This is a genomic window from Mesorhizobium sp. P2_E10 (genome assembly GCF_056404235.1).
The window spans coordinates 1-54,044 of the sequence record NZ_JBFUEK010000007.1 but is presented as its reverse complement, the minus strand read 5'-3'; the positions used below and the strand labels follow the sequence as shown (position 1 = coordinate 54,044).

General features: G+C 61.9%; 64 protein-coding genes. 14 read left to right on the top strand and 50 right to left on the bottom strand.

What is annotated here, in order from left to right; translation table 11 throughout:
* Positions 1-172: 172 nt before the first annotated feature.
* Positions 173-1,288 carry an alanine dehydrogenase gene (gene ald / locus AC1D0N_RS19540; RefSeq protein ID WP_477246717.1) on the top strand — a complete coding sequence of 372 codons (1,116 nt, stop codon included), beginning with the start codon at positions 173-175 and terminating at the stop codon, positions 1,286-1,288.
* 430 nt (positions 1,289-1,718) lie between these two features.
* Here ald and AC1D0N_RS19535 read toward each other — a convergent pair whose 3' ends face one another.
* From AC1D0N_RS19535 to sseA, 4 genes are all read right to left on the bottom strand, one after another.
* Positions 1,719-2,186, bottom strand: coding sequence for a DUF1203 domain-containing protein (locus tag AC1D0N_RS19535; protein ID WP_477246715.1), 468 nt, complete (start codon positions 2,184-2,186; stop codon positions 1,719-1,721).
* Between the two features lie 77 nt (positions 2,187-2,263).
* Positions 2,264-3,070: a 4-hydroxy-tetrahydrodipicolinate reductase gene (gene dapB / locus AC1D0N_RS19530; RefSeq protein ID WP_477246714.1), complete on the bottom strand. Its 807-nt coding sequence runs from the start codon at positions 3,068-3,070 to the stop codon at positions 2,264-2,266.
* A gap of 16 nt (positions 3,071-3,086) precedes the next feature.
* A complete protein-coding gene (locus AC1D0N_RS19525) occupies positions 3,087-3,650 on the bottom strand; it encodes a GNAT family N-acetyltransferase (protein WP_477246712.1) in 564 nt (187 codons plus the stop codon).
* A 5-nt stretch (positions 3,651-3,655) separates the two neighbouring features.
* On the bottom strand, positions 3,656-4,507 hold the full coding sequence (gene sseA, locus AC1D0N_RS19520) for a 3-mercaptopyruvate sulfurtransferase (protein ID WP_477246710.1): 852 nt from the start codon (positions 4,505-4,507) through the stop codon (positions 3,656-3,658).
* Positions 4,508-4,702: 195 nt separating this feature from the next.
* On the opposite strand from sseA, the gene AC1D0N_RS19515 reads away from it, so the two are divergent.
* From AC1D0N_RS19515 to AC1D0N_RS19505, 3 genes are read left to right on the top strand one after another with little or no spacing between them, the layout of a single operon-like run.
* On the top strand, positions 4,703-5,134 hold the full coding sequence (locus tag AC1D0N_RS19515; RefSeq protein ID WP_477246708.1) for a hypothetical protein: 432 nt from the start codon (positions 4,703-4,705) through the stop codon (positions 5,132-5,134).
* Entirely contained in the window at positions 5,134-6,000 is an 867-nt protein-coding gene (locus tag AC1D0N_RS19510; protein ID WP_477246706.1) for an alpha/beta hydrolase, read from the top strand. Before AC1D0N_RS19515 ends, AC1D0N_RS19510 begins: the two co-directional genes overlap by 1 nt.
* Before the next feature lie 22 nt (positions 6,001-6,022).
* On the top strand, positions 6,023-6,823 hold the full coding sequence (locus AC1D0N_RS19505) for a Stf0 family sulfotransferase (RefSeq protein ID WP_477247188.1): 801 nt from the start codon (positions 6,023-6,025) through the stop codon (positions 6,821-6,823).
* 9 nt (positions 6,824-6,832) lie between these two features.
* Here AC1D0N_RS19505 and AC1D0N_RS19500 read toward each other — a convergent pair whose 3' ends face one another.
* Positions 6,833-8,035 carry a cytochrome P450 gene (locus AC1D0N_RS19500; protein WP_477246704.1) on the bottom strand — a complete coding sequence of 401 codons (1,203 nt, stop codon included), beginning with the start codon at positions 8,033-8,035 and terminating at the stop codon, positions 6,833-6,835.
* 219 nt (positions 8,036-8,254) lie between these two features.
* Between AC1D0N_RS19500 and AC1D0N_RS19495 the strand changes: the two genes are divergently transcribed.
* Positions 8,255-9,148, top strand: coding sequence for an Lpg1974 family pore-forming outer membrane protein (locus tag AC1D0N_RS19495; protein ID WP_477246702.1), 894 nt, complete (start codon positions 8,255-8,257; stop codon positions 9,146-9,148).
* Positions 9,087-10,022: an alpha/beta fold hydrolase gene (locus tag AC1D0N_RS19490; RefSeq protein WP_477246700.1), complete on the top strand. Its 936-nt coding sequence runs from the start codon at positions 9,087-9,089 to the stop codon at positions 10,020-10,022. The genes AC1D0N_RS19495 and AC1D0N_RS19490 overlap by 62 nt, the downstream gene beginning before the upstream one ends.
* Before the next feature lie 139 nt (positions 10,023-10,161).
* On the opposite strand, the gene AC1D0N_RS19485 is transcribed toward AC1D0N_RS19490, so the two are convergent.
* Positions 10,162-10,905 (bottom strand): alanyl-tRNA editing protein, encoded by a 744-nt coding sequence (locus AC1D0N_RS19485; protein ID WP_477246698.1) that lies wholly within the window; start codon positions 10,903-10,905, stop codon positions 10,162-10,164.
* On the bottom strand, positions 10,905-11,939 hold the full coding sequence (locus AC1D0N_RS19480; RefSeq protein ID WP_477246696.1) for a cysteine synthase A: 1,035 nt from the start codon (positions 11,937-11,939) through the stop codon (positions 10,905-10,907). The genes AC1D0N_RS19485 and AC1D0N_RS19480 overlap by 1 nt, the downstream gene beginning before the upstream one ends.
* Positions 11,940-12,153: 214 nt before the next feature.
* Here AC1D0N_RS19480 and AC1D0N_RS19475 point away from each other — a divergent pair, with 214 nt between their 5' ends.
* Together AC1D0N_RS19475 and AC1D0N_RS19470 are read left to right on the top strand one after the other, a co-directional pair.
* Positions 12,154-12,975, top strand: coding sequence for an SDR family oxidoreductase (locus AC1D0N_RS19475; protein WP_477246694.1), 822 nt, complete (start codon positions 12,154-12,156; stop codon positions 12,973-12,975).
* Positions 12,976-13,073: 98 nt separating this feature from the next.
* Complete coding sequence (locus AC1D0N_RS19470) at positions 13,074-14,048, top strand: alpha/beta hydrolase (protein WP_477246692.1); 975 nt, start codon at positions 13,074-13,076, stop codon at positions 14,046-14,048.
* Positions 14,049-14,175: 127 nt separating this feature from the next.
* On the opposite strand, the gene AC1D0N_RS19465 is transcribed toward AC1D0N_RS19470, so the two are convergent.
* Positions 14,176-15,600, bottom strand: coding sequence for a DEAD/DEAH box helicase (locus AC1D0N_RS19465; protein ID WP_477246690.1), 1,425 nt, complete (start codon positions 15,598-15,600; stop codon positions 14,176-14,178).
* Between the two features lie 390 nt (positions 15,601-15,990).
* Between AC1D0N_RS19465 and AC1D0N_RS19460 the strand changes: the two genes are divergently transcribed.
* Entirely contained in the window at positions 15,991-17,523 is a 1,533-nt protein-coding gene (locus tag AC1D0N_RS19460; protein ID WP_477246688.1) for an acyl-CoA carboxylase subunit beta, read from the top strand.
* A 15-nt stretch (positions 17,524-17,538) separates the two neighbouring features.
* Entirely contained in the window at positions 17,539-18,600 is a 1,062-nt protein-coding gene (locus AC1D0N_RS19455; RefSeq protein ID WP_477246687.1) for a M48 family metallopeptidase, read from the top strand.
* A gap of 50 nt (positions 18,601-18,650) precedes the next feature.
* On the opposite strand, the gene AC1D0N_RS19450 is transcribed toward AC1D0N_RS19455, so the two are convergent.
* Positions 18,651-20,648 (bottom strand): hypothetical protein, encoded by a 1,998-nt coding sequence (locus tag AC1D0N_RS19450; RefSeq protein ID WP_477246685.1) that lies wholly within the window; start codon positions 20,646-20,648, stop codon positions 18,651-18,653.
* Positions 20,645-22,174, bottom strand: coding sequence for an NAD(P)H-hydrate dehydratase (locus AC1D0N_RS19445; RefSeq protein WP_477246684.1), 1,530 nt, complete (start codon positions 22,172-22,174; stop codon positions 20,645-20,647). Before AC1D0N_RS19445 ends, AC1D0N_RS19450 begins: the two co-directional genes overlap by 4 nt.
* Positions 22,175-22,543: 369 nt before the next feature.
* On the opposite strand from AC1D0N_RS19445, the gene AC1D0N_RS19440 reads away from it, so the two are divergent.
* Both AC1D0N_RS19440 and glnA read left to right on the top strand, forming a co-directional pair.
* Positions 22,544-22,882: a P-II family nitrogen regulator gene (locus tag AC1D0N_RS19440; RefSeq protein WP_006205430.1), complete on the top strand. Its 339-nt coding sequence runs from the start codon at positions 22,544-22,546 to the stop codon at positions 22,880-22,882.
* 76 nt (positions 22,883-22,958) lie between these two features.
* Complete coding sequence (glnA, locus tag AC1D0N_RS19435; protein ID WP_258601625.1) at positions 22,959-24,368, top strand: type I glutamate--ammonia ligase; 1,410 nt, start codon at positions 22,959-22,961, stop codon at positions 24,366-24,368.
* 125 nt (positions 24,369-24,493) lie between these two features.
* On the opposite strand, the gene AC1D0N_RS19430 is transcribed toward glnA, so the two are convergent.
* On the bottom strand, positions 24,494-25,534 hold the full coding sequence (locus tag AC1D0N_RS19430) for a glutamine synthetase beta-grasp domain-containing protein (protein WP_477246682.1): 1,041 nt from the start codon (positions 25,532-25,534) through the stop codon (positions 24,494-24,496).
* 318 nt (positions 25,535-25,852) lie between these two features.
* On the opposite strand from AC1D0N_RS19430, the gene AC1D0N_RS19425 reads away from it, so the two are divergent.
* A complete protein-coding gene (locus AC1D0N_RS19425; RefSeq protein ID WP_477246680.1) occupies positions 25,853-26,050 on the top strand; it encodes a DUF2735 domain-containing protein in 198 nt (65 codons plus the stop codon).
* Positions 26,051-26,132: 82 nt separating this feature from the next.
* Here AC1D0N_RS19425 and AC1D0N_RS19420 read toward each other — a convergent pair whose 3' ends face one another.
* From AC1D0N_RS19420 to AC1D0N_RS19380, 9 genes are all read right to left on the bottom strand, one after another.
* Entirely contained in the window at positions 26,133-28,019 is a 1,887-nt protein-coding gene (locus AC1D0N_RS19420) for an MFS transporter (RefSeq protein WP_477246678.1), read from the bottom strand.
* 194 nt (positions 28,020-28,213) lie between these two features.
* A complete protein-coding gene (locus AC1D0N_RS19415; protein WP_477246676.1) occupies positions 28,214-29,005 on the bottom strand; it encodes an ATP12 family chaperone protein in 792 nt (263 codons plus the stop codon).
* 32 nt (positions 29,006-29,037) lie between these two features.
* Entirely contained in the window at positions 29,038-30,018 is a 981-nt protein-coding gene (locus AC1D0N_RS19410) for an RluA family pseudouridine synthase (protein ID WP_477246674.1), read from the bottom strand.
* 38 nt (positions 30,019-30,056) lie between these two features.
* A complete protein-coding gene (gene crcB / locus AC1D0N_RS19405) occupies positions 30,057-30,431 on the bottom strand; it encodes a fluoride efflux transporter CrcB (RefSeq protein WP_477246672.1) in 375 nt (124 codons plus the stop codon).
* 32 nt (positions 30,432-30,463) lie between these two features.
* Positions 30,464-30,829: a DUF779 domain-containing protein gene (locus tag AC1D0N_RS19400; RefSeq protein WP_477246670.1), complete on the bottom strand. Its 366-nt coding sequence runs from the start codon at positions 30,827-30,829 to the stop codon at positions 30,464-30,466.
* A 77-nt stretch (positions 30,830-30,906) separates the two neighbouring features.
* Positions 30,907-32,424, bottom strand: a complete 1,518-nt coding sequence (gene adh / locus AC1D0N_RS19395; protein ID WP_477246668.1) for an aldehyde dehydrogenase — start codon at positions 32,422-32,424, stop codon at positions 30,907-30,909.
* 140 nt (positions 32,425-32,564) lie between these two features.
* Positions 32,565-33,548: a helix-turn-helix domain-containing protein gene (locus AC1D0N_RS19390; RefSeq protein WP_477246666.1), complete on the bottom strand. Its 984-nt coding sequence runs from the start codon at positions 33,546-33,548 to the stop codon at positions 32,565-32,567.
* Positions 33,549-33,696: 148 nt separating this feature from the next.
* Entirely contained in the window at positions 33,697-34,527 is an 831-nt protein-coding gene (locus AC1D0N_RS19385; protein WP_477246664.1) for an aspartyl/asparaginyl beta-hydroxylase domain-containing protein, read from the bottom strand.
* A 157-nt stretch (positions 34,528-34,684) separates the two neighbouring features.
* Entirely contained in the window at positions 34,685-35,578 is an 894-nt protein-coding gene (locus AC1D0N_RS19380) for a LysR family transcriptional regulator (protein WP_477246663.1), read from the bottom strand.
* A 101-nt stretch (positions 35,579-35,679) separates the two neighbouring features.
* On the opposite strand from AC1D0N_RS19380, the gene AC1D0N_RS19375 reads away from it, so the two are divergent.
* Complete coding sequence (locus tag AC1D0N_RS19375; RefSeq protein WP_477246661.1) at positions 35,680-36,087, top strand: cupin domain-containing protein; 408 nt, start codon at positions 35,680-35,682, stop codon at positions 36,085-36,087.
* 9 nt (positions 36,088-36,096) lie between these two features.
* Here AC1D0N_RS19375 and AC1D0N_RS19370 read toward each other — a convergent pair whose 3' ends face one another.
* The 30 genes from AC1D0N_RS19370 to AC1D0N_RS19225 form a co-directional block, all read right to left on the bottom strand.
* On the bottom strand, positions 36,097-37,407 hold the full coding sequence (locus tag AC1D0N_RS19370) for a replication-associated recombination protein A (protein WP_477246659.1): 1,311 nt from the start codon (positions 37,405-37,407) through the stop codon (positions 36,097-36,099).
* A gap of 51 nt (positions 37,408-37,458) precedes the next feature.
* On the bottom strand, positions 37,459-38,943 hold the full coding sequence (locus tag AC1D0N_RS19365; protein WP_477246658.1) for a DegQ family serine endoprotease: 1,485 nt from the start codon (positions 38,941-38,943) through the stop codon (positions 37,459-37,461).
* Between the two features lie 193 nt (positions 38,944-39,136).
* A complete protein-coding gene (rplQ, locus tag AC1D0N_RS19360; protein WP_269905925.1) occupies positions 39,137-39,568 on the bottom strand; it encodes a 50S ribosomal protein L17 in 432 nt (143 codons plus the stop codon).
* Between the two features lie 104 nt (positions 39,569-39,672).
* Positions 39,673-40,683, bottom strand: a complete 1,011-nt coding sequence (locus AC1D0N_RS19355; protein ID WP_013531438.1) for a DNA-directed RNA polymerase subunit alpha — start codon at positions 40,681-40,683, stop codon at positions 39,673-39,675.
* A 105-nt stretch (positions 40,684-40,788) separates the two neighbouring features.
* Positions 40,789-41,178: a 30S ribosomal protein S11 gene (rpsK, locus tag AC1D0N_RS19350; protein ID WP_006205444.1), complete on the bottom strand. Its 390-nt coding sequence runs from the start codon at positions 41,176-41,178 to the stop codon at positions 40,789-40,791.
* Between the two features lie 125 nt (positions 41,179-41,303).
* Positions 41,304-41,672, bottom strand: coding sequence for a 30S ribosomal protein S13 (gene rpsM, locus AC1D0N_RS19345; protein WP_006205445.1), 369 nt, complete (start codon positions 41,670-41,672; stop codon positions 41,304-41,306).
* Between the two features lie 211 nt (positions 41,673-41,883).
* On the bottom strand, positions 41,884-42,480 hold the full coding sequence (locus AC1D0N_RS19340; protein ID WP_477246656.1) for an adenylate kinase: 597 nt from the start codon (positions 42,478-42,480) through the stop codon (positions 41,884-41,886).
* Positions 42,477-43,817: a preprotein translocase subunit SecY gene (gene secY, locus AC1D0N_RS19335; protein ID WP_477246654.1), complete on the bottom strand. Its 1,341-nt coding sequence runs from the start codon at positions 43,815-43,817 to the stop codon at positions 42,477-42,479. Before secY ends, AC1D0N_RS19340 begins: the two co-directional genes overlap by 4 nt.
* A gap of 191 nt (positions 43,818-44,008) precedes the next feature.
* Complete coding sequence (gene rplO, locus AC1D0N_RS19330; RefSeq protein WP_477246652.1) at positions 44,009-44,482, bottom strand: 50S ribosomal protein L15; 474 nt, start codon at positions 44,480-44,482, stop codon at positions 44,009-44,011.
* A gap of 22 nt (positions 44,483-44,504) precedes the next feature.
* A complete protein-coding gene (rpmD, locus tag AC1D0N_RS19325; RefSeq protein ID WP_023736690.1) occupies positions 44,505-44,702 on the bottom strand; it encodes a 50S ribosomal protein L30 in 198 nt (65 codons plus the stop codon).
* 25 nt (positions 44,703-44,727) lie between these two features.
* Positions 44,728-45,291 carry a 30S ribosomal protein S5 gene (gene rpsE, locus AC1D0N_RS19320; protein WP_006333394.1) on the bottom strand — a complete coding sequence of 188 codons (564 nt, stop codon included), beginning with the start codon at positions 45,289-45,291 and terminating at the stop codon, positions 44,728-44,730.
* Between the two features lie 81 nt (positions 45,292-45,372).
* Positions 45,373-45,732 carry a 50S ribosomal protein L18 gene (gene rplR, locus AC1D0N_RS19315; protein WP_477246650.1) on the bottom strand — a complete coding sequence of 120 codons (360 nt, stop codon included), beginning with the start codon at positions 45,730-45,732 and terminating at the stop codon, positions 45,373-45,375.
* 87 nt (positions 45,733-45,819) lie between these two features.
* Positions 45,820-46,353 (bottom strand): 50S ribosomal protein L6, encoded by a 534-nt coding sequence (gene rplF, locus AC1D0N_RS19310; protein WP_477246649.1) that lies wholly within the window; start codon positions 46,351-46,353, stop codon positions 45,820-45,822.
* An 89-nt stretch (positions 46,354-46,442) separates the two neighbouring features.
* On the bottom strand, positions 46,443-46,841 hold the full coding sequence (gene rpsH / locus AC1D0N_RS19305) for a 30S ribosomal protein S8 (RefSeq protein ID WP_477246647.1): 399 nt from the start codon (positions 46,839-46,841) through the stop codon (positions 46,443-46,445).
* A gap of 12 nt (positions 46,842-46,853) precedes the next feature.
* Positions 46,854-47,159, bottom strand: coding sequence for a 30S ribosomal protein S14 (rpsN, locus tag AC1D0N_RS19300; RefSeq protein WP_010909282.1), 306 nt, complete (start codon positions 47,157-47,159; stop codon positions 46,854-46,856).
* 27 nt (positions 47,160-47,186) lie between these two features.
* Complete coding sequence (gene rplE, locus AC1D0N_RS19295; RefSeq protein WP_111548980.1) at positions 47,187-47,786, bottom strand: 50S ribosomal protein L5; 600 nt, start codon at positions 47,784-47,786, stop codon at positions 47,187-47,189.
* Complete coding sequence (rplX, locus tag AC1D0N_RS19290) at positions 47,779-48,093, bottom strand: 50S ribosomal protein L24 (RefSeq protein WP_013531428.1); 315 nt, start codon at positions 48,091-48,093, stop codon at positions 47,779-47,781. The genes rplE and rplX overlap by 8 nt, the downstream gene beginning before the upstream one ends.
* 12 nt (positions 48,094-48,105) lie before the next feature.
* On the bottom strand, positions 48,106-48,474 hold the full coding sequence (gene rplN / locus AC1D0N_RS19285) for a 50S ribosomal protein L14 (protein ID WP_006205457.1): 369 nt from the start codon (positions 48,472-48,474) through the stop codon (positions 48,106-48,108).
* A gap of 72 nt (positions 48,475-48,546) precedes the next feature.
* Positions 48,547-48,786, bottom strand: coding sequence for a 30S ribosomal protein S17 (gene rpsQ / locus AC1D0N_RS19280; RefSeq protein WP_010909280.1), 240 nt, complete (start codon positions 48,784-48,786; stop codon positions 48,547-48,549).
* Between the two features lie 11 nt (positions 48,787-48,797).
* Positions 48,798-48,998: a 50S ribosomal protein L29 gene (gene rpmC / locus AC1D0N_RS19275; RefSeq protein WP_006205459.1), complete on the bottom strand. Its 201-nt coding sequence runs from the start codon at positions 48,996-48,998 to the stop codon at positions 48,798-48,800.
* Between the two features lie 13 nt (positions 48,999-49,011).
* Complete coding sequence (gene rplP, locus AC1D0N_RS19270) at positions 49,012-49,425, bottom strand: 50S ribosomal protein L16 (protein ID WP_006205460.1); 414 nt, start codon at positions 49,423-49,425, stop codon at positions 49,012-49,014.
* Positions 49,426-49,452: 27 nt separating this feature from the next.
* Positions 49,453-50,181 carry a 30S ribosomal protein S3 gene (rpsC, locus tag AC1D0N_RS19265; protein WP_258601606.1) on the bottom strand — a complete coding sequence of 243 codons (729 nt, stop codon included), beginning with the start codon at positions 50,179-50,181 and terminating at the stop codon, positions 49,453-49,455.
* Complete coding sequence (gene rplV / locus AC1D0N_RS19260; protein WP_477246644.1) at positions 50,181-50,570, bottom strand: 50S ribosomal protein L22; 390 nt, start codon at positions 50,568-50,570, stop codon at positions 50,181-50,183. The genes rpsC and rplV overlap by 1 nt, the downstream gene beginning before the upstream one ends.
* A gap of 2 nt (positions 50,571-50,572) precedes the next feature.
* Positions 50,573-50,851, bottom strand: coding sequence for a 30S ribosomal protein S19 (rpsS, locus tag AC1D0N_RS19255; protein ID WP_006205463.1), 279 nt, complete (start codon positions 50,849-50,851; stop codon positions 50,573-50,575).
* A gap of 16 nt (positions 50,852-50,867) precedes the next feature.
* Positions 50,868-51,701: a 50S ribosomal protein L2 gene (gene rplB, locus AC1D0N_RS19250; protein ID WP_477246642.1), complete on the bottom strand. Its 834-nt coding sequence runs from the start codon at positions 51,699-51,701 to the stop codon at positions 50,868-50,870.
* Between the two features lie 22 nt (positions 51,702-51,723).
* The gene (locus tag AC1D0N_RS19245; RefSeq protein ID WP_477246640.1) at positions 51,724-52,017 is read right to left on the bottom strand and encodes a 50S ribosomal protein L23; all 294 of its coding nucleotides are present in this window, start codon (positions 52,015-52,017) and stop codon (positions 51,724-51,726) included.
* Entirely contained in the window at positions 52,014-52,634 is a 621-nt protein-coding gene (gene rplD / locus AC1D0N_RS19240) for a 50S ribosomal protein L4 (protein ID WP_477246638.1), read from the bottom strand. The genes AC1D0N_RS19245 and rplD overlap by 4 nt, the downstream gene beginning before the upstream one ends.
* Complete coding sequence (rplC, locus tag AC1D0N_RS19235; RefSeq protein WP_477246637.1) at positions 52,634-53,347, bottom strand: 50S ribosomal protein L3; 714 nt, start codon at positions 53,345-53,347, stop codon at positions 52,634-52,636. Before rplC ends, rplD begins: the two co-directional genes overlap by 1 nt.
* A 63-nt stretch (positions 53,348-53,410) precedes the next feature.
* A complete protein-coding gene (gene rpsJ / locus AC1D0N_RS19230) occupies positions 53,411-53,719 on the bottom strand; it encodes a 30S ribosomal protein S10 (protein ID WP_010909272.1) in 309 nt (102 codons plus the stop codon).
* Positions 53,720-53,788: 69 nt separating this feature from the next.
* A partial coding sequence (locus AC1D0N_RS19225) for an EF-Tu C-terminal domain-related protein (RefSeq protein ID WP_477246636.1) occupies positions 53,789-54,044 on the bottom strand: 256 nt, incomplete at its 5' end.

Sequence of the window (54,044 nt, the reverse complement as noted above, 5' to 3'; positions counted from 1 at the left end):
AATTATCGAAAACACCCCTCCCACGCAAGCGCATTCGCAAGCACTTTCGGAACGATTCGTGGTTCACTGCTCTCAATGCATGTCGCCCAAAAGTGTGCAACGGTTTTGGGACAAAGACATGCACGAAAACAACAGGGAACGAGCCCAAAGGGCCGGATCAGGAGATAAAAAGATGCGCGTCGGCTGCCCCCGGGAAATCAAGAACCACGAATACCGCGTTGGCCTGACGCCAGGCTCGGTCCGCGAATATGTCGCCCACGGCCATGAAGTGCTGGTCGAGACTGGCGCCGGTGCCGGTATCGGCGCCGATGACAACGCCTACCGCGCCGCCGGCGCCACCATCGCCAAGACGGCCGCAGACGTGTTTGCCAAGTCCGACATGATCGTCAAGGTCAAGGAGCCGCAGCCCAACGAATGGGTGCAGCTGCGCGATGGCCAGATCCTCTACACCTACCTCCATCTCGCTCCGGATCCGGAACAGACCAAGGGCCTGCTGGCTTCCGGCGTGACCGCAATCGCCTACGAAACCGTCACCGACGATCGCGGCGGCCTGCCGCTGCTGGCGCCGATGTCGGAAGTTGCCGGCCGCCTGTCGATCCAGGCCGGCGCCACCGCGCTGCAGAAGGCCAATGGCGGCCGCGGCGTATTGCTCGGCGGCGTGCCCGGCGTGTTGCCCGGCAAGGTCACCGTGCTCGGCGGCGGCGTCGTCGGCCTGCATGCTGCCCGCATGGCGGCCGGCCTTGGCGCCGACGTCACCATCATCGACCGCTCGATCCCGCGCCTGCGCCAGCTCGACGACCTCTTCGCCGGCCGCGTCCACACCCGCTATTCGACCGTCGAGGCGCTCGAGGAAGAGTGCTTTTCGGCCGACATCATCGTCGGCGCCGTGCTGATCCCGGGTGCTGCCGCGCCGAAACTCGTTTCGCGCGAAATGCTGTCCGGCATGAGGAAGGGCGCGGTGCTGGTCGACGTCGCCATCGACCAGGGTGGCTGTTTTGAGACCTCGCATGCCACCACGCATGCCGATCCGACCTACGAAGTCGACGGCGTCATCCACTACTGCGTCGCCAACATGCCGGGCGCCGTGCCGGTCACCTCCGCGCATGCGCTCAACAACGCGACGTTGCATTACGGCCTGCAGCTCGCCGACAAGGGCCTGAAGGCGATGATCGACGATCACCATCTGCGCAACGGTCTCAACGTCCACAGGGGCAAGATCACCAACCGCGCAGTCGCCGAAGCGCTCGGCTACGAGTTGGTCGAACCCAAGGCGGTCCTGGCCGCCTGACGCGCAAGCAAGAGCTTCCTCCCGTCTCGCCCGCCGGTTCGTTCCGGCGGGCTTTTTCTTGACCGCAAAAAGCGCGCAACAAAAAAGCGGAGCCAAAGCCCCGCTTCCTCGATGTCGAGATGTGCCGCCGGTTCATCCGCGGTCGGCAATCGATCGACGACTACCTTCTAGCGGTTCTATGCGACGGGAGTACGACAGCCCTCACCGGCCTTTCGCTTCGCCGCCATGACCAAATAGGCTCTGTGTGAAGTGCTTCACATTCAGAGCTCAAGAACCATGCCTACACAAGTGCCGTTCCCTGTCGGCTCGAGCCGCCTCCCAAACGCTGGCGAATACCAGGCTTTGCCGGCGGCTTCGGCCGCAGCTTCTGTCGCGACTATTTTTTCCCAACTGCCCGCCAGTCTATCGGCGGGCATTTTTTTTCGTGCCTTCAGCCACGCTCGATACGGCACTGATAGCAATTGTTGCGCGCCGAGCGGACATGGACATAGGCAATGTCGTCGCGTTCGAACAAGGTTTCCGCCCGCGCCGCAATGGCATCTGTCGGAATGACGCCGCCGCTGCCATAGACGATGCGGTCATCACTGCCATAGCCACGCACGATGTAGTCGCTGCTCTCGAGCATTTCGGGAAGCGTGTCAGCCTCGACGGCGCGTTCGCATTCCTGCGCATGCAGGAAGATCGGCCCGGTCTCGGCATAGGGCTGCAACGCCGGGAACGGCCGGTAGGCCAGAACGAGATAGGGCGCGCCGGCAGCGACGTTCTTCAGGCAATGCCGGCAAGGCACGCCATCACCATCGGATATCTGCCGCTCTGGCGTGCGGCCATAGGCATCGGCCGCACCGTGCTGGAAGGCCCTCACATCTTCGGTCGGCAAGGCTTTGAACTGGATGGACATGGCGAAACCTCCGGTGTTCGTTGACCGGAAATTATGCTCCCACTGCTGCGCTTCCCACCCGATTCCTGCCAAGCGCATCAGTCCATCAACGCGTCGAGCCCTCGCACCAGTCCGGTGATCTCTTGCACCCGCCTGATCGCAAGCAGCGTGCCGGCCACGTAAGGAGCAGCCGATGAGCCGGCGTCGTGGCGGATGGTCAGCCGCTCGTCGGGCAGGCCAAACAGCGCCTCGCAGGACAGGATGTAGGAAGGCAGCCGAAGTGCATGCACCTGCACCCCCTCGCCCGCGCCGACCGCAGCACCGCGCGTTCCCGGCACACCGGAGACCTCGGCGATTGGCCGAGCGGTCGATGCCTGGCGAATTTCGGCCAGTGCCTCTGCCAGCTCGCGCGCGGTGCCGGACGGTGCGTCCGGCTTTCTGGCGCTGGCATAGTCGATGACCTCGACATCCGGCACGTATTTCGCCGCCATCAGCGCAAAGCGCTTCATCAGCGTGGCGGTGATCGAGAAATTGCCGGCGGCGATCACGCCAACCCGATTGGCTCGCGCCGCGGCATCGATCTCGGCATAGTCGGCAGCCCCCAGTCCCGACGTGCCGATCACCACATGGCGTCCCTTTTCGATGGCCAGCAGCGCATGACCTTTCACCACATCCGGCTTGGTGTAGTCGACCAGCGTGTCGGACGGCGCTTCCAGCGCTTGCGCCAGAGAAGCGGAAACGATCACACCGTTGGCCGGCACACCAACCAGCAGACCGCAATCCTGTCCAGCGCCACTGCGCGAAACCGCGCCCGCCAAAAGCATGTCGCCTTGCGCCGCGATCGCCGGCACCAGTGCCTTGCCCACCCAGCCCGTTGCGCCGGCCATCACCACCCGTATCGCCATCGTCCCGATCCTTCCTTCAAGGTCGCATGACGCTGGCCGAGCGCTCCAGGAAAGGCAGCGGATGCACCACTTCCTTCTTTTGCGCCACCGGGGCAAAGCCGAGTTTCTGGTAGAGTGGCAAGGCTGCCGGATGATCCAGCGTGCAGGTCTGCACCGTCACCCGCTTCGGCCCGTGCGACCAGGCGGCGGCGATCGCCGCGCCCAGGAACCAGCGGCCGATGCCTTGCCCGGTCGCGTGTTCCATCATGCCGAAATAGGCGAGCTCGACTTCCTCCGGCAAATGCGGCTTGAGGTCGAAGAAACCGGCCGGTGCACCGTCGACATAAAGCACCCTGATGTCGCGGTCCTCGCGATGGATGCCGGCCGCAAGTTCGTCATCGTCCAGCCTGAGCACGTTGACCCAGTGCCATTTGCGCCCCACCCGATCCATCAGATAGCGATAGAAGTGCAGCGGAATGTCCTTGGTCTTCAACAGCGCGATCTGCCTGTTGTAGGGCACCGGCGGCGAATAGGCCGGCGGCACATGCATTTCGAGAAACGTCACCGTCACCTCAATGTCGTCCAGCGCGCCGTTTTCCATCACAGTCATTCCTTGCCCGTCACCACCGGCGTATCGCCAAGCCCGCCCCATTCCGTCCATGAGCCGTCGTAGAGCCTGTTGTCGGTATGGCCAAGCGTCTCCAGCGCCAGCGTGATCACCGCGGCCGTGATACCTGAACCGCAAGAGGTGACGACAGGCTTCGACAGGTCGATGCCGGCGTCCTCCACCACCTTGCGCAACCGGTCCTTGGACAGAAACTCGCCATTTTCGGAAAGCGCCGACGCCGGCACGTTGCGCGCACCCGGCATATGACCGGAACGGATGCCGGCGCGAGGCTCGGGCTCCGCGCCAGTAAAGCGGCCCGCTCCGCGGGCGTCGGCGATCTGGCTTTCTTTCGTCTCGACGATACGGCGCATGTCGGCAAGGCTGGCGACACGTGCGGCATCGAAATCGGCATGAAACACGTTTGGCGCCATCTTCGTCGGCTCGGCCGTCACCGGCCGCCCTTCTGCTTTCCAGCGGTCGAAACCGCCATCCAGAATATAGACCTGGAAGACGCCCATCACCCTGAACATCCACCACCCCCGCGGCGCGGAGAAAAACCCCGGACCGTCATAGATGACGATGGTGTCGTCGGCAGAAATACCCATCGCGCCGACATATTGCGCAAAATACTGCGGCGACGGCAGCGTGTGCGGCAGCAGCGAATCCGGGTCCGAGATCGCGTCCTGATCGAGGAACCGGGCGCCGGGAATGTGCGCCGCCTCATATTCTGCGCGCGCCTCGCGCTTCTGCGCCGGCAGGTACCAGGACGCATCGACGATCGTCAGGCCCGGCTCGCCGAGACGCTTCTGCAACCAATCGGCGTCGACGGTGAAGGGACTGTCTTCGGCCATTCTTTTTCTCCTGCTCCGCCTTCGGCAAACCTTGTCTGGCTTGACAATCTGGATGCGTTCCGAACGCGCGACATTCGGTTTGGATACGCGACACAGTCAGTCGCCGCAGTCCGTTGATACCGATTGTTTTCGTGTTTCGTGGCGAGTACGGATTGATCGTTATGATCTGGGGTGGGCGGGGTCAACAATCTAGGCATGAGCAATCTTCTGTTTTCCCGTATTCCCAGCAATCCGCTTTCGCTCGGACTTGTCTGCAACTTCGTTGCGCACTATCCGCCTTTCGACGGCTACGAGTTCGGCCTGATGGTGAAGACGCTTCGTTACCAGCTGGATCAGCAGACGCACATGATCGGCTCGATCGACGATGCCATCGTCGCTTATGTCGGTTGGATCCAGACCAGCCGCGAGATAGCCGAGGCCTGGGCGATAAATGGCGGGCCGCTTAATCCCTTCCCCGATGGCGATGCTACAGCGGTGACGGTGCTGGCGACGCGATCCTCGTCCCATATCCTTCCGCTGATCAAAAAAGCCAAACTCATCAACCTCGACAAATCAGTATTCTGGAAACGCGACTTCATCGACAACCGCGGCTCGGTCAAGCGAGCTGTCCGCAAGCGCGACGTCTGATGCTATCGGTCGAATCCGCCGAGGCGCTGACGCAAGAGATACTCATCCGGCTGGATGACCGCTATGCCGCAATGTTCGTGCGCATCTGGCGGCCTGCCGGCACGCCGCGTGCGACAGTCTTCTGCCTGCACGGCTTCACCGGCAACGGGGGCGACTTTGACTACCTCGCCGCTTTCCTGTGCCGTAACGGCTTCCTGGTGATCTGCCCGGACCTGTTGGGACGCGGGCGCAGCGCCTATCTGGGTTCAGGATACGACATCAACGTCTACTCCAAATGCCTGCGTGCACTCGGTGAGTTCGCTGGTACGGAGAACCACTTCATCGGTACTTCGTGGGGTGGCACGATTTTGCTTCTGTTTCTGCACATGACACGCTCCAGGGCCGCGAAAATCATTCTCAACGACGTGCCAATGCTCGGCGGGCCGAAGGTCGACGCGATGAGAAACGAAGTCATGAAGGAAAGTACGCTTGCGTTCGAGACCCGCGCGGCAGCGAAGGATTATGTGGGCGCTACCAGGGCCGTCATGGGCCCGGTCGAGGAAGCGGTATTTAACCGCTATGTCGAGAACAGGATCGCGGCCAGTCAGGATGGTTTCCGGTTGGCCTACGATCCGGCCACGACTGGAAATTTCGGAGCCATGACTGGACGCGAATATGATCTTTTTCCGATCGCGGCAAAGATCGACGCCCGCATTCTGCTGATGTACGGCCGTGACAGCCATTTCATCGACAGGCAGGCCATTGACCGCGTGCGGGTGATACGGCCAGATCTGGGAGTTGTCGACAATATCGATGCGGGCAATCCGCCGTCGCTGATGACACTGGACCAGGCTCTGCTCATCCTGGGTTTCCTGTCTGCCGTCTGAAACTGGATCTGTCGTGGCGGGGATGATTCCGGAAATGCAATTCGACGATTTATACAGCAAGTTCATCGCCGAGACCTACGACCGCCAAAGCTTGGTCGAAAATCCCGCCAAGATCCTGGTTTGCACGACTCCGCGAACCGCCGGGCATTCCTATTGTCGGGTACTGCAGCAGTTCGGTCTGGGAATACCCACCGAGTATTTTCAGTGGCAGTATGCCTTGCCGCTGATGAGACGGTGGTCGCTCGACGGTACAATGGACCTTGAAAAACTCAATCAACAGGCGCCGGCCTACGGCCGCCATCTCCTGGAGAAAAGGGCTGAGAACGGCGTTTTCAGCGCCAAGATCTTCTATGAGAACCTGCCATTCGCACGCAGTTCAATCGGCGATGACGACCACAGGTCGTTCTACGTTTTCCTCTCAAGAAGAGACAAAATAGATCAGACCATCAGCCTGCTCTCGGTGCTCCACACGGGCCAGCCGTTCGACAGTCAGGAGAAGCTGCCTGGGATTCCCATGGTGACAATTTTGAGCGAGAAAGTTGTTCGAGACACCGCGCAATATATTTTCGATAGCGAAATCAGGTGGAAAAATTACCTGAACACTGTTGATCGCCGCAGGGTGGCTCATGTCTTCTACGAGGACTTTATCGCGGACCAGCAGGAAAACGCATCCGCCACAATGAGCACATGGTTCCCGGGCTTCGCGCTGAAGTCAAAACCCTTCTCGACAAGCAAGCGCTATGCGCATGATGTCGAGTTCAAGACCATGATCGGAAGGCAATTCGGGGGTTGTATCCGGCGGTTCTGGCAGGAACATGCCTGACCTTGCGCGTCATCGACGCAAAACACTGACCGAACTCCCCTCCGCCGGGCGCAGTGCCAGCGCATAATCGAACCGGATCACATCGTCGGCACGGCTGAACGCGAACTGGCGGATTACCGCGAGGACAGCCTCTTTGACTTCCAGCCGGCCAAGACGCGCGCCACCACACATGCGCGGCCCGGTTAGAAACGGAATAAAAGCCCGTCGGTCGAAGCTGTTCTCGATGAATTCCTTCCTGCTGGCGTCGAAGGTGCGTGGGTTTTCCCAGAAGGCTGGATGCTGGTGCACGCCTATGATCGACACCATGATGAGCTGCCCGGCGCGTAAGTCGCGGCCGTCGAGCGCCGTGTCGGCGCCGACTTCGCGGGTCAGAAACGGTATCGGAGGGAAATAGCGCATCGTCTCGTTGATGAAGCAGTCGGTATAGGGCGTCTCGGCCGCGTTCGCGGCAACCTCGGCATGGATGCGCTCCTGCACCTGCTGGTTGGCCCCCAGCCGATCGATTACCCAAAGTACGGTCGTTACAGTCGTCTCGACGCCGGCGAAGAAATTCATGACGAACTCCTCCACTGGCGAAAAGCCTTCAAGGTCGCGGGCCTCGCTTCTAAAGCGGTCCATCTCGGCCGCCGCCCGGGAATCCGCCATCAGCAGCGATGCGAAATCGGCAATCACCGCGCGGGCATCCTGGATAGCATTCGCGCGCTCGGCGGTCGTCGGGGTCACCCAGGAATAATATTGGAGACGCCTCAACACATCGCGCACCCTGTCGAGCAGCAAGAGTGTAGCCGCCATGTCGGGAACAAGACCGAAAGCCCGGTAAAATATCGTCATCGACGCAGCGAACAGGGCTTGCTGAATCGCAGGTAGCGTAGCGTCGGTGCCGGAAAGACTGGCAGCAAAGATTTCCGCCACGGGATGCTGCTGCGCCGGCCTGGCGGCCGCCAGGTAAACATCTTGGGTGATGGCGCGCCGGACAGACCAGTCCTCGTCGTTGGTGTTGAAGCGGCTAAACCCGAGGGCCGAGATCAGGGAGAAGTTCTTTCGGAAGAGCTCCGGCGCCTTGACGATGCCGTCGACGGCCTCCGGATTGTCGAAGACAGTCAGATTGCCGAGATCTCGGACCTTGCCATTCGGCCCCACCTCCCCGCTCTGGGCGAAAAGCGCAAAGACAAGATTGTTGAGCACGCTTTCGATTTGCGCTGGATTGTCCACCAAACCCCCTGTCAGCCGAGGCTCGGTCAGCCCTGGCGCGACGCTTACCACATCTGTCCACCGGCGCTACCGAGGCACCGTTGCAAGGCCGCAACACCACGCCGCAAAGTTGCTGGCCGGACTTGCTGCAATGTCCCGTTAGGTTATGTCTGCAATGTTGGATCTGGGGCAGGATTCTAGGCGGGGGTAAGTATGAGAGCTCGGGCACCTGGTAAATTGTTGGCGACTGTCGCGGCATCCGCTGCTTCGGTGACTTCCGCAGGCGTGGTTGCCGCACACGCGGAGGATGCGAAGGTCACAGACCCGTCGGTGATTGATTCACGCGTCAAGATCGCCTTCGAGGGCGCGTTTTATCAAAACAACGTCCACCAGGACGACAAGACCGGCGGCACCGACAAGCTTGGAAACAGCAATGGTGACTTCTCAGGTTCGATCGCGCTGACCAAGCAGATTTCTTCGGACATGGACTGGCGCCTTGCAGGCGCGTTTCACCTGGGCAAGAACCGTTCCTGGGACGTGGGTGGCCAGATAACGGGTAACGATCCTGGGTTTTTGACGATAGGCTACGGCGACGACTACAGCTTCCAGGCGTTCGATTTCGATGTCGGCAAGCACGTCAAGGTTCAGTCTGCCGATATCCGCTTCTTTGGCGGTCTGCGACTGGTGCATTCGGATGAAAGAGGTGTTCTTTCCGAAAGCTTCGCCCCGGACGATCCGGCCGACAAGGGCGGTACCTTCGACAAGATTGGATCGTCGGAATATTGGGGCATTGGCCCGCGTGTAGGCGCCGAGGCATACTACCCGCTGGGCGAAAGCTGGGGGCTGACAGGCGCGGTTTCCGGCTCCGTCATGTGGGGTCGCCGCGAAAACGGCGCTGGATTCAGATACGACTTCACAACAGGTGAACATGGCTCTGTCACGTTGGGGAGCGAGTCCGCCAACCAGACGGTCACCAATGTCGACGCCTCTGCCGGCTTGAGCTGGACGCCCCTCCAGGGCGCCACCTTTACGGCCGGGTACAAGATCGAGCAGTGGCATAATCTGCTTATCAATGCGGACAGCAGCACCCAGACCTTCCACGGGCCGTTCCTTCGCCTCGAAGTCAAGATGTGACGGCGGCGGCCGGCATCCGGTGAGCTTGGGGGCGGAGTTCGAAGCCAGGATCGCGATCAACGGCGGGGTCAAATTGCACTATACGGCGGCGGGCTCTGGCCCGCCGATCGTTTTTCTGCACGGCTTCCCGGATCACGGAATGGGCTGGCGTCGGCAGATGCAAGCGCTTTGCGGCCGCTATCGCGTGATCGCGCCGGACCTGCGGGGTTTCGGACAAAGCGATGCGCCGCAGGGCCACGGCAACTATGTGCTGACACACCTAGTCAACGACGTGCTCGCCGTTCTTGCAGCGGAAAAGCTGACCCAGGCCGCGATTGTCGGCCATGACTGGGGCGGCATCATCGCGTGGTGGCTGGCCATACGCGTGCCGCAGGTCGTGCGCCATCTCATCCTGCTGTCGACGCCGCACCCGCGCAACCATCTGCGTGCCATTGCCGATCCGGCCAATGCCGAGATCACGGGGTACATACGCCGTTTCCAGGTCCCCGGCGCGGCCCAGATGCTGAACATAGACGAACTCGCCACATGGGTTAACGATCCGCAGGACAGGCAGGCCTTGATAGACGCGCTCAGGCGATCCGATCCGGAAGCAATGCTGGGCTACTACAGGGCAAACATACCGCTTGGCAGAGTGCCCGATATCGGGCAACTGCCTCTCGTAAAGGCGCCAACCCTGGTCCTGTTCGGCACCGACGATCCCTATGTTCCAGCCAGCGCCTTTGACGGCACGTTCCGCGAGGTCGACAACGTGAGCTCACTGATAGCGTTGCCCGGCGCCGGTCATTTCATCCACCATCAGGCAGCCAAGTTCGTCACGGAGCAGATCGAAGCGTGGGTGGCGCGGCCGCCTTCCAGTTTCCGCCATCTTGCCTAATCGAGCATGATCCCGAAAAGCGGAATCCGGTTTTCGGGAAAGATCATGCTCAAACAAGAAGATAGAGCCCCATCCCGATTCCATTGGGGTGGAACAGGCTCTAGACGAGGTGTTTGCGAAAGGCCCGCTGTAGCCGGCCTTAACCCGCCGGCATCGGTCCAAAGCGTATGCGGAAGCGCCGGTTCTCGCGGCCCTTCTTTTCGATCTTGCCGATATGGATCTCGCCGACTTCGCCAGTGCTTGTCACATGCGTGCCGCCGCAAGGCTGGCTGTCGATCGAAGCATTCTCGCCAATACAGACCAGGCGGATCTTGCCGGTACCGACAGGCGGGCGGACATTCTTGGATTTCACCAGCCCGGGATTGGCTGCCAGTTCTTCGTCGGTGATCAGCCTGACAAAGATCGGATGATCGGCCCGCACCAGTTCCATCAGGCCTGCGGTCACATCCTCTTTGGTGAAACCGGCATCCGGAGCGTCGAAGTCGACACGGCTGTCATCCTCGGAAACCGAAGCGCCGGTGATCGGGAACGGGCAGACGACGGTGAGCAAATGGCAGGCGGCATGCATGCGCATCAAGAGGTGCCGCCGCTCCCAGTCGATGACGAGTTTCAGCCGCTCGCCAACGGCAGGAACCGTCTGCTCCGGGGCCGGCACATGGATGATTTCGTCCTTGGTCTCGCCGGTGATGGTGGCGGCGATGGCGATGCGGCTGCCGTCGGCGCGCTCCAGCGTACCGGTGTCACCCGGCTGGCCACCCGACGTGGCGTAGAAGATCGTACGGTCCAAAATTATGCCGCCGCGGTCGTTGACGGCGACGACCATTGCCTCAGCCGTCCTGAGATAGGCGTCGTCGCGAAACAGCGCTTCGGTCTTGTGCGCCATCACACGTCCTTCTCGAACGGCACCGAAATCGTGCTGCGCTGTTCCATCCAGCCCGGCACCGGCAAATTCTTCTCGCGCAGGAACTCTGGATTGAACAGTTTTGACTGATAGCGCGTGCCGTAGTCGCAAAGGATGGTCACGATGGTGTGGCCGGGACCCAATTCGCGGGCCAGCCTGATCGCGCCGGCAATGTTGATGCCGGTCGAGCCGCCGACGCACAGGCCCTCCTCCTGGATCAGGTCGAACACGATCGGCAGCGCCTCCTCATCCGGAACCTGGAAGGAGAAATCGGGCGTAAAGCCCTCGAGGTTGGCGGTGATCCGCCCCTGCCCGATGCCTTCGGTAATCGAGCTGCCCTCGGATTTCAGATCGCCGCTGGTGTAAAAACTGTAGAGCGCCGCGCCCAGCGGATCGGCGAGCGCAATCTTGACGTTCTTGCTCTTGGCTTTCAGCCCGGAAGCGACGCCGGCCAGTGTACCGCCGGAGCCGACCGCCGAGACGAAACCATCGACCTTGCCGCCGGTCTGGTTCCAGATCTCTTGCGCCGTGGTGCGGATATGGCCATCGCGATTGGCGACATTGTCGAACTGGTTGGCCCAGATCGCCCCGTTCGGCTCCGACCGCGCCATCTGAGCGGCCAGGCGGCCCGACAGTTTCACGTAGTTGTTCGGGTTCTTGTAGGGCACGGCGGGCACTTCGATCAGCTCGGCGCCGAGCAGTTTGATCGTGTCCTTCTTCTCCTGGCTCTGCGTATCGGGAATGACGATGACGGTGCGGTATCCCAGCGCCTTGGCGACCAGCGTCAAGCCGATGCCGGTATTCCCGGCGGTTCCCTCGACGATGACGCCACCCGGCTTCAGCAGCCCGCGCTGTTCGGCATCGCGGATGATGAACAGGCCGGCACGGTCCTTGACCGACTGGCCCGGGTTCATGAACTCGGCCTTGCCCAGTATCTCGCAGCCGGTCTCTTCCGAGGCCTTGTTGAGGCGGATCAGGGGCGTGTTGCCGATCGCGTCGATCACAGAACGGGGCATCAAGGATTCCTTATGTAGCGTGCGGCGAAACCCTAGAAACCCGAAGCTTCGGTTTCAAGGCAAGAATCGACTGGCACAGTCGCATTTCGGGCACTGCAATTTTCTGAAACAGCGGCTGCGTCCCGGCATGCATTTCAACCATGTGCCGAAAAGCGCTCTTTTCATTCAATTCCTTCGCCGCTAGAGCACTAGCAACAGTTTCGCAGGGCGCAGCATGACACTCTATCGGGCCAACCCGAAACACGGCGTCGCCTGGATCACCGGCGGCAGCAGCGGCATCGGCCGTTCCCTGGCCAAGGATCTCGCGGCGCAAGGTTACGCCGTCGCGGTGACGGCGCTTGATGACGACCCGATCGACACACTTGTTGTCGAGACGGCGCAGATGCCGGGTCGCGTCACGGCCTACCCCTGCGACGTCACCGACGAGAAGCGCATGGCCAGGACGGTCGCGGCGATCGAGAAAGATCTCGGCCCAATCGTGCTAGCCGTGTTCAACGCCGGAAATTATATCGCGACCCCCGGCGAAGACCTCGCCATCCGCGATTTCCACCGGTCTTTCGACGTCAATTACTTCGGCATCATCAACGGCCTGGTGCCGGTCATCGAACGCATGCGCGTCCGCGCCCGCGGCCATGTCGTCTTGGTCGGTTCCGTCACCGCCTATTTCGGCTGGCCGACCACGGCCGCCTATGGCGGCACCAAGGCGGCGATCAACATCCTGGCCGAATCGCTGAAATACGATTTCGACAAGATGAATGTCCGCATCCAGGTGATGAATCCGGGCTTTATCGACACGCCGCTGACGGAAAAGAACATGCTGCCGATGCCCGGACTGATGCCGGTGAACCGTGCTTCGCGGCGCATGGCCAAAGGCATCAGATCCGGCGGCTTCGAAGTCACGTTTCCGCGCCGGCTGAGCTGGGGCCTGAAGTTGCTCAGCATCCTGCCGAGGCCGTTCTGCCGATGGTTCATCAGCACCGCGACCCACTGGCAGGCGCGACCGCTCAATTACGACCGCAAGCCGCCGAGCGAATAGAGCCGTTCGTAAAATTTGGCGATCCCATCATCGGCGGGATGCCAATTGTCCGTTTGCAATCACAGCCATAGGTTGGCAAGTCTTGCGTGGAGTCTGCGATGGGGCGACGGATCGTGCTTGCGGTACTGGGCCTGCTTGTCGTCCTCGCTTTGGCCTTCGTGCTTGGCCCGCGCGTCCCCGTCGACACGACGATCCGTTTCGATCCCAAGAGGATCGGCGACGATCCGCAGGCCTATCTCGTGCGCGAAGAGGCCTCCGTGCCGGGAATTCGCGACGGGCTGGAGAAAGAGATCATCTGGGCCAATCCGATGGTTCACGCCAAAACGCCGCTGGCGATCGTCTATATCCACGGCTTTTCGGCGTCGAAGGGCGAGGTTCGTCCGCTGTCCGACGACGTCGCCGACCAGCTCGACGCCAACCTTTTCTACACCCGCCTCACCGGTCACGGACAGGACGGAGCCGCGATGACGCAAGGCAACGTCAACGCCTGGATCAACGACTATGAGGAAGCGCTCGCCATCGGCCGGGCGATCGGCGACAAGGTGATCGTCATCTGCACCTCGACCGGGGGCTCGCTGGCGGTGTGGGCTGCAACGCAGCCAGGCGCGTCTGACGGCGTTGCTGCGATTGCGTTCATTTCACCGAACTTCGGCGTCAAGGCGTCGGGCGCCGAGCTCCTGACTATGCCGTGGGGGAAACAGATCGCCCGGCTGGTCGCCGGCAAGGAGCACGCCTTCGTGCCGCGAAACGCGCTGCATGAAAAATTCTGGACCTACCGCTACCCGATCGAAGCGACCTTGCCGATGCAGGCGCTGACCGAACTTGCCTATAGAGCGCCGGTGGAGAAGGCGACCATCCCGGCTTTGTTCATTTTTTCGGATTCCGACAAGGTGGTGCGCGAAGACCGTACCCGCGAAATCGCCGGGCGCTGGGGCGGCGCCCACGAACTGGTGCCGGTCGACGACAACGGCGACCCCGACGACCACGTCATTGCCGGCGACGCGCTGTCGCCATCGACCACGGCCTTCCTGGCGCAGCGGATCGTCGTTTGGGTCGAGGCGATCACGCAGTAGCTTGTCCGCCACGTCGAAACGATGCACGTCCCGCGAAACGAAAGGGCGACCGAAGCACGCTCCGGTCGCCCTTTTTCTTTTCAGCGAAGCCAAGCCCTGAGGCTCGGTCGGTCGCAACTAGCTCTGCTTACGCAGCCCGCGCCGCGGGCCGCTTGCCGCCGAAGCGGCGCTTGTTGTTGCCCTTGAAGGGCTTGGCGCCTTCCGGCTTGCGCTCGCCGGCAAAGGCCGGCTTGTCGCCAAAGCGCGGCTTGCCGTTGCTGTGGCCACCGGGTCGCCTGCCGTCGCGACGGCCGTTACGGTCGTTGCGATCATTGGCCGGCTCGAAGCGCTCGTTCTTTTCAGCCGGATTGCGCTGCGGATCGGGGTTGCCGAGATGGTCGGCAACGATCGGCAGCTTGGTGCGGATGATGCGCTCGACCTGGCGCAGCTTGCTGTTTTCGGAAGGATCGCAAAGCGTGATCGCAATGCCGTCCATGCCGTTACGGCCAGTGCGGCCAATGCGGTGGACATAGCTTTCCGCTTCATCCGGCAGGTCGAAATTCACCACATGGCTGATGCCGGGAACGTCGATGCCGCGCGCCGCGATATCGGTCGCCACCAGAATGCGCACCGAACCCTCGCGGAAATCGTTGAGCGCCTTCTGGCGGGCATTCTGCGACTTGTTGCCATGGATGACGGCGGCCTTGAAGCCGTCGCGCTCGAGATCCTTGGTCACCCGGTCGGCGCCATGCTTGGTGCGCGAAAAGATGATGACGGACTTCATTGCCTCGTCGGCGAGCATCGTCGACAGCACCTGACGCTTCTGCTTGGTGCGGGCAAAAACAACGCCCTGGACGATCTCGGCCGCTGCCGTGCTGTGGGGAGCGACTTCGACGCGGATCGGGTTCTTCAGCAGGCCTTTCGCCAGTTCGGCGATTTCGGCCGGCATGGTGGCCGAGAACAGCACCGTCTGACGGTCCGGCGCTGTCGCCTTGGCGATGCGCTTGACGTCATTGATGAAGCCCATGTCGAGCATGCGATCGCCTTCGTCCAGCACCAGCCATTTGGTGTCGGAGAGAATGAGATCGCCCTCGCGCACCAGGTCGGTCAGGCGGCCGGGCGTGGCGATCAGGATGTCGACGCCGGGCGCAACCTTCTTCACCTGGCTGAAGCGCGAGACGCCGCCAAGCACCAGTGCGGTCGAGACATGCGCGCCCTTGGCGAGCAGCTTGATCATGTCTTCGATCTGCACGGCGAGTTCGCGGGTCGGCGCCAGGATCAGCGCACGCGCCGTCTTTGGCCGGCGCTTGGTGCCGAGCGCAATGATCTTCGACAGGATCGGCAGCGCGAACGCCGCGGTCTTGCCGGAGCCGGTCTGGGCGATACCGAAAATGTCGCGGCCTTCGAGCTGCGGCGGGATCGCCTGGGTCTGGATCGGCTTCGGCTCGGTGAAGCCGGCGGCGTGGGTGGCCTTGAGCAGCGCGCCCGTGATTCCAAGTGCTGCGAAACCGGTGAGTTCCGCAGTGTTGCCGGTCAAAGCGGTGTTACCGGCCAAAGTGTTTTCGTTGGTCAAAATAGTCTTCTTTCACGCGGCTCCTGGCCGCAAACATCGATGGCGGCAGGGCGCAACCTGCCGTCGAAAAAATTGATATGAAACGACAAGGCGGGCGGACGGTAACGTCCACTCGGCTGCGCTGTCGTGCCCGCAGGCATCATGCCACGGGGCTTTTCCGCCACCTTGCCGAACAACCGGAAAGAGGGAAAACAGACGCAACCAGTCTCATTTGTCGAGAAGGCCGGAATCTCCCGGCCCAAGCGCCTATGGGCTGCATATGGCTGAGTTCGCCCCGGAATGCAAGGGGCGTCATGCTGCAGCGCAGCAAATCGACTGCGAAAGCGGCGCTTGCGCTCGCTTGCGGGCATCATTACCACAAAACACAAGCTTTCCGTTTGGGGACCGACCATGAAGGACGTGCTGAAGGAACTCGAGCGCCGCCGCGAGATCGCCCGGATGGGCGGCGGCCAGGCTCGCATCGACGCCCAGCACAAGAAGGGCAAGCTCACCGCGCGCGAACGCATCGAAGTGTTTCTCGACGAAGGCTCGTTCGAGGAGTTCGACATGTATGTCGAACATCGTTCGACGGATTTCGGCATGGAGAAGACGAAAATTGCCGGCGATGGCGTCGTCACCGGCTGGGGCACGGTCAACGGCCGCCCGGTCTACCTCTTCGCCAAGGACTTTACCGTGTTCGGCGGCTCGCTCTCCGAGGCCCACGCCGAAAAGGTCATCAAGGTGCAGGAGATGGCGCTGCGCAACCGCGCGCCGATCATCGGCCTTTACGACGCCGGCGGCGCCCGCATCCAGGAAGGCGTGGCGGCGCTTGGCGGCTACGCCGAGATTTTTCAGCGCAATGTTCTGGCGTCCGGCGTCATCCCGCAGATCTCGCTCATAATGGGCCCTTGCGCCGGCGGTGACGTCTATTCACCTGCCATGACCGACTTCATCTTCATGGTCCGCGACACCTCCTACATGTTCGTCACCGGGCCGGATGTGGTGAAGACCGTCACCAACGAGACGGTGACCGCCGAGAGCCTCGGCGGCGCTTCCGTGCACACGACCAAATCCTCGATCGCCGACGGCGCCTATGACAACGATGTCGAGGCGCTGCTGCAGATGCGCCGGCTGGTCGACCTGCTGCCAGCCTCCAACACGTCTGAACTGCCCGAGATCGAGTGCTACCAGTCGGTCACCGATCACGACCTGTCGCTCGACCGGCTGATCCCCGACAACGCCAACAAACCCTACGACATCAAGGAGCTGATCCTGAAGGTCGCCGACGAAGGCGACTTCTTCGAGATCCAGCAAAACTTTGCCAAAAACATCGTCACCGGTTTTGGCCGCATCGAGGGCCGCACCGTCGGCTTCGTCGCCAACCAGCCAATGGTGCTGGCCGGCGTGCTCGATTCCGATGCTAGCCGCAAGGCCGCGCGCTTCGTGCGCTTCTGCGACTGCTTTTCGATTCCCCTCGTCACCTTCGTCGACGTCCCCGGCTTCCTGCCCGGCACGGCGCAGGAATATGGCGGCCTGATCAAGCATGGCGCCAAGCTCTTGTTTGCCTATGCCGAAGCGACCGTGCCGAAGATCACCGTCATCACCAGAAAGGCCTATGGCGGCGCCTATGACGTGATGGCCTCAAAGCATCTGCGCGGCGACATGAACTACGCCTGGCCGACAGCGCAGATCGCGGTGATGGGCGCCAGGGGCGCGGTCGAGATCATCTACCGCAAGGACATTGGCGATGCCGAAAAGATCGCAGCCCATACAAAGGCTTACGAGGATCGCTTCCTGTCGCCCTTCGTCGCCGCCGAGCGCGGCTATGTCGACGAGGTGATCATGCCGCATTCGACCCGCCGCCGCATCGCGCGGGCGCTGCGCATGCTGCGCAACAAGGACATGCAGAACCCCTGGAAGAAGCACGACAACATTCCGCTGTGATTCTGAATGTCGCGAATGATCATCATCGCGGGGCGGCGGTTTGGCAGGTTTGCAGTCCTGTTTTTCGTTGTCCCCGCTGCCATCATTTTTTGCGTCTGGATGACTCTCCTCGATAGCCATCCGATCTGGTTTATCGTCAGTGGCTTTGTCGCTATGCCGATCGCGACCACCGCGGCGGCCTTTCTATTCGGCACATTGTTTGCCGGTTTTCGGCGCAGCAGGGTCAAGGGTGTGAGCAGAGCGGAGGCTCCTGGGCTTTGGGACCAGTGGGAGAAGGTCGCCGGCTCGCGCAGGGCCGCGCGCACGGTGATCACGCTGGAGGACAACTTAAACGCCAGTGTGCGGGAAGAACGCACGCTTCTCGGTCTCCTCGGCCGTCGACTGTTTTTGACGGTCGGCATCCCCCTGCTCGCGGTGACCGACGAAAGTGCTCTTGCGGCAATTCTTGCCCATGAAGACGCACATGTGCGTAACAAGGACACGAATGGCGGCCTCAACCTTGCCGAGTTCGAGAACAGTTTCGGGTTCGTGTTCGAATACGCACCTCCGGGAACGACGATCTCAGGCAGCCTCCTTCACGCTGCAATCGGTTGGCTGTCGAAATCGTTTGAGCGGGAGGATATCCGGCTGTCCCGCGAAGCAGAGATCAAGGCGGATCGTCATGCTGCATCCTCTGGCAATGCTGAACAAGCCGCACGCGCCCTATTGCTTGTTGCCGCGGCCGACGTTCACTTCAAGGAAAAGGTTTATGATCCACTGCGCCGGGAATTGATGGGAGCAATGCGTCCACCACGCCCCCCACTCGACCGCCTTCTGGAGATGGCTGGGCAGTTGTCGGAACACTCTTGCCTGAGTGTTTGTGTCCAGAGGGCGTGGGAACGTCCCGACGACGAAAAATCGACCCATCCATCATGGGCACAGAGGCTGACGGCACTTGGGTATGCAGAAGTGCCCGACGTCCAGCCGATAGCCGTAACGGCACTTTCGACGCTGCTGAGCCCGGACGCAGCCGAACGACACATTGCGGACTTCAACAAGACGTGGACTGGGCAGATGGAAGACTACCTTCAACGCTAAACCAGCGGCCACTTAGGGAGCTAGCCGAGCGCCGTCACGCACATGACAGCCTATTCCTCTTCCGCCGCCCCGAACCCTGCCCCCATGGTCGGGCGGACACTGCCCCACGGTGTCGCGTGGTTGTCGATGCGCATCTGAAAAATGAAATAGGTCGGCGAACAGAAGCCGATGCCTTTCACCTTTAAGATGCCGGGCGTGTCGGGCGGCAGCGACTGGCACATGTAATCCTCACGGCAGAAATGCTCGGCATCGCAGGCCGGCCGGTTGCCGCGATTGACCGCGCCGCCGAGGCACTGGTCGAAATTGTTGGTTGCCACACAGGTGTCGAATTTCTTGCCGCCGACCAGCCCGCAAATCTCGTTCGGCATCGGCTTGCCGGCCTTGAAGGCGGCGAAGCTGCGGTCCTTGTCGTCGCAGCCGCGATAGGCGATGCCCGCTGGTACACCGATCTTCGGCGGCCGGCATGTATAGGCGGTGCGCGAAATGTCCGGCGCAAAGGCCGCGAACTGGCCGGTGATTTTGTAGCGGTCGTTGAAAGGCTGCATCTCATTGCTGGCGATCGAGCCGGTCAGACAGGGATGGCCGGAAAACATCTGCTTGCTGTCCTTGGGCAACAGGCATTGCGCCAGTTTGGTCCGCACGCCTGACGCGGTGGCCAACGGCGTGCAGACGGTGCCGCCGCCGCATTGCCAGGTCGCGCCAAAGCGCTTTGCGTCCCCCGGCATCAGGCACGACATCGCTATCCCGGCCGGCGCGTAGTCGACCTCGCCGGCGCCGTTCCATGCGGCTGGCGGCGCAAAAGACAGCGGACGAAACCGGTTTGGCTCCTTGCCTTCGGCGGTGGCGCGCAGCCAGGCTTCGCGCCGCGGAATCTCAGCATGCAGATGCGGCGAGATGCCGACCTCGATGCGGTTGAGCGGCGAGGTCGTCTTGTCGTCGCGGCCGATGAAATGAAAGCCGGCGGTGGAGCCCGCCTGGTGGCAACCCTGGCAGGCGCCATTGTCCAGCCGCTCGACCAGCGCCTCCGGTGTGCGCACCAGCTTCAGCGCTGCATAGTCGAGGCCGGCGAAATCCACGGGCTGGAACAGCGGCGTGAACGGATGGTTGGCCTGCCTGGCGCTGCCGAAGGTCGACCACGAGATAACCTTCCTGGCCAAAAATTCGTCGGGAATTTCATAGACGCCGAGATCGACTGCTGCGACATTGGCGCTGACATAGGCGGCGAGTTTTGCCTTCAGCGCCGCATCTTCCGAAAGCCGTGCCACATCGGGCGTGTTTTCCAGCGGCTTCTCGCTGACCGTCTCGCCGTCGATGCCGAAGATCCGCAGGAGATAGGCCGCCTGCCCGCCGAACTCGGTCTCCTGTCCCGAGGGAAAGCGCACCACTTGCGCGTTGAGCTCAAGCTGCTTGAACGTGAGTTCCTCCGGTTCCAGCGGACCACCGGCCAGCCAACCGGCATCGACGTTTTCGTCGAGCTGCGGTGTCCAGCGTCCGGCAACGCCGACGCAGCCGCCATCGGCATCGGGTGCAACACTGTAGACGGCGTTGAAATTGAACGGCAGGCGTGAGGCCAGAACCTTGCCGCTCTTCTTGAAGCTGTAGGCAAGGCGGTAGATGAAACGCACCTCGCCGCAACTCTTGTCGCCGGTCAGCGCGGCGAAATCGCGCCGGTCGAGCCGGTTGACGACGCCGACCAGACGAAAGCGCGCCGCATCGGTCTTCAGCCAGCGCATGTCCATGACGCGGCCGACATTGCCGTCGGTGACCTCATAGAGTGTGCGGCCGCCGGCCTTCATCTCAGCCCGCAGCGCGGCAATATCGGCACCTACCATTTCGGTGATCGCATGATAGGCCGGCGCCTTGTCGTAGAGCGTTTTCAGGTCGCCGGTGCCATCGACGCCGAAAATGCCAGCGAAGCCAAAACCCTTGGCGTCGAGGGTGGCGAGAACCGAGGGATCGTCGACGATGGTCACGGGTTCTTGGGCGCGCACGACATGCGACGCGAACAGCGCGATGATGGCCACAACGACGAACGCGAAATGTTTCATCCGATCGGCACCTTCTGCCGTGCCTCGACCAGTTCGCGCAGAACCGGCACCAACGCCATCGGCAGATCCTCGGCAATCAATCCAGGCCCGAACCGACTGCCGGCTTCGGCATGGATCCAGACCGCCGCGCAGGCCGCTTCGAACGCTGGCATGCCTTGCGCCAGCAACCCGACAATGATGCCCGCCAGCACATCGCCCGATCCGGCAGTGGCGAGCCAGGGCGCGCCGTTGCTGTTGATCGCCGCCCGGCCATCGGGTGCTGCAATCACCGTGTCGGCGCCCTTGTAGATGACAGTGGCATTGGCGCGCGCAGCCGCCGAGCGGGCCTTGGCGAGCTTTGACAGGCTTTTGTCATCAGTGATGTCGGGGAACAGTCGGCCGAACTCACCCTCATGCGGCGTCATGATCAGTGCCGGCGCATCCGGCCTGCTGGCTGCCTCGAACAGTGTAGAGCTCGCGTTGCGGAAGGACGTGATGCCGTCGGCATCGAGCACCAGCCCTTCGACACCGCCGTCCTGCCGTGTTCGGGCAAGCACGGCGAGGGCGAAATCGCGGGCTTTGTCGCCGACACCAAAGCCAGGGCCAAGCACGAAGCTCGACGACCGGCGATCGCCGAGAAAGTCGTGCACGTCCTCGATAGCATCGGCCTCGCGCAACATGATCGAGGTCAGATGCATGGCGTTGACCTGCATGGCATTGGCTGGCGACAGCACCGTCACCGCCCCCGCCCCGCTTCTGGCGGCGGCCAGCGCCGATAATCGTGCCGCCCCCGTCGCGCTCGGCCCACCGGAAAAGACACCGACATGGCCACGCTTGTATTTGTGGGCGTCGACTGCTGGAACCGGGAAACTTTTCAGCCAAAGCCCCGGCATGTTTTCGAAAGTCTGCGACCTGAGCTGCGTGATGACGCCGTCGCCGATGCCAATGTCGGCGAGCACGATTTCGCCGCATCGTTCGCGGCCCGGCAACAGCAGATGGCCCGGCTTTCTTCGCGCAAACGTCACCGTCACCTGAGCCTGGAATGCCTGGCCAAAAACGTCACCGCTTTCGCCGGAGACACCTGACGGCAAATCGACGGCGACGACAGGCAGGCCTAGCTCTGTCGCAACTTCAACCGCCCTGGCGTCATCGCCGGACAGCGGTTTGGACAGCCCTGCCCCATAAAGCGCGTCGACCACGATCGAGCCGACCTCGGCGGCAAATTCCGACAGGGGCCGAGGTTTGATCGGACATTCGGCCGCGGCAAGTGCCGCATCTGTTCCCGGCCTTGGCGCGCCGGATGCCCAGATGGCCGTGTCGACGCCACTGGCTGCCAGGATGCGAGCAATGACATAGCCATCGCCGCCATTGTTGCCGGGGCCGCACAGCACATGCACGCGGCTCGCCTGGGGATAGCGCGCCAGCACCACCGCAGCGACCGCTTCGCCGGCGCGCCGCATCAGGCCGATGCCATCGAACGGACCAGCGGCGATTGCCAGCCGGTCGGCCTCGGCCATTTCGGCCGGAGACAGAAGTTCGTTGCTCATGGATTGCCGATCCGCATCTCGGTCAGGCCCCCTCACCGCAGGCGAGCATTGTCCAGTTTTCGCTTCGAAGCAAACGGCGAGAACAAGAGTATAGCTAGCCCCCAATCCTTTCAGGACGGTCCGCAACTGCCCGCAAAATGCGCGGTCTGCCCAATTTTTGTGCGGACGCAAGGACCGGCAATGTGTAGGCTCTAAATACCCGTGCCGCATCCAAAGCAGTGGATGACGTGAATGTGCATCCCAGGGTGGTATGGCGTTGAAATCGCGTGACAGCGCCTCGTTTCAGCTGAAATTGGCACAGTTCGTGCTTGATGGAGGCGCAAGCGGGGCGCACAACCCGTCTTTTTGGCAGTGGAGGCCACTTTTTACATGAAAAAGATCGAAGCGATCATCAAGCCGTTCAAGCTCGACGAAGTGAAGGAAGCGCTTCAGGAGGCCGGACTGCAGGGCATCACCGTGACCGAAGCCAAGGGCTTCGGACGCCAGAAGGGCCACACCGAACTCTATCGCGGCGCCGAATATGTCGTCGACTTTCTGCCCAAGGTGAAAATCGAAGTCGTGCTCGGCGACGATGCGGTCGAAGGCGCGATCGAGGCCATCCGCAAAGCGGCCCAGACCGGCCGCATCGGCGACGGCAAGATCTTCGTTTCCAACATCGAGGAAGTCGTTCGCATCCGTACTGGCGAAACGGGGATGGACGCCGTCTGAGGTTTCTGATTTCAGATATCTCGGTATCTGATTTCCGATAACTCCTCGAAACGTCATCAGACAGGGAAGAAATGACATGACGACAGCCAAAGACATCATGAAGCAGATCAAGGACAACGACGTGAAGTTCGTCGATCTGCGCTTCACCGATCCGAAGGGCAAGCTGCAGCACGTGACGATGGATGTCATCGAGGTCGAGGAAGACATGTTCGCCGATGGCGTGATGTTCGACGGCTCGTCCATCGCCGGCTGGAAGGCGATCAACGAGTCCGACATGGTGCTGATGCCCGATCCTGATACCGTGCACATGGACCCGTTCTTCGCGCAGTCGACCATGGTCATCCTGTGCGACATCCTTGATCCGGTTTCCGGCGAATCCTACAACCGCGACCCGCGCGGCACCGCCAAGAAGGCCGAGGCCTACATGAAGGCTGAAGGCATCGGCGACACCATCTATGTCGGCCCGGAAGCCGAGTTCTTCGTCTTCGACGACGTCAAGTACAAGGCCGATCCCTACAACACAGGCTTCAAGCTCGACTCCACCGAATTGCCGTCCAACGACGACACCGACTATGAGACCGGCAACCTTGGCCACCGCCCGCGCATCAAGGGCGGCTATTTCCCGGTGCCGCCGATCGACAGCGCCCAGGACATGCGCTCGGAGATGCTGACCGTGCTCGCCGAAATGGGCGTGCGGGTCGAAAAGCACCATCACGAAGTCGCCGCCGCTCAGCACGAGCTCGGCATCAAGTTCGACACGCTGGTGCGCAACGCCGACAAGATGCTGATCTACAAATACGTCGTCCACCAGGTTGCCAATGCCTATGGCAAGACGGCCACCTTCATGCCGAAGCCGATCTTCGGCGACAACGGCTCGGGCATGCACGTCCACCAGTCGATCTGGAAGAATGGCAAGCCGACCTTCGCCGGCAACGAATATGCCGGCCTGTCGGAGAGCTGCCTGTTCTACATCGGCGGCATCATCAAGCACGCCAAGGCGATCAATGCCTTCACCAACCCGCTGACCAACTCCTACAAGCGCCTGGTGCCAGGCTATGAAGCGCCGGTGCTGCTGGCTTATTCCGCGCGCAACCGCTCGGCCTCGTGCCGTATCCCGTTCGGCTCGTCGCCGAAGGCCAAGCGCGTCGAAGTCCGCTTCCCCGATCCGGGCGCGAACCCCTACCTCGCCTTCGCCGCCATGCTGATGGCCGGCCTCGACGGCATCAAGAACAAGATCCACCCGGGACAGCCGATGGACAAGGATCTCTACGACCTGCCGCCGAAGGAGCTGAAGAAGATCCCGACCGTGTGCGGCTCGCTACGCGAAGCGCTGCAGAGCCTCGACAAGGACCGCGGCTTCCTGAAAGCCGGCGGCGTCTTCGACGACGACCAGATCGACAGCTACATCGAGCTCAAGATGGCCGAAGTGATGCGCTTCGAAATGACCCCGCATCCCGTCGAATACGACATGTACTATTCGGTCTGAGCCGCCAGTTTTAGCAACAAAGAAAAACCCCGGCGGAGACGCCGGGGTTTTTCTTTGATCAGCCGCTGATAGGGGGAAGAACGGGCCACGACGTAGACACTCAGATCTACGCCGTGGCCGAATGCTTACGCGGCAGCCGAAACCTGGGCGCTCGCCGGCACCGAGGCGATCGTCTTCAGGATCTGCGAAGCGATCTGGTAGGGGTCACCCTGCGAGTTCGGACGGCGGTCTTCCAGATAGCCCTTGTAGTCGTTCTTGACGAAGGAGTGCGGGACGCGGATCGAGGCGCCGCGGTCGGCGATGCCGTAGCTGAACTTGTTCCACGGCGCGGTCTCGTGCTTGCCGGTCAGACGCTTGTCGTTGTCCGGGCCGTAGACGGCGATGTGATCCATCAGGTTCTTGTCGAAGGCAGCCATGAGCGCTTCGAAATAGGCCTTGCCGCCGACTTCGCGCATATAGGCGGTCGAGAAGTTGGCGTGCATGCCCGAACCGTTCCAGTCGGTGTCGCCGAGCGGCTTGCAGTGGTATTCGATGTCGATTTCGTACTTCTCGGTCAGGCGCTGCATCAGATAGCGGGCCATCCACATCTGGTCGGCGGCCTTCTTGGAGCCTTTGCCGAAAATCTGGAATTCCCACTGGCCCTTGGCCACTTCGGCGTTGATGCCTTCGTGGTTGATGCCGGCCGCAAGGCACTGGTCGAGATGCTCCTCGACGATCTGGCGGGCGACGGAGCCGACATTCGAGTAGCCGACGCCGGTGTAGTACGGACCCTGGGGCGCGGGGTAGCCGCTCTCGGGGAAGCCGAGCGGGCGGCCGTCCTTGTAGAAGAAATATTCCTGTTCGAAGCCGAACCAGGCGCCCTCGTCATCGAGGATGGTGGCGCGCTTGTTGGACGCATGCGGCGTGACGCCATCGGGCATCATGACTTCGCACATCACCAGCACGCCATTGGTGCGGGCCGGGTCCGGATACACCGCGACCGGCTTCAGCACGCAATCGGAGCTGTGGCCTTCGGCCTGCTGGGTCGAGGAGCCGTCGAAGCCCCACAGAGGCAGCTGCTCGAGCGTCGGGAATTCGGCGAATTCCTTGATCTGGGTCTTGCCGCGCAGATTGGGGACCGGGGTATATCCATCGAGCCAAATGTACTCGAGCTTGTATTTCGTCATTCTAGAGCCTCTCGTTGCTTGATCACCGAAGCTGGATAGTGCCGGCGCATGCCGAGCCATCCGGCAGGCCGGCTGCCGGTCGATAAAATGCAAGTCATGTGCCATTTCCGCTGCGCGGGGTGCGTCAAAAGTGCCCATTCATCCCGGCGATGCGGCCAAGCCGTCTAAGCAATGCGTCGGGATCGATCAAAAGCTAAATATGCTTAAATAACAGGCAAATACTGATCTTTCTTTAGGCATCTTGCCTAAACGGATTGCAAGACCTATCTTGCTGGAAAGCTGAATCGACAAGCTTCGGCAAAAGAAAGGAGCCCGACCATGGAAATCGTTTCTGCCCGTCCGTCGGCCAAAATCCTGATGTTCCCGGTGGCAGCCCGTCTTTCTGCCTCAAATTTAAGCGGAAAGGCTAAGTTCGCGGCAGAGCTTGCCTCCATGCGCGATCATCTGACGGATTTCGGAAGCGGCTGGTACCACGAGGCCGCCATCGAGGAAGCGCAACACGACCGGAAGAGCTGAACTCTTCCTTCGCTTCTGATGAATCGGAAAGCCCGGCGCGATCGCTCGCGCCGGGCTTTTTCTTTGTCTCTGGAGCTGTCGGCTACTGCTTGGCGTGCAGGTCGGTTCCCAGCGTATCTTTGACGAAGATCATGCCGATGATCAGCGTCATCGCCGCGATCACGATCGGGTACCAGAGACCATAGTAGATGTCGCCCTTGGCTGCACTCAAGGCGAAGACTGTCGCCGGAAGCAGGCCGCCGAACCAGCCATTGCCGATGTGATAGGGCAGCGACATGCCGGTATAGCGGATGCGGGTCGGGAACATCTCGACCAGGATCGCCGCGATCGGTCCGTAAACCATGGTCACGTAGAGGATCAGGATGAACAGAATGCCGACGACCTTTGTCCAGTTGACCTGCGCGGGGTCGGCAAACATGGCGAACGCGCCGGACGCTGGAATGCTGTAGACGGTCACGTCGGTGGCGCCAGCGGCTTCATCGTCCGTCAGCACCTTGTCCTTGACCGCCTGGGCGACCGGAACCGTCGCCTTCTCGCCGGCGCGAATAGCGACAGCATCAAGCTTCAGTTCGGGATTGGCCGCGACGAAGGCGTCAAGTTTCTGGTCGGCGACCTTTGAAGCGGCGCGCTTCAGCGGATAGCCGCCATCCTTGAGTGCCATGTTGACCGCCTTGGTGAAGGCGCCGTCCTTGGCCTTGGCCTGATCGCCGGCGGCGATGGCGTCGTAGGATTCGACCGTCTCGTTGCCGACCTTCACCGTTGCCGCGGTCCCAGGCGCCGCGCTGGTGACGATGTCATACGGCACCGAGCTCTTGGCCAGGAACGAAGTGGCGATGTCGCACGAGGTGGTGAACTTCGCCGTGCCGACCGGGTTGAACTGGAACTTGCAGTCGCCGGGCGCCACGGTAACCGTCGCACGCGTGTTCTGCTGCGCGGCGGCCAGCGTCGGATTGGCCGCCCAGGTCAATGCCTTGAACAGCGGGAAGTAGGTGAAGATCGCCAGAGCCAGTCCCGCCATGATGATCGGTTTGCGGCCGATCTTGTCGGAGAGCCAGCCGAAGACGACAAAGAAGATGGAACCGAGCCCTAAGGCGATGGCAATCAGGATGTTGACCGTCTGCAGGTCGACCTTGAGCACGTTCTGCAGGAAGAACAGTGCGTAGAACTGGCCGGAATACCAGACCACGGCCTGGCCGGCGGTCAGGCCAAGAAGGGCCAGGATGGCAATCTTGGCATTCTTCCACTGCCCGAAGGCTTCCGTCAGCGGAGCCTTGGAACCCTTGCCCTCGTCTTTCATGCGCTGGAAGGTTGGCGATTCACTCAGCGTCAGCCGAATCCAGACCGATATGCCGAGCAGGATAACCGAGACGAGGAACGGAATGCGCCAGCCCCAGGCGGCGAAGTCTTCCTTGCTCAACATCGCCTGAACGCCGAGGATGATCAGCAGTGACAGGAACAGTCCGAGCGTTGCCGTCGTCTGAATCCACGAGGTGTAGAAGCCACGGCGGTCGTCGGGCGCGTGCTCGGCGACATAGGTTGCCGCACCGCCATATTCGCCGCCGAGAGCCAGGCCCTGCAGCATGCGAAGCCCAACCAGGATGATGGGCGCCGCGATGCCCCAGCTCGCCGAACCGGGAAGCAGGCCGACCAGGAACGTCGAACTGCCCATGATCAGGATGGTGACAAGAAAGGTGTATTTGCGGCCGACGAGATCGCCGATGCGGCCGAACACCAGCGCGCCGAACGGGCGCACCAGGAAGCCTGCGGCGAAAGCCAGCAGCGCGAAGATGTTGCGCGTCGCTTCCGGATACTGGCTGAAGAAAGTGGCGCCGATGAAGGCGGCCAGCGAACCGTAGAGATAGAAATCGTACCATTCGAAAACGGTGCCGAGCGAGGAAGCGAAGATGACTTTCTTCTCTTCCCGCGTCATGCCGCCGCTTGCTCTGCCGGCGGTCGATGCCATTGCCATTGATATGTCCTCCCGTGAGATCCCGTCCTCTTCGAGGCTGCACGTCCTCGTCCGCGTTCTCCTCCGAGCGCGGACTCAGGTGCTGCCATCGGCGCAAGAAATGACAGAAAGCACCCGGGAAAGGCAGAGAGCCTTTGGGATTATGACTTTGGTCTAATGTGCAGTGCGAAATGGATGGGCCTAGGTGATTTCCATCAGCCTGTGAGCGCTTCGAGTAGGCTCACGGCGGCCATCATCTCGCGCTTGCGGGCCGAGTGGCGCGCCACAGCCTCGGCATCCTGGCCCCACTGCTCGATCTGCCAGTCCTCGTCCACATGGCCGGCCGCCCAGGCCGCATCGCCGTCGAGCTCGCCGAAATCGACGGCCAGCGCCAACAGCGCCGATCCCGTCAGCGACGTCATGACATGGATGGCGGCCAGCCGCAGCGGATCATTGCGTTGGGCAAGATGAATACCGAGCACGGCGATGCTCTCGCGCGGCTGCTCGACATGAATGATGCCTTCGGCGAGGTTGAAGCGGGCGCCAAGCGTGCCGCGCGCCCAGTCGATCACCGGGTCCCAATGCTGGTTCTGCCGGTCGACCAGCCCTTGCGGCGCGTCGGCCCGGTAGCAGAGAAGATCGGATGAGGCGAAGCGCAGTATGTCCTCCAGCACCGCCTGCGGGTCACTGGCAACGCCGTCGATGGCCGTGTTGACCAGGCGCAGGACCGGCATCGTCACCGGATTGATGGTTTCGCCTTGCGCGGCAAACTCGTCGGCGACCAGAGCGGCCGCCTTTTCGGTCGGCAGTGCCAGCAGCGCCTTGCCCGGCGTGCGCACCGGCTTGCCGTCGAGATGAACGGCAAATCCATCCTCAACCGGTGCGATCGACACTGCTTTGTAGAAGCGTTTCGGCAGATGCGTCTTCATCTGGATCTGGGCACGGCGCACCGGATCCGGGTCGGAAAGCTGCTTTCCCGCTTCGAGGTCGTTGAGGATATCGCGCATGCTGACGTCCTGTTGTGTTGCTGTAGCGCCGCCTAATCCTCAGCACTGGCGTCGTCGAAGCCGATCAGGTTCCAGCTCTGGCGCATATGCGGCGGCATCGGCGCGGTGACATCGATGACACCCTTGTCCGGGTGCGGAATGATGATGCGGCGCGCATGCAGGTGCAGGCGGTTCTGCATGCCGCCCGGAAAGTCCCAATTGGTGTCGGCCTCGAAATATTTGGGGTCGCCGATGATCGGGCAGCCGATGTAGGCGGCATGGACACGAAGCTGGTGAGTACGGCCGGTGTAGGGCTCCATCTCCAGCCAGGTCATCGTCTGGGCAGCCTGCTCGATGACACGGTAGTAGGACACGGCGTGATCAGCGCCCTTTTCGCCATGCTTGGCGACGCGCACCCGGTCGCCGTCCGGCGTCGGCTCCTTGATCAGCCAGGTCGAGATCTTGTCCTCGCGCTTCGGCGGCACGCCCTTGACCAGCGCCCAGTAGGTCTTCTTGGTCTCGCGGGCGCGGAACGCTTCGGCAAGCTTCATGGCGGCCAGTCTTGTGCGGGCGACGACCAGCACGCCTGACGTGTCGCGGTCGAGCCGGTGCACCAGGCGCGGCTTCTCGCCCTTCTGGTTGCGCCAGGCCTCCAGCATGTCGTCGACATTGCGGGTAACGCCGGAGCCGCCCTGCACGGCCAGACCCGCCGGCTTGTTGAAGACGAAGACTTTTGGATCCTCATGGATCAGCATCTTGGCGAGCACATCGGCGTCGCCCTGGTTGCGGATCGAGTGACCGGTGAGCGCGCTCTCGCCTTTCTTGTCCACTTCCAGCGGCGGCACACGAACCATCTGGCCCGGCTCGACACGCGTATCGGCCTTCACCCGGCCGCCATCGACGCGGATCTGGCCGGAGCGCAAGAGCTTCTGCAGATGGCCGAAGCCAAGGCCCGGGAAATGGGTCTTGAACCAGCGATCGAGCCGCATGCCCGCCTCGCCGGCCTCCACCGTGATCTGTTCAACGCCTGCCATGTTTTTTCGCTTATCCATTTCGAAGCGCGGCAATAGCACTATGAAACGGTTCTTGCGAGCCAAAGTCCCAGAAACAGGGCGATAATGGCGCCAATAACACTGGCAAGGGCATATCCGAATGCCGGCAGCGTGGCGCCACGCTCCCACAGCGTCGCGAAATCGAGCGAAAAGGCCGAGAAGGTGGTGAAGCCGCCAAGAATGCCGGTGGCCACGAACAGCCTGAGTTCATTCGATCCGCCGCGCCGCGCCAGCACTGCGATGAACAGGCCCATCGCAAAGGAGCCGACAATATTGATCGCCATCGTGCCCCACGGGAAGTTCGGCCCGGCAAGGCGCAGTGCGCCCATGTTGGTGAGATGGCGAATGCCGGCGCCGATACCACCGCCGACGACAACGAGAAGCAGATTGAACATGGAAGTTTACTGCCCTCACAAGGGCGGTTCGGTCAATCCCGATTGTTTGCCGGGACAACACAGACCGTGGAACGCGTCAAAAACCGTCTCTCGCGCCCATTGTCGAGCGAGAACATGCCACCCCTGCCCGGCACGACGTCGATGATGAGATCCGTGTGCTTCCACACTTCGTATTGCGAGCCGCTAATATAGACCGGCGTGTCACCGATCTCGCCCAGCATGACGTCATTGTCGCCGACGATGAAGTCGCCTTGGGGGTAGCACATGGGCGACGAGCCGTCGCAACAGCCACCGGACTGGTGAAACAGCACTGGACCATGATCGGCGATGATCTCGGCCAGAAACGCCACGGCTTCCGGCGTCGCGGAAACCTTTCCCTTGGACACCTTGTCGAGCATCAAGAATCCTCCTCGGAAGCCGGTACGGCGGCGCGGCCTGTGGGCCGCACCGCCTGTTCGTGCGCCTTTGCGGGCGATCAGAAGAAGCCGAGCTTCTTCGGGCTGTAGCTGACCAGCATGTTCTTGGTCTGCTGATAGTGGTCGAGCATCATCTTGTGGGTCTCGCGGCCGATGCCCGACTGCTTGTAGCCGCCGAAGGCCGCATGCGCGGGATAGGCGTGATAGCAGTTGGTCCACACGCGGCCGGCCTGGATGGCGCGGCCGAAGCGGTAGCAGCGATTGGCGTCACGGCTCCAGATGCCGGCACCGAGGCCGTAGAGAGTGTCGTTGGCGATCGACAGAGCCTCGTCGTCGTCCTTGAAGGTCGTCACCGAAACCACCGGCCCAAAAATCTCCTCCTGGAAGACACGCATCTTGTTGTGGCCCTTGAACACTGTCGGCTTGACGTAGTAGCCGCCGGCAAGGTCACCCGGCAGATGGTTCTGCTCGCCGCCGATCAGCACCTCGGCCCCCTCTTTCCGGCCGATGTCGAAGTAGCTCAGGATCTTCTCCAGCTGTTCGCTCGACGCCTGCGCACCGATCATCGTTGCCGGATCCAGCGGATCGCCCTGGACGATCGCTTCGACGCGCTTCAGCGCCTTTTCCATGAACTTGTCGTAGATCTTCTCGTGCACCAGCGCCCGGCTGGGACAGGTGCAGACTTCGCCCTGGTTGAGTGCGAACATCACAAAACCTTCGATCGCCTTGTCGAAGAAATCGTCGTCTTCCGATGTCACGTCCTGGAAGAAGATGTTGGGCGACTTGCCGCCGAGTTCGAGCGTCACCGGGATGAGATTCTGGCTGGCATATTGCGAGATCAGCCGGCCGGTCGTGGTCTCGCCGGTGAAGGCGATCTTGGCGATACGGTTCGACGAGGCCAGCGGCTTGCCGGCTTCGAGGCCGAAGCCGTTGACGATGTTGAGCACGCCATCCGGCAACAGGTCACCGACCAGGTCCGCCCACAGCATGATGGTCGCCGGCGTCTGTTCGGCCGGCTTCAGGACGACGCAGTTGCCGGCGGCGAGCGCCGGAGCCAGCTTCCACACCGCCATCAGCAGTGGGAAATTCCACGGGATGATCAGGCCAACGACGCCGAGCGGCTCATGGAAGTGGTAGGCGACGGTGTCGTGGTCGATTTCCGAAATGCCGCCCTCCTGGGCGCGCACCGCCCCGGCGAAATAGCGGAAATGATCGATGGCGAGCGGCAGATCGGCAGCAGTCGTTTCGCGGATCGGCTTGCCATTGTCCCAGGTTTCGGCCAGCGCCAGGAGGTCGAGATTGTCCTCCATGCGATCGGCGATCCGGTTGAGGATCAGCGCGCGGGCGGCGGCACTTGTCTTGCCCCAGGCATCCTTGGCCTTGTGCGCAGCGTCGAGTGCAGCCTCGATATCGCTGGCGTCGGAGCGGGCAATTTCGCCCAGCGGCTGGCCGTTTACCGGCGAGATGTTCTCGAAGTACTTGCCGGATTTCGGCGCGACCCATTTGCCGCCGATGAAGTTGTCGTAGCGCTTGGCGAAGGGGATCTTGGCGGTGCGAGAAAATTCAACCTTATTCATTGTCTTCCTCCCATGAAACGGCCGCGGGATGCGGCACGTGATGAGGAAGAGTTGGCGGATGGCGGCGGTCTTGTCAGCCCCGGCCAGGCAGTCGCTGGCGCCGACTGTCGCAGTTCTGCGACAGGTTCGGGTTTGAAAACTCAATGCGTGCGGCGAATGCCGAATCGCGCGAGTTTTCGATGCAGCGTGGCGCGGGAAATACCGAGATTGTGTGCGGCGGCCGAGACGTTGCCTTCGGCGCGGGCGAGCGCACGCTGGACCACGCCGCGCTCGGCCTCGTCCAGCTCTTCGGTGGCTTTCGCGCAGTCGCCGAGGACATCGGCGGCCGGCAATCCCCTGGTCAGCGTTTGTTGCGTGATGCCGAGAGCCTGTCGCGCCGAGCGGGTCGCACCGACCACGAGATCGTCGGCATCGACGGCGATCAGCGCGCCGGTGCTGCGCTCGCCCACCGGCGCCAGCAGGATGCGGGCGCTTGAAAAAGCCAGGCGAAAATTCTCCGCCTCGATGCGGCGAGCGGCCTCACCCACCGCCATGGCGATCAGGTTGACGAAGTCTTCGGTCAAATCCGACCGGCAGGACGACACATCGAGCGCAGCCGCCAGATTTCCCTCATGATCGTAGATCGGCGCCGTCGTGCAGCTCAGCAGCGTGTTGCGCGAGAAGAAGTGCTGGTCGCGGTGAATGGTGAGGGAGCGCTGATCGGCAAGGCAGGTACCGATCCCGTTGGTGCCTTCGCTGTCCTCACTCCACACCGTGCCGGTCCAAAGACCCCATTCGTCGAACGTATCGTCATCCGCGGAAGCACCCCGGCGCTCTAGCGGAATGCCTTCGCGATCGGCAAGCATCACGCAGCAGCCGATGCCTCCAACCGCCAGATAGAGCCGATCGAGGCTTGCATCCGCGGCGCGCAGCAGTGGCTCCATGCGCTGCCGCGCCTGCCTGAGCTCGCTTTCGGTCAGACGTCTCGGCGCCTTCCGCTCGGCTGGGTCGAGCCGATGCAATGTAAGGGAACGCCTCCAGGACGCGATCAATGCCGAGCGGGCGGCATCGCTGGTGGCGATCGCTGCCTGCACGACATCGGCATGATGGGCCGGCTGTCCGCTCACCTCATCCTCCCGGAGCATGGCGCGCTTCAATCCCCTGGCGCCGTGCTCGCATCACCGCCTTCTACGGGATCGGTGGCCGATGCCGCTATAAGACGATGGTTCAAGGGCAACCGAGATGTGCAGTGCAGGCTGTTCGCCTTCAGAGCAATGTCGCCTGCAGTCAGGTTCAGGTCGTCTCGACCTTCTTCGCCTTGCTTGAGCCGATCATCTTCCAGTTCTTGTAGAACATGGAATTGATGCGCTCGACGCTGACCGAAACGATGGCCAGAAGAGCGGCGATCAAACCGGGGAATGGCGACGGCCGGATGATGTCCATGAACACGCAATAGCGGCGTCCGTCATATTCGTTGACCGAACGGTGCAACAGCGTGTCGTCGAAAATGTACAGCGGATTGTCGTGCCAGTAGTTCTTGACGTTGTTGCACTCGACGAAAACCTCGGCCTTCACCGGGATCAGATTGTAGAGAATGCGCAGGCTGAGCCGCAGCGGCCCGAAATGCCAGGAGGTCGATTCCTGTCCCCTGAAAACCGATACGGCAATCGTCTTGATGTATTTGAAATCCTTGTTGAACTCGGCGACATTGTCGATCCGGTGCTTGCCGTACCATTGATAGACATACATGCCGCGCCGGCCGGTGCCGAAATTGGCGTCGATATCGGCAATGATCTCGTCCTTGCGCGCCTTGAAGACGTCGAGAACCTCGTTGACCTCGCGCTGGTAGCCCTCAGGAAACTGCTCCAGCTTCCACACGCCCGGGTTCCTGTAGCAAAGCAGGTCGACCAGAAGGTTGAAGGGCGATAGCAGCCAGGTGAAGATACCGTTGCCAAGGAAATAGCCGCGAAACAGCGACAAATCCTTGTTGGCGTTGCGCAGCACGTCGATCAGGCCACAGACGATCCAGATCGTGGTCAGGATCGGAATGAAGTAGAAGCCGAGCGCCAGCAGCGGCACCGCTATGACCAGCTGGCGAAGGGATTTGCGAAGCGTTTTTGTCATTTTTTGTTCGCGCCGGGCGCGATTCCTGTTCCGAATGATTCGCCAGAGGTCTTGGCAGCGACCACCGCCCGGTCGTGCGCCTTGATAAGATTTTTTGGTTCCTCGCACAACGCTGATCGTGCTGCCTCGGCTAACCGCCGGCAGACCAGTTCGTCCGTCAGCCCATCAGGATTGGACGGACCACGTCCAGCTTCTCGACGACGAAATCGAAGAAAGCGCGGATGCGTGGCGTTTGCCGAAGCTCTGGATGGGTCAGTAGGTACCAGCCCCTTGCAAGTTCCGGCACCGGCGGCAGGATACGAACCAGATCCTCATCCATATCGGCGATGGTCGTCGGCAACGGAGCAATACCGATACCCGACTTGACGGCATGCAGGACACCGAGCACGCTGTTGTTGCTCGCCGCGACATTGGCGCCTGGCGCTATGGTTGCGAGCCATTTTGCCGCCCGGTGATTGGCCAACATGCCATCAAATCCGACGATCGCGTGACGGCCGATATCCTCGATGCGTTGCGGCGCACCGTGCTGCTGGACATAGTTGCGGCTTCCATAGACGGCCCAGACGGAGTCGGCGATCTTTCGGCCGACCAGGGTTTCGTCGTCGGCCTCGCCGGACCTGAGCGCGATATCGGCCTCGCCCTTCGACAGGTCAAGATAGCGGTCGCTCATCACGAATTCGATGCGCAACGCTGGATAGCGCGCATGAAACAGGTCGAGCAGCGGCGAACCCATGATGCGTGAAACAAGCGGTTCGGGTACCGTCAGCCGAATGGTTCCGACCAGATCGCTGCGATAGGCAAGGATCCGGCGTTCGAGTGCAATGACGGACGCCTCCACGGCCTCGGCCGTTGGAAGCAGCACCTCGCCGAACTCTGTCAATCGGTAACCGCTGGGGTGGCGCAACATAAGCGTGCCGCCAATGCGCCGCTCGAGTTCGGCAATACGCCGATGCACCGTCGACTGGTTCACGCCGAGCGCCCTTGATGCGGCAAGCGTGCTGCCATGGCGCGCCACGGCCAGAAAATAGCGAAGGTCGCTCCAATCGAACATCGCCTGTTATGCATCCTTGCACGCTCGCTCCGCAACCTTGCCGCTGCCGCACGCGCAGGGCCCAGATTAAACTCGGCCGTCTGGTGAAATGGAGAACGACAATGCACAAGATCATGGACGTCAGCTCGGCGATCTCCGGCCTGACGGTCGGCATAACCACTTCGGCGCAGGAAACCGGCGCCGCCAAGCTGAGAGTGCTGCACCGCCAGGTAACGGCGGCACTACCCACCGCACGCGACCAGGAAATCCGCGTGCTTCTGGCAACGCTCGAACCCGGTGATCGCACACCTTATCATTCACATCGATTTCCGGTGACGGTCTACATGCTGGAGGGAGCGTTCACCTTGGAACTGGATGGGCAAGAAGCGGTTACGGTCAAGGCTGGCGAGATTTTTGTCGAACCACCCCTGGTCAAGATGACTGGGCGGAATCTGGACGCGCGGCAGGTGGCACGCATGGTTCTGTTCTACGTCAGCGATGCGGATACCCCGTTTGCCGACCCGGCCTAGCTAAGCAGCCTACCTTGCTCGCTCGGCGCGCAGCTTTGCCCAATAGTCCAGCCGCTTCCTGATATCGCGCTCAAAACCGCGCTCCGGCGGATCGTAGAAGGTCTGCCGTCCCATCTTTTCCGGAAAGTAGTCCTGCCCGGAAAACGCGTCGGGCTCGTCATGGTCATAGCGGTAGCCCGAGCCGTAATCTTCCTCTTTCATCAGCTTGGTCGGCGCGTTGAGGATGTGCTTCGGCGGCAGCAGCGAGCCGAATTCCTTGGCAGCCTGCGTGGCTGCCTTGAAGGCAGTGTAGACGGCGTTGGATTTCGGCGCCGTGGCGAGATAGACGGTGGCCTCGGCGAAGGCCAGTTCGCCCTCGGGCGAACCCAGATAGTCATAGGCGTCCTTGGCGGCGTTGGCGATGACCAGCGCCTGCGGATCGGCGAGGCCGATATCCTCCATCGCCATGCGCACCAGCCGGCGGCCGAGATAGAGCGGATCCTCGCCGGCATCGAACATGCGTGCCAGGTAGTAAAGCGCTGCGTCGGGGTCGGAACCGCGCACCGATTTGTGCAGCGCCGAGATCAGATTGTAGTGGCCGTCCTGGCCCTTGTCGTAGATCGGCGCGCGGCGCTGGACGATGCGCTGCAGCCCCTCGGCACCGAACACCTCGCCGGGCTTGGCGGCGCGCCAGACTTCCTCGGCCAGCGTCAGCGACGCGCGGCCGTCGCCGTCGCTCATGCGCACCAGCATCGCCCTCGCCTCGTCGTCGAGCGGCAGCGCCCTGCCCTCGGTCTCTTCCGCCCGCGCCAGCAATTTGGCGATGCTCTCCTCGCCAAGCGAATGGAAGACCAGCACCCGCGCCCGAGACAGCAGAGCGGCGTTCAGCTCAAAGGACGGGTTTTCCGTTGTCGCGCCAACCAGCACGACAGTCCCGTCCTCCATCACGGGAAGGAAAGAATCCTGCTGGGCGCGGTTGAAGCGATGTATCTCGTCGACGAACAGCAGCGTCTGGCGGCCATTGGAGCGGCGCAGCTTTGCCGCCTCGAACACCTTCTTCAAATCGGCGACGCCGGAAAAAACCGCCGATATCTGCTCAAAAGCAAGGCTGGTCTCACCGGCAAGCAGCCGTGCGACCGTGGTCTTGCCGGTGCCGGGCGGGCCCCAGAAGATCATCGAGCCGAGCGAGCCAGACCCGATCAACCGTGTCAGCGCACCGTCGGGTCCGGTCAGATGCTCCTGGCCGACGACCTCGCCAAGGTTTTTCGGGCGCAGCCGGTCGGCCAGCGGCCGTCCGGGCGGCGCCTTTTCCGGTTCATCGACGCTGAACAGATCGGCCATGCAATTCTTTTGGTTGGAGCGCGACCTCTTCGGAAATGCCGGAGATCGAACTCAGTAACGCAACACCTGGCGCAGTATCTGCCCGCCGCGCTCGACGGTAAAGCGCCACCAGCGCGTATCCTGCTGGGCAAGCTGCGCCAGCGTCGCTGCCGTGTCGACGGTGGTGCCATTCACTTCACGCACGATGTCGCCCGGCTGGAAGCCAAAATCGGCGGCGGGCGAATCGCGGTTGATGTCGACCACGGTGACGCCTTTGAGGTCGGTACGCAGGCCAAGCCGCTGGGCAAGCCGGGGCGACAGTTCCGCGACTTTGGCGCCGGAGAACGGGCTGCGGCCATGCAGCGTCACTTCCGAGGCCTTGGCGCCTTCCGGCGCGCGCTCCAGCGCGATGTCCATCGTCGCCTGCTGGCCTTTGCTCAGAACAGCGAAGCTGGCCTTGGTGCCGATCGACAGCGTCGCCATCCGATAATCCAGCGCCTCGATGCTCTCGACAGGCGTGCCGTTGAGCTGCAGCACGACGTCGCCGGGCTTCAGCCCTGCCTTGGCCGCCGGCCCGGCCTCTTCGACCGAAGAGACCAGCGCGCCGGTCGGCTTCTCCATGGCGAGCGATTCGGCGATCTGCGGCGTCACCGCTTCGAATTCGGCGCCGATATAGGGCCGCTCGAAGAAATCGAGCCCGGCCTTGGCCGCATCGGCGAAGGCGCGCACCATGTTGGAAGGGATGGCAAAGCCGATGCCGATCGAACCGCCGCTGCGGCTGTAGATCGCCGTGTTGATACCGACCAGCTGGCCGCCCATGTTGATCAGCGCGCCGCCGGAATTGCCGGGGTTGATGGCAGCGTCCGTCTGGATGAAGTAGCCCGAATCCGAAACGCCGATATGGCTGCGTGCAAGTGCCGAAACGATGCCGCTGGTGGTGGTCTGGCCGACACCGAACGGATTGCCGATGGCCAACAACAGATCGCCAACCTCGAGCGCGTCGGAGTCACCGATGGCGATCACCGGAAACGGCTTGTCCGAGGTGATCTTAAGCACGGCAAGATCGAGCGTCTCGTCCTTGAGCATGACTTTGCTGGTGAATTCGCGTCCGTCCGCGGTCGCCACCTTGACCTCGTCGGCATCCTTGATGACGTGGTAGTTGGTGACGATGACGCCACTGGGATCGACCAGCACGCCGGAGCCCAGTGAGGACTGTGCGCGTGGCTGCGCCCGGCCGAAGAACTCCTCGAAGAAAGGATCGCCTTCGAAAGGCGACGTCACCTTGGCCGTCTGCGAGGCATAGACATTGACCACCGCCGGCGCTGTCTGCTTGACCAGCGGCGCGAAGGACAGCTGCACCTCCTCGCGGCCGAACGGCACGCGCTTGTCGGGACCGGAGGTGGAATTTTCGCCCTCGACGCCGTGCAGCAGGTCGGTCAGCACATCGGAGAGGCCCGGATCCGTCTTGGCGGCGTCTTCGGCCAACGCCTGTCTGGCCGCCGGCACCAGCGCCATCACGGCGCAGAGCAGAACAAGGGACAACCGTTTGAAGCGCATTCCGAATCCTCCAAGTCGGGCGCCATCTGTCCCGACGATTGTGCAAAATAAAAGGCTAAGTCGCTGAAATCCGATTATTTTGACCAAAACCGCGCGGTTTGAACCACGAAACCGGCGCGACTGCCCTTTGCTGCTTCCAGAATATGAAAAGGGGCCCGCAGGCCCCTTTTTGAAACACTTGGGATAGACGAGCTTATGCAGCTGCGGCTTCCTCGTCGGTGCCTTCGGCCTCAATGCGAGCGCGGTCGCCAGCGCCCTTGGCCGAGGTGTCGCGGTCGACGAACTCGATGACAGCCATGGCTGCATTGTCGCCGTGGCGGAAGCCCGCCTTCATGATGCGCAGATAGCCACCGTTGCGGTTGGCATAGCGCGGCGCGATGGTGTCGAACAGACGCTTGACGACGCCTTCATTGCCGATCTGGGCAATGACCTGGCGGCGGGCGTGCAGGTCGCCGCGCTTGCCGAGCGTCACCAGCTTCTCGACGATCGGACGCAAATCCTTCGCCTTCGGCAGGGTGGTGACGATCTGCTCATGCTCGAGCAGCGACACGGCGAGGTTGGCGAACATCGACTTGCGATGGCTAATGCTTCGGGCGAAGCGGCGGCCTTTGAAACCGTGGCGCATGGCTCTTTTCCTTCTTCAGTTGCTCAAGAGGCCAAAGCCTCTGATGGTTTTCCGCATGACCGTCGGATCGAGCGGCCCACGCCGCCGATCCTTGGAATTCATGCTCAATATTGGTCTTCGTAACGCTTGGCGAGGTCTTCGATGTTTTCCGGCGGCCAATCCGGCACTTCCATGCCGAGGTGCAGGCCCATCGCCGCGAGAACTTCCTTGATCTCGTTCAGCGACTTGCGGCCGAAGTTCGGGGTGCGCAGCATCTCGGCTTCGGTCTTCTGGATCAGGTCGCCGATATAGACGATGTTGTCGTTCTTCAGGCAGTTGGCCGAACGCACCGAAAGCTCGAGCTCGTCGACCTTCTTGAGCAGCGCCGGGTTGAAGGCGAGCTCGGTGACGGCCTCGGCAGCGACTTCCTTCTGCGGCTCGTCGAAGTTGACGAACAGACCAAGCTGGTCCTGCAGGATGCGGGCGGCGAAAGCCACCGCGTCTTCGCCGGTGATCGAACCATCGGTCTCGATCGTCATGGTCAGCTTGTCATAGTCGAGAACCTGGCCCTCGCGGGTGTTCTCGACCTTGTAGGAGACCTTCTTGACCGGGGAGTAGAGGCTGTCGACCGGAATCAGGCCGATCGGCGCGTCTTCGGCGCGGTTGCGGTCAGCCGGCACGTAGCCCTTGCCGGTGTCGACGGTGAATTCCATGCGGATTTCAGCGCCTTCATCCAGCGTGCAGATGACGTGGTCGGGATTGAGAATCTCGACGTCGCCAACCGTCTGGATGTCGCCGGCGAGAACCGCACCTGGTCCCTGCTTGCGCACGACCATGCGCTTGGGGCCGTCGCCTTCCATGCGGATGGCGATTTCCTTGATGTTGAGCACGATGTCGGTCACGTCCTCGCGCACGCCGGCGATGGACGAGAATTCATGCAGGACGCCGTCGATCTGCACGGCGGTCACAGCCGCGCCACGCAGCGAAGACAGGAGCACGCGGCGCAGCGCGTTGCCGAGCGTCAGGCCAAAGCCGCGCTCGAGCGGCTCGGCGACCAGCGTGGTCAGCGTCTTCTTCTTCGACGAGAATTCGATCTTGTTTGGCTTGATCAGTTCCTGCCAATTTTTCTGGATCATGATGCTTTCCTTCCGTTTACCCGCCACCATCCAATCGTGGCGGGCGACCTGGAATGCCGTGGAGGAGCGCCGATGGGGCGCTCGCGCGGCGTTCGGTAATTCTTTTTAGACGCGGCGCTTCTTGCGCGGGCGGCAGCCATTGTGCGGGATCGGCGTCACATCACGGATCGAGGTGATGGTGAAGCCGGCCGCCTGCAGGGCGCGCAACGCCGATTCACGACCGGAGCCAGGTCCGCAGACCTCGACTTCCAGCATGCGCATGCCGTGTTCCTGGGCCTTCTTGGCAACGTCTTCGGCAGCCATCTGGGCAGCGAACGGGGTCGACTTGCGCGAACCCTTGAAGCCCTGGGCACCGGCCGACGACCAGGCAATCGAATTGCCCTGCGCGTCGGTGATGGTGATCATCGTGTTGTTGAAGGTCGAATTGACGTGGGCAACGCCCGACGAGATGTTCTTGCGTTCGCGACGGCGAACACGAGCGGCTTCCTTGGCCATGATAGTCCTTTCAGTTGATCTCTACACCGCCGTAATGCCAGCGGCTCCACCTTTGAAAGCGAGTAGTGAGTAGGGATTAGCGAATAGGACCCCTACTCGCTAATGGCTACTCGCTATTCGCTGACTTACTTCTTCTTGCCGGCGATCGACTTGGCCGGGCCCTTGCGGGTGCGCGCATTGGTATGCGTGCGCTGGCCGCGAACCGGCAGCGAGCGGCGGTGACGCAGGCCGCGGTAGCAGCCGAGGTCCATGAGCCGCTTGATGTTCATCGACACTTCGCGGCGCAGGTCGCCCTCGACCTGGTAATCGCGGTCGATCGTCTCGCGGATCTGCAGCACTTCCGCGTCGGTCAACTGGTTGACGCGACGCTCGGCCGGGATGCCGACCTTGTCGACGATCTCCTGGGCGAACTTTTTGCCAATGCCGTGAATGTACTGAAGCGCAATGACGACGCGCTTGTTGGTCGGAATGTTGACGCCGGCTATACGAGCCATATTCTTCTCTTCTCCATGTGGGCCGGACAACCTTCAAAAAACAAGGCAGGCCCGGCGCTGTCTGAGTTGCCCCGCGTCCGGTGGAGACCGGCCCATGCGGGAGTTTCCAGTTCAAAGCGGCTGCCTTGCCCTTGCGGACAAGCAAGCCTCATGCCTGATAGGAAGACGGGCCGCCATACCCCAGCGAACCGCTCCAGTCAAGCGCAATCGTTTATTTTCCGTGTGTGGCCGCCGTCAACACCGCTTCGATCTGCCCGGTCACCGCATCGATGTCGGCCATGCCGTCCACGCCCTGGAGCTTGCCCTTGGCGTAGTAGTAGCCGATCAACGGCGACGTCTTCTTGTAATACTCGCGCAGGCGCTCTTCGAACACCACCGGATTGTCGTCCTTGCGCACGGGCTGGCCCGCGGCGTTTGCCTCTTCGGCGCGCTTGACGATACGACCAACCAGCGCCTTGTCATCGACGACAAGCTCGATGACGACGTCGAGAGCCTGACCACGATCCGCGAGCATCGATTCAACCGCATCCGCCTGCACCAGGGTGCGCGGGTAGCCGTCAAGGATGAAACCGTTTGTGCAATCGGCCTGGTCGATACGCTCGGCCACGATGGCGTTGACGATGGCGTCGGAGACCAGTTCGCCGGCATCCATCACCGCTTTGGCGCGCTTGCCTACTTCCGTGCCGGCCTGGACGGCAGCACGCAGCATGTCACCCGTGGAAAGCTGGGGTATGCCGTGTTTATCTACCAGTCTCTGTGCTTGCGTCCCCTTGCCCGCCCCCGGCGGCCCAAGCAATATCAACCTCATCTGGCTTTCTTCCCCCCGCGCAGCTTCGACTTCTTGATCAGGCCCTCATACTGATGGGCGATCAGGTGACCCTGAATCTGCGCCACCGTATCGAGCGTTACACTGACCACGATCAGAAGCGAAGTGCCACCAAGGTAGAATGGTACGCCAGTCGCTGAAATCAGGAACTCGGGCAACAGACACACCAGCACCAGATAGACGGCGCCGACGACAGTGATGCGGGTGAGAACGTAATCGATGTAGTCCGCGGTGCGCTCGCCCGGCCGGTAGCCCGGGATGAAGCCGGAATGCTTCTTGAGCTGATCTGCCGTGTCCTTCGGGTTGAAGACGATTGCCGTGTAGAAGAAGGCGAAGAACACGATCATCGCCGCATAGAACGCCATGTAGAGCGGCTGGCCATGGCCGAGCGAAGCCAGGATGGTGCTTGCCCAGGCCGGCATGTTTGTCGTCTGCGAGAAGCCGGCGACGGTTGCCGGCAGCAACAGCAGCGACGAGGCGAAGATCGGCGGAATGACGCCCGAGGTGTTGAGCTTCAGCGGCAGATGCGAGGTATCGCCCTGGAACATGCGGTTGCCGACCTGGCGCTTCGGATACTGGATCAGCAGGCGGCGCTGGGCGCGCTCGAAGAACACGATGAGCGCGATAACGACGATCGCCAGCACGATGATCGCGAGAATCAGGCCCGTCGACAGCGCGCCGGTGCGACCAAGCTCCAGCGTGCCGGAGATAGCCCGCGGCAGGCCGGCGACGATGCCGGAGAAGATGATCAGCGAAATGCCGTTGCCGATGCCGCGCGCGGTGATCTGCTCGCCCAGCCACATCAGGAACATGGTGCCGCCAACCAGCGTCACGACGGTCGAAATCCGGAAGAACACGCCGGGATCGTTGACGATGCCGTTGCCGCCTTCCAGACCGACCGAAATGCCATAGGCCTGCACCAGCGCCAGCAGCACGGTGCCGTAGCGCGTGTACTGGTTGATGATCTTGCGGCCCTGCTCGCCTTCCTTCTTCAGCGCTTCCAGCGACGGGATGACCGAAGTCATCAGCTGCATGATGATGGAGGCGGAGATGTAGGGCATGATGCCGAGCGCAAAGATCGCCATGCGCTGCACGGCGCCGCCGGCGAACATGTTGAACATGCCAAGCACGCCCTTGCTCTGCGACGAGAAGGCCTGGGCAAAAGCGTCGGGATTGATGCCGGGCAGCGGAATATAGGTGCCGAGACGATAGACGAGCAGCGCGCCGATGGTGAACCAGATGCGCTTCTTCAGGTCCTCCGCCTTGGCGAAGGCCGAGAAATTCAGATTCGAGGCTAGTTGTTCAGCAGCCGAAGCCATGCCTGATTCTCCGCTTGGTCACGCTCGATGCCCGCAGCTCAGGCGGCGCGTGTCACCGAAGCTCACGAGATAAGCTCCGGACTGTAAACATGCAAGCGGCCGCGTTGACGCGGCCGCCATATTGCTTGGATCAAAGTGCGATCGAAGGCAAAAACGATAAACATCCTTGCTGATCGCGCTTCAAATTGTCGTTACTCGGCGGCTGCCTTTTCCGGCAGCTTCACCGAACCGCCAGCCTTTTCGATCTTCTCGATCGCGGCCTTGGAGGCGCCGGCAACGTCGAAGGCGAGCTTCGCCTTGATCTCGCCGTCGGAGAGGATGCGCACGCCGTCCTTGACGCGGCGGATAACGCCGGCAGCGACCAGCGCTTCAGCCGTCACGGTCGCCTTGGCATCGAGCTTCTTGGCGTCGAGCGCAACCTGGATGCGAGCCAGCGACACGACCGTGAAGCTCTTCGCAAAGATGTTGTTGAAGCCACGCTTCGGCAGACGCCTGTAGAGCGGCATCTGGCCACCCTCGAAGCCGTTGATGGCAACGCCGGAGCGCGCCTTCTGGCCCTTGACGCCGCGACCGGCGGTCTTGCCCGAGCCGGAACCGATGCCGCGGCCGAGACGCTTCTTGGAGTGCGTCGCGCCGTCCTTGTCACGCAGATCGTTGAGTTTCATCTGGGTTCTCCTGCGCTTCTGTTCAGCCCTCGTCCACGACGCGGACGAGATGCTGGACGGCAGCGATCATGCCGCGCACGGAAGGAGTGTCCTCCAGCGTGCGCTGCTTGTGCATCTTGTTGAGGCCGAGGCCGACCAGCGTTGCACGCTGCTCCTTCGGCCGGCGGATCGGCGAACCGATCTGCTCAACGGTGACGGTCTTGGTTGCTTTCTTGGCCATGGTCAAAATCCCTGGTCAGCGTCGACTATTCTTCAGCCGCAACGGCGGTGCCGCGGCGGGCCTGAAGGGTCGAGTACTTGATGCCGCGCGCAGCAGCCACATCCTTCGGATGCATCTGGCTCTTCAGCGCGTCGAAAGTGGCGCGAACCATGTTGTACGGGTTCGACGAACCCATCGACTTGGCGACCACGTCATGCATGCCGAGCGTCTCGAAGACGGCGCGCATCGGGCCGCCGGCGATGATGCCGGTACCCTGCTTGGCAGCGCGCAGCAGCACGCGTCCGGCGCCCCAGCGTCCTTCGACGTCGTGGTGCAGCGTGCGGCCCGAGCGCAGCGGCACGAAAATCATGTCGCGCTTGGCCGATTCAGTTGCCTTGCGGATCGCCTCAGGCACTTCGCGCGCCTTGCCGTGACCGAAGCCGACCCGGCCCTTCTGGTCGCCGACGACGACGAGTGCTGCAAAACCAAAGCGACGGCCGCCCTTGACGACCTTGGCGACGCGGTTGATGTGGACGAGCTTGTCCACCATGCCATCGTCGCGCTCTTCGCGATCACGGCCGCGGCCGCCATCCCTACGTTCCTGTGCCATATCCTGTTCCTTGTTTTTTTCCGGAAGCACGGTTGATGATAAGATCCGGCACCTCTGTGGGTTGGCCGGGGGCGAAAGTTTTTAGAAGCTCAGACCACCTTCACGGGCAGCCTCGGCCAGCGCCTTGACGCGGCCGTGATAGATGTAGGCGCCGCGGTCGAAGACGACTTCCTTGACGCCGGCCTTCGCAGCCCGCTCGGCGATCAGCTTGCCGATCGCAGCGGCTGCCGCGGTGTCGGCGCCGGTCTTGAGCGAACCCTTGAGGTCCTTCTCGAGCGTCGAGGCGGCAACGATGGTGTGGCCCTTGGCGTCGTCGATGACCTGCACGTAGATGTTCTTCGACGTGCGGTGAACCGAAAGACGCGGACGGTCGCCGGCGACCTTCTTGATCTGGCGGCGGACGCGCTGCGCGCGGCGCTGGATGGATTCTTTGTTAGCCATGATAGTCTTCCCTGCCTTCAAAAAACGGGGGCCGCCATATGCGGTAGGCGAAAGCGCCTCCCGCGACCGCTCCCCGCGGCCTTACAATTACTTCTTCTTGCCTTCCTTGCGGACGATCTTCTCGCCAGCGTAACGGACGCCCTTGCCCTTGTAAGGCTCGGGACCGCGGTATTCGCGGATCTCGGCGGCAACCTGGCCGACCTGCTGCTTGTCGATGCCGGCCACGGTGATTTCGGTCGGCTTCGGCACGGTGATCGTGATGCCCTGCGGCGTCTGGTAGATGACGTCATGGCTGAAGCCGAGCGCCAGCTGCAGGTTCTTGCCCTGAAGCGCTGCACGATAGCCGACGCCGGTGATCTCGAGCTTCTTCTCGAAACCGTCCTTGACGCCCTGCAGGATGTTGACGATCTGCGTGCGCGACATGCCCCACTTGGAGCGGGCGGTCTTGGTCTGGTCGCGCGGCTGCACAGCGATTTCGCTGCCTTCCATCTTGACCAGCACTTCGTCGTTCACCACGAACTTCAGCTCGCCCTTGGGGCCCTTCGCCGTCACGGTCTGGCCGTTGACGGTCGCGGTCACGCCCTGCGGCAGCGAAACGGGTTTCTTACCAATACGAGACATTTTGTTGTCCTCGTCACTTCTCTTGTTTCAGGTCTCTGTCTTCGGAAACGATCCGAAGACCGGATTCCACTTTGCGGTCAGCTGCCAGATCAGAAGATCTGGCAGAGGATCTCGCCGCCGACATTCTGTTCGCGCGCTTCATGGTCGGCCATCACGCCCTTCGGTGTCGAAAGGATGGCGATGCCGAGGCCATTGGCGACGTGCGGGATCGACTTGGCCGAGACGTAAACGCGACGGCCCGGCTTCGAGACACGGGAGATTTCGCGCACGACCGGCGCACCGTCGAAATACTTCAGCTCGATCTCGATTTCGGACTTGCCGTTGTCGAAGTCGGTCTGGCTGTAATCGCGGATATAGCCTTCAGCCTTCAGCACGTCGAGGACGCGGGTACGCAGCCGCGAGGCCGGCGTCGAAACGCTCGACTTCTTGCGGCCATAAGCGTTGCGGATGCGGGTCAGCATATCGCCGAGAGGATCGCTCAATGACATGTTATGTCCTCCTTACCAGCTCGACTTGACCAGGCCCGGGATCTGGCCGTTATTGCCGAGATCACGGAGCGCGATGCGCGATACTTTGAGCTTGCGATAGTAGGCGCGCGGACGGCCGGTAACTTCGCAGCGGTTGCGGATGCGGATCTTGGCCGAGTTGCGCGGCAAGGCAGCAAGCTTCAGCTGAGCGCGAAAACGCTCTTCCATCGGCTTGGACTGATCCATGATGATCGCCTTGAGGGCAGCGCGCTTGGGACCGTACTGGTCGGCAAGCTTGCGGCGCCTGTTGTTCTTCTCGACTGAGCTGGTCTTTGCCATTTCAGATTTTTCCTTTTCTCGCTGCCGTTACTGGCGGAAGGGGAAGTTGAAGGCCTTGAGCAATGCCCTGGCTTCGTCGTCCGTCTTCGCAGTCGTACAAACGATGACGTCCATGCCCCAGATCTGATCAACCTTGTCGTAGTTGATCTCCGGAAACACGATGTGTTCCTTGATGCCCATGGCGTAGTTGCCACGGCCATCGAAGCTCTTCGGATTCAGTCCGCGAAAATCGCGGACGCGCGGCAGCGCGATGTTCACGAGACGGTCGAGGAACTCATACATACGTTCCTTGCGCAGCGTGACCTTGGCGCCGATCGGCATCTTTTCGCGGACCTTGAAGCCGGCGATCGAATTGCGAGCGCGGGTGACGACGGCCTTCTGGCCGGCGATCATCGCCAGGTCTTCGGCCGCGATCGAAGGCTTCTTCGAATCGCCGGTCGCTTCGCCGACGCCCATGTTCAGCACGATCTTGTCGATGCGCGGAACCTGCATCTCGTTCTCGTAGCCGAACTGCTCCTGCAGCGCCTTGCGGATAGTCTCGTTGTAGACCTGCTTGAGACGCGGCGTGTTCTGGGCCTTGGACTGCTTGCTTTCAGCCTTGGGCTTCGTGGTTTGAGCCTTAGCCATTGATGACTTCTCCCGAGCGCTTGGCGACGCGCACCTTCTTGCCGTCCTTCTGGAAGATGAAGCCGACGCGGGTCGGCTTGCCATCCTTGGGGTCGGCCAGCGCGATGTTCGACAGCTGGATCGGCGCTTCCTTGGTGATGATCCCGCCCTCTTGGGACTGGGACTGCTTCTGGTGACGACGGATCATGTTGACGCCGCGCACCAGCGCGGTGTCTTCCTTCGGCTGTACCGAGAGGACTTCGCCCGAACGGCCCTTGTCCTTGCCGGCCAGCACGACGACCTTGTCGCCTTTTCTAATCTTCTGCATTGGTCCGGCTCCTTACAGCACTTCAGGCGCGAGCGAGATGATCTTCATGTGGTTCTTGGCGCGGAGTTCGCGCGGAACCGGTCCGAAGATACGCGTGCCGATCGGCTCTTTCTTGTTGTCGACGAGAACGGCTGCGTTCTTGTCGAAACGGATCACGCTGCCGTCCGGGCGGCGGATGTCCTTGGCCGTGCGAACCACGACCGCCTTCATCACATCGCCCTTCTTGACGCGGCCGCGCGGAATGGCTTCCTTGATCGACACCACGATGATGTCGCCCACGGAAGCGTATTTCCGCTTCGAGCCGCCCAGCACCTTGATGCACATGACACGACGGGCGCCGGAATTATCCGCGACGTCGAGGTTTGTTTGCATCTGAATCATGACTGGCCGCCTTCTTCTCTTCTAACGGGATGGGCTCAAAGCCCCTCCCCGGTCTGTCCAAAATTCGTTTGTTTACGCCTGATCCGACGATACGACGATCCAGCGCTTGTCCTTGGAAATCGGCTTCGATTCCTGGATGAACACCTGATCGCCAACCTTGTGGGCGTTGTTCTCGTCGTGCGCCTTGTACTTCTTGGTCATGCGCACGGTCTTCTTCATCACGGGATGCGTGAAGCGCCGTTCGACCTTGACGACAACCGTCTTCTCGTTCTTGTCGCTGACGACGGTGCCCTGCAGAATGCGCTTTGGCATGGTTTTCGTCCTTAAGCCTTCTTAGCCGCGGACTTTTCCGCAGCGATGGTCTTGATACGCGCAATGTCCTTACGGACCTGTCTCACGCGCGCGGTCTTCTCGAGCTGGCCGGTGGCCTTCTGGAAGCGCAGGTTGAACTGCTCCTTCTTCAGGCTGGCCAGGTCGTCGGTCAGCTGGTCCTGGGTCTTGGTCCGGATGTCTTCGGCTTTCATGATCAGCCCGTCCTTATTCTGCGATGCGCTGTACGAAGCGCGTCCTGACCGAGAGCTTGGCCGCGCCGAGACGCAGCGCCTCACGGGCGGTTTCTTCGTTGACGCCGTCGATCTCGAACATGATGCGGCCCGGCTTGACGCGAGCTGCCCAGTAATCGACCGCGCCCTTGCCCTTGCCCATGCGGACTTCGGTCGGCTTCGAGGTCACCGGCACATCCGGGAAAATACGGATCCACACGCGGCCGGCACGCTTCATCTCACGAGTGATCGCGCGGCGGGCCGCCTCGATCTCACGCGCGGTGACGCGGTTCGGCTCAAGCGCCTTCAGCCCGAAACCACCGAAATCCAGGTTGGTGCCGCCCTTGGCGGTACCGTGGATGCGGCCCTTGAACTGCTTGCGGAACTTTGTGCGCTTTGGCTGCAGCATCGTTCTAACTCCAAATTCTCAACTGTCTTAGGCGTTTTCGCGACGGCGACCGCGTTCGCGCTCACCACCACCACCGCCATGCGCATGATCGCCCTCGGTCGCGCGACGTTCCGAAGCCATCGGGTCGTGCTCGAGGATTTCGCCCTTGAACACCCAGACCTTGACGCCGCAGATGCCGTAAGCCGTGTGCGCTTCGGCCGTGCCGTAGTCGACATCGGCGCGCAGCGTATGCAGCGGCACGCGGCCTTCGCGGTACCATTCCATACGCGCAATCTCGGCGCCGCCGAGACGGCCGGCGCAGTTGATGCGGATGCCCTCGGCACCGAGACGCATCGCCGACTGAACGGCACGCTTCATGGCACGACGGAACGCGATACGGCGCTCGAGCTGCTGGGCGATCGACTGGGCGACCAGCGTCGCGTCGATCTCCGGCTTGCGCACTTCAACGATGTTGAGGTGCGTCTCGGACTTCGTCATCTCCATCAGCTTCTTGCGAAGCTTTTCGATGTCGGCGCCCTTCTTGCCGATGATCAGACCCGGACGCGCCGCATGGATGGTGACGCGGCACTTCTTGTGCGGACGCTCGATCACGACCTTCGAGATGGCAGCCTGCTTGAGCTCCTTCTCGAGATACTTGCGGATCTTGATGTCCTCATGCAGCAGCTTGCCGTACTCGCCGGTGTTCGCGAACCAGCGCGAATCCCAGGTGCGGTTGATGCCGAGGCGCAGACCGATCGGATTGACTTTCTGGCCCATTATGCGGCCTCCCCTTTTTCGTCGACTTCACGAACAACGATCGTGAGGTGCGAGAACGGCTTCTCGATACGGCTGGCGCGACCACGGCCACGGGCATGGAACCGCTTCATGACGATCGACTTGCCGACATAGGCTTCCGCCACGATCAGGGCATCGACGTCGAGGTCGTGGTTGTTTTCCGCGTTGGCGATCGCCGATTCCAGCGTCTTCTTGACCGTGCCGGAAATCCGCTTGGCCGAGAATTCGAGATCGGAAAGCGCTGTCGCGACCTTCTTGCCGCGGATCAGCGCGGCAACGAGGTTCAGCTTCTGCGGGCTGATACGGATCGTGCGCAATACGGCGCGCGCTTCGTTGTCAGCAAGCCTGCGCGGAGCTTTGGCCTTGCCCATGATTATTTCCTCTTCGCCTTCTTATCCGCGCCGTGACCGTAATAGGTCCGGGTCGGAGCGAATTCACCGAACTTGTGACCGACCATGTCCTCGTTCACCGAGACGGGAACATGCTTCTGGCCGTTGTAGACACCGAAGGTGAAGCCGACGAACTGCGGCAGGATGGTGGAGCGACGGCTCCACATCTTGATCACCTCATTGCGACCACCTTCACGAACCTTGTCCACCTTCTTGAGAAGGTAGCCGTCAATGAAGGGGCCTTTCCAAATCGAACGAGTCACTTGGCGTTACCTCTTCTTAGCTCTTGCGCTGATGGCGCGAGCGCAGGATGAACTTGTCGGTCGCCTTGTTGGACCGCGTCTTCTTGCCCTTGGTTGGCTTGCCCCAGGGCGAAACCGGATGGCGGCCACCCGAAGTACGGCCTTCGCCGCCGCCGTGCGGATGGTCGACCGGGTTCATGGTCACGCCGCGATTGTGCGGGCGCTTGCCACGCCAGACGGTGCGACCGGCCTTGCCGTCATTGATGTTGCCGTGGTCCGGATTGGACACGGCACCGACAGTGGCCATGCACGAACCGTGCACGACACGCTGCTCGCCCGAGTTGAGGCGAAGGATCGCCATGCCCTGGTCACGACCGACCAGCTGGCCATAGCCGCCGGCCGAACGGGCGACCTGAGCGCCCTTGCCGGGCTTCAGCTCGATGTTGTGGACGATCGTGCCGACCGGCATCGAAGCCAGCGGCATCGCATTGCCCGGCTTCACGTCGACCGATTCACCGGCAATGATCTTGTCGCCGGGAGCCAGACGCTGCGGGGCGATGATGTAGGACAGCTCGCCATCGTCGTACTTGATCAGCGCGATGAAAGCGGTGCGGTTCGGATCGTATTCAATGCGCTCGACCGTGCCGACAACGTCGAACTTGCGGCGCTTGAAGTCGATGATGCGGTACGAACGCTTGTGACCGCCGCCGATGAAGCGAGCCGTGATGCGACCGTAATTGTTGCGGCCGCCCGACTTGGTCAGGCCTTCGGTCAGACCCTTGACGGGCTTGCCCTTGTAGAGGCCCGAGCGGTCGACGATGACCAGCTGGCGGGTGCTCGGCGTTACCGGGTTGAATTTTTTCAGTGCCATGTTTCTGTCCTCGCGGCCTTGCTCAGAGACCCGTCGCGACGTCGATCGACTGGCCATCGGCCAGCGTCACAATCGCCTTCTTGACGTCGCTCTGGCGGCCAACCGTGCCACGGAAGCGCTTGATCTTGCCCTTGCGGACAAGCGTGTTCACGGCCATCACCTTGACGCCGAACAGCGCTTCGACGGCGGCCTTGATTTCCGGCTTCGACGCCTTGTTGGCGACGTTGAAGACGACCTGGTTCTGCTCGGAGGCCATGGTCGACTTTTCGGTGATCGCCGGCGAGACGATCACGTCGTAGTGACGAAGGTCGGTCATTTGAAGCGCTCCTCGAGAGCCTCGACGGCGGCCTTCGAAAGGACCAGCGTGCCGCGGCGCAGAATGTCGTAGACGTTGATGCCCTGGATGGGCAGCACGTCGATGTTCGGGATGTTCGTAGCTGCCAGCTTGAAGTTCTTGTCAAGCTCGGCGCCGCCGATCAGCAAAGCGTTGGTCAGGCCCAGCGTCGCGAAATTCGCGATCAGCGCCTTCGTCTTGGCCTCGGTCAGCTTCAGCTCGTCGATGATGATGATCGACGCGCTCTTGGCCTTGGCCGAGAGAGCATGCTTGAGGCCGAGTGCGCGGACCTTCTTCGGCAAATCGTGCTCGTGGCTGCGAACGACCGGGCCGTGAGCCTTGCCGCCGCCGCGGAACTGCGGAGCGCGTGCCGAATGGTGACGGGCGCGGCCCGTACCCTTCTGCTTGTACATCTTGGCGCCGGTGCGCGCGATTTCGGCGCGGCCCTTGGCCTTGTGCGTGCCCTGCTGCTTCTTGGCGAGCTGCCAGCGCACGACGCGCTGCAGGATGTCTTCGCGCGGATCAAGGCCGAAAATCTCCTCGGAGAGTTTCACCTTGCCGGCGTCCTTGCCGCCCAGCGTTGTGATCTTGATGTCCATTATTCCGCTCCCTCTGTGGCCGGGGCATCGTTCTTGGCGACAGCACGGATTGCGGCAGGCTTCGGCGCATTGGCCGGCAGCGCCACCTTGGCGGCGTCGCGAACCAGGATCCAGGCGCCCTTCGAACCGGGAACCGCACCGCGGATCAGGATCAGGCCGCGATCGGCATCGGTCGAAACGATCTCGACATTCTGCGTGGTGACGCGGGTGTCGCCCATGTGGCCAGCCATATGCTTGCCCTTGAACACCTTGCCCGGATCCTGGCGCTGGCCAGTCGAACCGTGCGTACGGTGAGACACCGAGTTACCGTGCGTCGCGCGGCCACCACCCATATGGTGGCGCTTGATGACGCCCTGGAAACCCTTGCCGATCGTCGTGCCCGTCACATCGACCTTCTGGCCGGCAACGTAATGCTCGACGGTGATCTCGGCGCCGACATCGATCATGTTGTCGGCCGAGACGCGGAACTCGGCAACCTTGGCCTTGGGCTCGACGGAAGCGGTCGCGAAATGGCCGCGCATCGCCTTCGACGTGTTCTTCACCTTGGCAAGGCCAACGCCGAGCTGGACGGCGGTATAGCCGTTCTTCTCCTGCGTGCGCTGCGCCACGACCTGGCAGTTCTCCATCTGGAGAACGGTGACGGGAACATGTTCCCCGGCATCGTTGTAGATGCGGGTCATTCCCACCTTCTTTGCAATCACACCTGAACGCATCGGTTCAATTCCTTTAGAGTTCCGGGCCAGGGGCACCGCCCCTTCCTCGCTCGCTCTCGTTCCTTAGAGCTTGATCTCGACGTCGACACCGGCGGCCAGATCGAGCTTCATCAAAGCATCGACCGTCTGCGGGGTCGGATCGACGATGTCGAGCAGACGCTTGTGCGTGCGCATCTCGAACTGCTCGCGGCTCTTCTTGTCGACGTGAGGCGACCGGTTGACCGTGAACTTTTCGATCCGCGTCGGCAGCGGAATGGGGCCGCGGACGTTGGCACCGGTGCGCTTGGCCGTCGACACGATTTCCTTCGTCGAGGCGTCGAGCACGCGGTGATCAAACGCCTTCAGGCGGATGCGGATATTCTGTCCGTTCATGCGTCACTTCCTTGTTCTGGCGCGGCGCGGGCATATCCTGCGCCCGCGACAGATCGGTTTAAGTCCAAGTTACTCTTTGATGGTGACGACGATGCCGGCACCGACGGTGCGGCCGCCTTCACGGATGGCGAAGCGCAGCTTCTCTTCCATGGCGATCGGCACGATCAGCTCGACATCGACCGTGATGTTGTCGCCCGGCATCACCATCTCGGTGCCTTCCGGCAGCGACACAATGCCGGTCACGTCCGTCGTGCGGAAATAGAACTGCGGACGGTAGTTGGTGAAGAACGGCGTGTGACGGCCACCTTCGTCCTTGGTCAGGATG

What these genes read in the sequence shown, in the direction of transcription:
- AC1D0N_RS19380 (WP_477246663.1), bottom strand. Translation starts at nt 35,578, where the DNA reads ATGTTCGATTGGAGCGACCTTCGCTATTTTCTGGCCGTGGCGCGCCAT.
- AC1D0N_RS19490 (WP_477246700.1), top strand. Translation starts at nt 9,087, where the DNA reads ATGCGGACAGCAGCACCCAGACCTTCCACGGGCCGTTCCTTCGCCTCG.
- rpsC (WP_258601606.1), bottom strand. Translation starts at nt 50,181, where the DNA reads ATGGGCCAGAAAGTCAATCCGATCGGTCTGCGCCTCGGCATCAACCGC.
- AC1D0N_RS19445 (WP_477246684.1), bottom strand. Translation starts at nt 22,174, where the DNA reads ATGAGCAACGAACTTCTGTCTCCGGCCGAAATGGCCGAGGCCGACCGG.
- AC1D0N_RS19245 (WP_477246640.1), bottom strand. Translation starts at nt 52,017, where the DNA reads ATGACCGACCTTCGTCACTACGACGTGATCGTCTCGCCGGCGATCACC.
- AC1D0N_RS19505 (WP_477247188.1), top strand. Translation starts at nt 6,023, where the DNA reads ATGATTCCGGAAATGCAATTCGACGATTTATACAGCAAGTTCATCGCC.
- rpsH (WP_477246647.1), bottom strand. Translation starts at nt 46,841, where the DNA reads ATGTCATTGAGCGATCCTCTCGGCGATATGCTGACCCGCATCCGCAAC.
- secY (WP_477246654.1), bottom strand. Translation starts at nt 43,817, where the DNA reads ATGGCTTCGGCTGCTGAACAACTAGCCTCGAATCTGAATTTCTCGGCC.
- AC1D0N_RS19340 (WP_477246656.1), bottom strand. Translation starts at nt 42,480, where the DNA reads ATGAGGTTGATATTGCTTGGGCCGCCGGGGGCGGGCAAGGGGACGCAA.
- AC1D0N_RS19480 (WP_477246696.1), bottom strand. Translation starts at nt 11,939, where the DNA reads ATGCCCCGTTCTGTGATCGACGCGATCGGCAACACGCCCCTGATCCGC.
- AC1D0N_RS19510 (WP_477246706.1), top strand. Translation starts at nt 5,134, where the DNA reads ATGCTATCGGTCGAATCCGCCGAGGCGCTGACGCAAGAGATACTCATC.
- AC1D0N_RS19535 (WP_477246715.1), bottom strand. Translation starts at nt 2,186, where the DNA reads ATGTCCATCCAGTTCAAAGCCTTGCCGACCGAAGATGTGAGGGCCTTC.
- rplF (WP_477246649.1), bottom strand. Translation starts at nt 46,353, where the DNA reads ATGTCTCGTATTGGTAAGAAACCCGTTTCGCTGCCGCAGGGCGTGACC.
- AC1D0N_RS19375 (WP_477246661.1), top strand. Translation starts at nt 35,680, where the DNA reads ATGCACAAGATCATGGACGTCAGCTCGGCGATCTCCGGCCTGACGGTC.
- rplN (WP_006205457.1), bottom strand. Translation starts at nt 48,474, where the DNA reads ATGATTCAGATGCAAACAAACCTCGACGTCGCGGATAATTCCGGCGCC.
- AC1D0N_RS19415 (WP_477246676.1), bottom strand. Translation starts at nt 29,005, where the DNA reads ATGCGCGATATCCTCAACGACCTCGAAGCGGGAAAGCAGCTTTCCGAC.
- sseA (WP_477246710.1), bottom strand. Translation starts at nt 4,507, where the DNA reads ATGGCCGAAGACAGTCCCTTCACCGTCGACGCCGATTGGTTGCAGAAG.
- AC1D0N_RS19420 (WP_477246678.1), bottom strand. Translation starts at nt 28,019, where the DNA reads ATGGCAATGGCATCGACCGCCGGCAGAGCAAGCGGCGGCATGACGCGG.
- rpsQ (WP_010909280.1), bottom strand. Translation starts at nt 48,786, where the DNA reads ATGCCAAAGCGCATTCTGCAGGGCACCGTCGTCAGCGACAAGAACGAG.
- AC1D0N_RS19410 (WP_477246674.1), bottom strand. Translation starts at nt 30,018, where the DNA reads ATGGCAGGCGTTGAACAGATCACGGTGGAGGCCGGCGAGGCGGGCATG.
- crcB (WP_477246672.1), bottom strand. Translation starts at nt 30,431, where the DNA reads ATGTTCAATCTGCTTCTCGTTGTCGTCGGCGGTGGTATCGGCGCCGGC.
- rpsJ (WP_010909272.1), bottom strand. Translation starts at nt 53,719, where the DNA reads ATGAACGGACAGAATATCCGCATCCGCCTGAAGGCGTTTGATCACCGC.
- AC1D0N_RS19400 (WP_477246670.1), bottom strand. Translation starts at nt 30,829, where the DNA reads ATGCTCGACAAGGTGTCCAAGGGAAAGGTTTCCGCGACGCCGGAAGCC.
- AC1D0N_RS19365 (WP_477246658.1), bottom strand. Translation starts at nt 38,943, where the DNA reads ATGCGCTTCAAACGGTTGTCCCTTGTTCTGCTCTGCGCCGTGATGGCG.
- AC1D0N_RS19440 (WP_006205430.1), top strand. Translation starts at nt 22,544, where the DNA reads ATGAAAAAGATCGAAGCGATCATCAAGCCGTTCAAGCTCGACGAAGTG.
- ald (WP_477246717.1), top strand. Translation starts at nt 173, where the DNA reads ATGCGCGTCGGCTGCCCCCGGGAAATCAAGAACCACGAATACCGCGTT.
- rplX (WP_013531428.1), bottom strand. Translation starts at nt 48,093, where the DNA reads ATGCAGAAGATTAGAAAAGGCGACAAGGTCGTCGTGCTGGCCGGCAAG.
- AC1D0N_RS19460 (WP_477246688.1), top strand. Translation starts at nt 15,991, where the DNA reads ATGAAGGACGTGCTGAAGGAACTCGAGCGCCGCCGCGAGATCGCCCGG.
- AC1D0N_RS19485 (WP_477246698.1), bottom strand. Translation starts at nt 10,905, where the DNA reads ATGGCGCACAAGACCGAAGCGCTGTTTCGCGACGACGCCTATCTCAGG.
- AC1D0N_RS19475 (WP_477246694.1), top strand. Translation starts at nt 12,154, where the DNA reads ATGACACTCTATCGGGCCAACCCGAAACACGGCGTCGCCTGGATCACC.
- AC1D0N_RS19385 (WP_477246664.1), bottom strand. Translation starts at nt 34,527, where the DNA reads ATGACAAAAACGCTTCGCAAATCCCTTCGCCAGCTGGTCATAGCGGTG.
- rpmD (WP_023736690.1), bottom strand. Translation starts at nt 44,702, where the DNA reads ATGGCCAAGAAAGCAACCAAGACCGTCACCGTTGAGCAGATCGGTTCG.
- rpmC (WP_006205459.1), bottom strand. Translation starts at nt 48,998, where the DNA reads ATGAAAGCCGAAGACATCCGGACCAAGACCCAGGACCAGCTGACCGAC.
- AC1D0N_RS19390 (WP_477246666.1), bottom strand. Translation starts at nt 33,548, where the DNA reads ATGCTCCGGGAGGATGAGGTGAGCGGACAGCCGGCCCATCATGCCGAT.
- AC1D0N_RS19455 (WP_477246687.1), top strand. Translation starts at nt 17,539, where the DNA reads ATGATCATCATCGCGGGGCGGCGGTTTGGCAGGTTTGCAGTCCTGTTT.
- rplQ (WP_269905925.1), bottom strand. Translation starts at nt 39,568, where the DNA reads ATGCGCCACGGTTTCAAAGGCCGCCGCTTCGCCCGAAGCATTAGCCAT.
- rpsM (WP_006205445.1), bottom strand. Translation starts at nt 41,672, where the DNA reads ATGGCTCGTATAGCCGGCGTCAACATTCCGACCAACAAGCGCGTCGTC.
- AC1D0N_RS19370 (WP_477246659.1), bottom strand. Translation starts at nt 37,407, where the DNA reads ATGGCCGATCTGTTCAGCGTCGATGAACCGGAAAAGGCGCCGCCCGGA.
- AC1D0N_RS19450 (WP_477246685.1), bottom strand. Translation starts at nt 20,648, where the DNA reads ATGAAACATTTCGCGTTCGTCGTTGTGGCCATCATCGCGCTGTTCGCG.
- AC1D0N_RS19525 (WP_477246712.1), bottom strand. Translation starts at nt 3,650, where the DNA reads ATGGAAAACGGCGCGCTGGACGACATTGAGGTGACGGTGACGTTTCTC.
- rplD (WP_477246638.1), bottom strand. Translation starts at nt 52,634, where the DNA reads ATGGACATCAAGATCACAACGCTGGGCGGCAAGGACGCCGGCAAGGTG.
- glnA (WP_258601625.1), top strand. Translation starts at nt 22,959, where the DNA reads ATGACGACAGCCAAAGACATCATGAAGCAGATCAAGGACAACGACGTG.
- dapB (WP_477246714.1), bottom strand. Translation starts at nt 3,070, where the DNA reads ATGGCGATACGGGTGGTGATGGCCGGCGCAACGGGCTGGGTGGGCAAG.
- AC1D0N_RS19425 (WP_477246680.1), top strand. Translation starts at nt 25,853, where the DNA reads ATGGAAATCGTTTCTGCCCGTCCGTCGGCCAAAATCCTGATGTTCCCG.
- rpsK (WP_006205444.1), bottom strand. Translation starts at nt 41,178, where the DNA reads ATGGCCAAGGAAGCCGCTCGTGTTCGCCGTCGCGAACGCAAGAACATC.
- AC1D0N_RS19355 (WP_013531438.1), bottom strand. Translation starts at nt 40,683, where the DNA reads ATGATCCAGAAAAATTGGCAGGAACTGATCAAGCCAAACAAGATCGAA.
- rplB (WP_477246642.1), bottom strand. Translation starts at nt 51,701, where the DNA reads ATGGCACTGAAAAAATTCAACCCGGTAACGCCGAGCACCCGCCAGCTG.
- AC1D0N_RS19515 (WP_477246708.1), top strand. Translation starts at nt 4,703, where the DNA reads ATGAGCAATCTTCTGTTTTCCCGTATTCCCAGCAATCCGCTTTCGCTC.
- rplR (WP_477246650.1), bottom strand. Translation starts at nt 45,732, where the DNA reads ATGGCTAACAAAGAATCCATCCAGCGCCGCGCGCAGCGCGTCCGCCGC.
- adh (WP_477246668.1), bottom strand. Translation starts at nt 32,424, where the DNA reads ATGAATAAGGTTGAATTTTCTCGCACCGCCAAGATCCCCTTCGCCAAG.
- AC1D0N_RS19470 (WP_477246692.1), top strand. Translation starts at nt 13,074, where the DNA reads ATGGGGCGACGGATCGTGCTTGCGGTACTGGGCCTGCTTGTCGTCCTC.
- rplC (WP_477246637.1), bottom strand. Translation starts at nt 53,347, where the DNA reads ATGCGTTCAGGTGTGATTGCAAAGAAGGTGGGAATGACCCGCATCTAC.
- rplV (WP_477246644.1), bottom strand. Translation starts at nt 50,570, where the DNA reads ATGGGCAAGGCCAAAGCTCCGCGCAGGCTTGCTGACAACGAAGCGCGC.
- AC1D0N_RS19430 (WP_477246682.1), bottom strand. Translation starts at nt 25,534, where the DNA reads ATGACGAAATACAAGCTCGAGTACATTTGGCTCGATGGATATACCCCG.
- rplP (WP_006205460.1), bottom strand. Translation starts at nt 49,425, where the DNA reads ATGCTGCAGCCAAAGCGCACAAAGTTCCGCAAGCAGTTCAAGGGCCGC.
- rpsN (WP_010909282.1), bottom strand. Translation starts at nt 47,159, where the DNA reads ATGGCAAAGACCAGCTCAGTCGAGAAGAACAACAGGCGCCGCAAGCTT.
- rplE (WP_111548980.1), bottom strand. Translation starts at nt 47,786, where the DNA reads ATGGCTAAGGCTCAAACCACGAAGCCCAAGGCTGAAAGCAAGCAGTCC.
- rpsE (WP_006333394.1), bottom strand. Translation starts at nt 45,291, where the DNA reads ATGGCACAGGAACGTAGGGATGGCGGCCGCGGCCGTGATCGCGAAGAG.
- rplO (WP_477246652.1), bottom strand. Translation starts at nt 44,482, where the DNA reads ATGAAACTCAACGATCTGCGTGACAAGGACGGCGCGACGCACTCCAAG.